Origin of the sequence: Corynebacterium sp. HMSC08C04 (assembly GCF_001807495.1) — a bacterium.
Taxonomy (GTDB): domain Bacteria; phylum Actinomycetota; class Actinomycetes; order Mycobacteriales; family Mycobacteriaceae; genus Corynebacterium; species Corynebacterium simulans.
Window position 1 is genome coordinate 111,799 of sequence record NZ_KV789229.1, and the last position, 55,627, is coordinate 167,425.

Genomic DNA, 55,627 nt, shown 5'->3' on the forward strand with positions numbered 1-55,627 from the left:
ATAGCGTGGCTATTCCGGCCGATGGCGTCTATGCGGGCTGGTTCATCCTGGAGCCGGCTGAGGCGCCCGTCGAGGGCAACATGGACCACGGCGTGGCTTATGCGGCGGCGATCTCCGTGGGCACGAACCCGACCTTCGGCGACGAAGAACGTTCCATCGAGTCCTTCGTGCTGGATCGCGATGCCGATCTCTATGGGCACGTGGCCACGGTAAAGTTCGTGGATCATCTGCGCGACATGGTGAAGTTCAACTCGGTAGAAGAGTTGCTGGACGCGATGGCGGCAGATGTGGCCAAGGCACGTGAGGTCCTCGCCGAGGATGCTAAGGCCCGCGGTTGGGAGAAGGACGAGTACTTCCTGCAGGAGGGCTAAATGAAGGTCATTTTGGATCTCGATACCGGGATCGACGATGCCTTAGCGCTGGCCTATGCGCTGGCGCATCCTGACCTTGAGCTCATCGGCGTGACGGTGACTTATGGCAACGTGCCTGTGGAGCTGGGCGTGCGCAATACCTTGGTTTTGCTGGAGCTGCTCGGCGCGGGCGGCGTCCCGGTCTTTGCCGGTGCGCAGCCGGCGGGATTCCAGGTCAAGCCAATTTCCGCATTCATCCATGGCCGCAATGGCATTGGCGACGTCCTGCTTCCGCCGCCGCGCGGGCGCGCGCAAAAAGAATCCGCGGTGGAGTTCTTGTGCCGTGCCGCGCGGAAGCACGGTCAGGAACTGGTGATTATCCCGACTGGGCCGTCCACCACGATTGCGGCGGCGCTGAAAGCTGAGCCGGCACTCGCGGATACTCGCATCGTCATGATGGGCGGCGCCCTGACCGTGCCGGGCAACGTCACCACCTGGTCTGAGGCCAATGTGGCGCAGGACCCCGCTGCCACGGACTTCCTCTTCCGCACTGCACGCGATGTCACGATGGTGGGCTTGGATGTCACGCTGCAAACGCTTCTGACCACTGCGGAGACCCGGCAGTGGCGTGGGCTCGGTACACGGGCCGGACGCGTTTATGCGGACATGCTCGACTATTACATCCGCGCCTACGCCGCCATCGAACCGGACCTTGGCGGTTGTGGCCTGCATGATCCGCTCGCGGTAGCCGTGGCGGCAGACCCTCGCCTGGTCACCTGCTTCGATACCAACCTGGTCTGTGAAACCACTGGCACGACCCCTGGCCGCACCATCGGCGACGTTGCCAGGATGAAAGAACCACACAAGGCTGCCCACGTGGCAGTAGAGGTGGATGCCCCGCGCTTCGTGGCCGAGCTGATGGACAAGCTCGATTCGCTTCTGCAATAGCATTAACGTGCAGAAAGTGGCGTATCTTCCTGCGAATTGTTCCAAGAAGTCGCAGTTTGGGTTTGGGGAAGAAAAGCTGTTAGAGTTATCCCTTGGCTTTGTGACTGCGGTCCGCAGCAGTTAAAGGCGCTAAGAATTTCATGCGGACTGAAATACAATAGGAGAAATCCAACATGGCTTTGAGCACTGAGAAGAAGGCAGAGATCCTCAAGGAGTACGGCCTGCACGAGACCGATACCGGCTCCCCAGAGGCACAGATCGCTCTGCTGACCTCCCGTATCAACACCCTGACCGAGCACCTGAAGTTCCACAAGCACGATCACCACTCCCGTCGTGGTCTGCTGCTGATGGTCGGTCGTCGCCGCGGCCTGCTGAAGTACCTCGCAGCTAACGACATCGATCGTTACCGTGACCTCATCTCCCGCCTGGGCCTGCGCCGCTAAGCCCTTCGGTTGCTTTCAAACCCCGTCTTCGGACGGGGTTTGTTGCGTTTTTGAGGCCGTCTCGATCACGCAGCAGGTATCGCGGCCCCAGAGATGGTAGCTTGGCACCATGGAACCTTATATCGGCATTGTCGTTTTTGAACTTGAATCGGTAGAGCCCAGTGAGCCGTCGTATTTCCGGGAAGATTTTGTCCTCGTCCGTGCCACAGACGACGATGAGGCGCGCGCGAAGGTCGAGGCGCTGGCGCGTAGCCAAGAATCGGCAGAGCATCCCACAATCGTGATGCGCCACATCGTGGATGTCGCGCCCGCACTCGACGGCACGGTCGAGGGAGACGTGGACCTCTATGCGCGCCACTTTGCGTCGCTTGAGGACTATGCGCGCTTCGAAATGATGCTGGGAGGGCGCGACCCGTTCGCCTAGTCCTGTGCGTGGGCTACACGAGGAGCACTGCCGTGAGGACGTTGATGGTAGCGTGCACGGTGGCGCCGGGCCATAGAGAAGCGCTTTTCTCGCGCAGCCAACCCATGGCGAAGCCGGTGGCAATCTGCAAAACAAAGAGCGGGATGAGGCTGATATCCAGCATGGCCAGCGGTAGGTGGATGAGGCCGAAGAGGAGGCCCTGCACTGTAATTCCCGCGCCGACATTCCAGCGCTGGGTGATAATTCCTTGTAGGAAACCGCGGAAGAAGATCTCTTCGCCCACCGCGCGCAGCGCCATCGCGAGGAATCCCATTGCCGTTGTTGCAGTCGTGGTCTGCGCGACAACCTCCGGCGGCGCAGGCAACAACGCGAGGTAGCTCAGCACCAGCAATACGAGCAGCATCACCGCTGCCCACGCCCACCCGCGCGCCCATGGACGTCCCAGTCCGCAGACGGCGACTGCCGGCTGGCGGCGGAGGAGAAGGTAGATGAGTGTGGGAAGCGACCACAGCAACAACATGACCATGGTTTAAGTCTAAGTCTGTACCGCGATTCGGGGAGCGTGATGTTCGACATAATCCCAGGAAAGCTGCTAAAATCGCTACTCGTTGTAGAAACCTAACCATTTTTAACCGGCGGCACCGATGATCGCCGGACTACAAGGAGTAGAAAACTTTGAGCGCTAGAAACGCTGTTGAGTTCAACATTGATGAAGAATTCGGTATCACCGAAGCAATCGCCACCCTTGACAATGGCGATTTTGGCACCCGCACCATCCGTTTCGAGACTGGCCAGCTGGCTCGTCAGGCGGGCGGCTCTGTCACCACTTACCTGGACGAGGACACCATGCTCCTGTCCACCACCACCGCCTCCAACCAGCCGCGTGAGGGCTTCGACTTCTTCCCGCTGACCGTGGACGTCGAGGAGCGCATGTACGCAGCCGGCAAGATTCCGGGCTCCTTCTTCCGCCGCGAAGGCCGTCCCTCCACCGAAGCCATCCTGGCCTGCCGCCTGATCGACCGTCCACTGCGCCCGACCTTTGTCAAGGGCCTGCGCAACGAGGTGCAGGTCGTTGTCACGGTGCTTTCCATGGCGCCGGAGGAGTACTACGACGTCATCGCCATCAACGGTGCATCTGCTTCCACCCAGCTTTCCGGCCTGCCGGTATCCGGCGCCGTCGGCGGCGTGCGCATGGCGCTTATCGCTGATGACAAGCATCCAGAAGGCCAGTGGGTTGCGTTCCCGAACCACGAGCAGCACGAGCGTGCGCTGTTCGAGATGGTCGTCGCCGGCCGCATTGTGAAGAAGGGCCGCAAGGAAGACGTTGCCATCATGATGGTTGAGGCAGGCGCTGGTATCAACGTTGCAGAGCGCATCAAGGAAGGCGCACCGGCACCGCAGGAATCCACCGTTGCAGCAGGCCTTGAAGCAGCAAAACCATTCATCAAGACCCTGTGCGAGGCGCAGGCAGGTCTGGCTGAGCGCACAGCGAAGGAAACCCAGGAGTTCCCGCTCTTCCCGCCTTACACCGATGACGTATTTGCCGCCGTGGAAAAGGCAGCCTCCAAGAAGTTGGAGAAGCTGCTGACCATCCCTGGCAAGCAGGACCGTGACGAAGCTACCAACGAGTACATGGAGCAGGTCGAGGCGGATCTCCTCGAGAAGTTTGAAGATGAGGACGCCTCCAAGCAGATCCGCGCTGCGTATAACGCTGTCATGAAGGCCATCGTGCGCAAGAAGATCCTCACCGAGGGCTTCCGCATCGACGGCCGTGGCGTCACCGACATCCGTGACCTGGGCGTTGAGGTTGACCTCATCCCACGCGCACACGGTTCCTCCCTTTTCGAGCGCGGTGAGACCCAGATCCTGGGCGTTACCACCCTGGACATGCTCAAGATGGAGCAGCAGATCGATTCCCTGACCCCGGTCACGGGCAAGCGCTACATGCACCACTACAACTTCCCGCCGTACTCCACCGGTGAGACCGGCCGCGTTGGCTCCCCGAAGCGCCGCGAGATCGGCCACGGTGCTCTTGCCGAGCGCGCCCTGCTGCCGGTCATCCCTTCCCGCGAGGACTTCCCGTACGCCATCCGTCAGGTCTCTGAGGCCCTCGGCTCCAACGGTTCTACTTCCATGGGCTCCGTTTGTGCTTCCACGCTGTCCCTGTACAACGCTGGTGTGCCGCTGAAGGCCCCGGTTGCAGGTATCGCAATGGGCCTGGTTTCCGGTGAGGTAGACGGCAAGGAGAAGTTCGTCGCTCTGACTGACATCCTGGGCGCCGAGGACGCATTCGGTGACATGGACTTCAAGGTCGCAGGTACCTCCGAGTTCATCACCGCGCTGCAGCTAGACACCAAGCTCGATGGCATCCCGTCCAAGGTCCTGGCTAAGGCACTGGAGCAGGCGCGTGACGCCCGCGCCACCATCTTGGAGACCATGGCTGAGGTCATCGAAGGCCCAGACGAGATGTCTGGTCTGGCTCCGAAGATCACTTCCGTGAAGATTCCGGTCAACAAGATCGGCGAGCTCATCGGCCCGAAGGGCAAGACCATCAACTCGATTACCGAGGAGACCGGCGCTGAGGTTTCCATCGAGGAAGACGGCACCGTCTACATCTCTGCCGCAACTGGTGAGGCTGCCGACGCCGCGATCGAGAAGGTTAACTCCATCGCTAACCCGCAGCTGCCGAAGGTCGGCGAGCGCTTCCTGGGCACCGTCGTTAAGACCGTAGCTTTCGGTGCGTTTGTCTCCCTGACCCCGGGCCGCGATGGCCTCATCCACATCTCGAAGCTCGGCGGCGACGAGCGCATCGAGAAGGTCGAGGACGTTGTCAACGTCGGCGATAAGATTCAGGTCGAAATCGCAGACATCGACAACCGCGGCAAGATCTCCTTGGTTCCGGTCGAGGAAAACTAGTCGCACCCTCCCGACAAGCCGTGTGATGCGGCTGTTACACAACGGCGCCCTCGCTTGGCGGTCGCAACTTTTGCCGGCTGCTAGCGAGGGCGCTTTTCCTTGTCTCTAGCGTCATCGGTGGCTAGGGACAAGCCTTAAGAGTTGGTGAGGAAGTCAATGACAATGCGAGGTGGACCGTCCAAGTACGTGATGGAATAGGGCACTTTCTTATCGAGTCCAATAACGAAGTGAGACTGCGCCTCGAATGCGCTGACAAATTCCACGCTGCGCACGACACCCGCGCCAGGAGTTTGGGCATTGGGCTTGAGCATTGCGTCTTGGAGCTCTTGGGTATCGGGCCACGGTGTGCGTTCGAGGCCTATTTCGAGAGCAATAGTGCCGGAGTAGGGCACGGGGAACCCCGACCCTGGTGCGCTTGTGGACTCGGTGTAGTGTGCCCACCACCGCGGAATGCCGGCACCCGCGAACTCTATGACAACGCGGTCGTAGCTTTGATGGCTACCAGCACGCATAGTGGTTGGGATTAGTTCGCCCTCGGAGGTTCCGTCGAAGTCGATGTCTGCCGTATCTGGAGTGCCTAAGAAGCCCTTTGGAAGCCCACCTGATTTCTGTTCTGTGCTCGTCGGCCGCGGGCTTGTGGTCTCCTCTATCGTTTGACTGCTTGTCGGCGGCGTGGTCTCAGAAGGCGCCACGGTAGATACCGGCGCGCTGTGGCTGTCGTCGTTGGAGGCACCGCCGGCGCAGGCGGAAAGCGTCAGCGTGGCCGTGGTTAAGGTGGCGGCCACAACGTGCAGGCGGCGGCGATGAGCAAGCGAATCGGCAGGCACAGAGAGCTTGAGAGGAATCATGCTGACCAGTCTAAGAAAACGGGCTCACGCTTTTGCACAATATTTAATGATTTAATGCTTGAGTTGCACCAATTGGATGAGGTTGCCCACGGTGTCGTCGAAGACGGCGATGATGGAAGGGCCGACGTCGGTTGGCTCCATGGTGAACCCGACGCCCTTGGCCTTGAGTTCTTCATACTCGGCCTGCACGTCCTCGCTCATGAATTGGGTGAGCGGAATGCCATCCTTTTTAAGAGCCTCGGTAAAAGGAGCTGCTGCTGGATGGCCCTTGGGCTCTAGCAGGAGTTCGATGCCGCTGCCGTCGGCTGGACCGGAGGCGTTGGTGACAGTGAGCCAACGGAAGTCGCCGTGCGTGACATCGTCTTTAACCTTGAATCCCAAGGTGTTGACGTAGAAATCGTGGGCGCGAGCGACGTCGTCGACAAGCACGGAAGCAATCTAGATACGCATGGCACAAAGTCTACGTTGCCAACTGGCGCGTTAGACTGGTCGGCATCGGGGCAGGCAATAAGGCCTGCGCTAGATGTAGCGTGCTTATACGTATTTAAATTTAGATTGAACGTTGAACATTGAACAGGGCAAAGGAGCATTTATGGCTATCAAAGTTGGCGTCTTGGGCGCGAAGGGCCGCGTGGGCCAGGCGATTGTAGAAGGCGTTAATGCGGCAGATGACCTCGAGCTGGTCGCTGAGGTTGACCGCGATACCGACCTGCAGGTGCTGGTGGATAACCACGCCGAGGTTATTGTTGACTTCACCCAGCCATCTTCGGTGATGGCAAACCTCGAGTTCTGCATTGGCAACGGCATTCACTGTGTCGTGGGCACCACCGGTTTCGACGCAGACCGCCTGGCACAGGTCGAGGAGTGGACCAAGCAAGATGGCGCCGGCAACGTCCTGATTGCACCAAACTTTGCTATCTCCGCCGTGCTGACCATGGTTTTCGCAGCACAGGCCGCGAAGTACTTCGAGACCGCCGAGGTTGTGGAGTACCACCACCCAACCAAGCTGGATGCGCCTTCTGGCACCGCCATCCACACCGCGCAGGGCATTGCGGCCGCCCGCAAGGAAGCAGGCCTAGGGCAGATGCCGGACGCTACCGAGCAGGCTCTCGAAGGCGCACGCGGCGCCGACGTCGACGGTGTCCCAGTCCATGCCGTGCGTACCCGCGGCATGGTTGCCCACGAGGAGGTCATCTTCGGCGCCCAGGGGCAGTCCTTGACTATCCGCCAGGATTCCTATGATCGTTCTTCCTTCACCCCGGGCGTGCTGGTTGGCGTTCGCCAGATTGCAGAGCGTCCAGGGCTGACCGTGGGTCTTGAGAAGTACTTGGGCCTATAAGTCAGACTATCGAGGAGACATAAGGCACTAGATATGGCACGCATTAGCGAACTGGACGTCCAGCTCATCGCGGCAACGCAGTTCCACCCGCCGCAGGGCATCGAGTGGGAGAGGGAACAGGCAGCCTCCGATGGCGAGGCTCTCGTCGAATTTGCCGGCCGGGCTTGCTACGAGTCCTTCGATAAGCCGAACCCGCGCACCGCGGCAAACTCGGCCTACCTGCGCCACATTCTGGAGGTGGGCCACGACGCTCTCCTGGAGCACGCCACGGCCACGTTGTATATCCGCGGCCTGTCGCGCTCTGCCAGTCATGAGCTGGTGCGCCATCGCCACTTTTCCTTCTCCCAGCTCTCGCAGCGCTATGTCCACCCGGAGGAAACTCAGGTGGTGCTGCCCAAGCTCATTGCTGAAGACGAGCAGCTGACGCGGCTTACTATGCAGGCCGTTGATGAAACTCGCTTTGTCTATAACGAGCTGCTCAGCGCGCTGGAGAGCAAGTTAGAAGATGAGCCCAACGCACTGCTGCGCAAGAAGCAGGCTCGGCAGGCGGCACGTGCGGTGTTGCCCAATCTCACGGAAAGCCGCATCGTGGTTACCGGAAACTACCGCGCTTGGCGTCACTTCATCGGCGCGCGTGCCACAGAGCAGGCGGATACCGAGATGCGCGAGTTAGCTATTGCCTGCCTAAAGCTGTTGCGGGAGCAGTCGCCGGTGGTATTCGATGACTTCCACATCACCCAGCTTGCCGACGGCACCGAAATGGCAGCGAGCCCATACGCCTAGCTCAAGTCCGTGGCGGTGGCCATAGCTTGTTCCGCCACGCGACCCCGATGAACAAAATTTCGCGGGAAGCGGGTAATCTTGACGGCTATGAGCACAGGTATGACAGCAAAGACAGGCGTAGAAACCTTCGGACGTGTCGGAGTAGCCATGGTCACCCCGTTTGACGGGGATGGCAAACTCGATGTCGCTGCGGGACGCCGGCTGGCAGCTCACCTCGTTGACAACGGTATCGACTCTTTGATTCTGGGCGGTACCACCGGTGAATCGCCGACGACAACGCTGGATGAAAAGCTAACGCTGCTCAAGGCCGTCAAGGAAGAAGTAGGGGACCGCGCAAAGATCTGCGCTGGAGCAGGTACCAACAACACCGCCACCTCGATTGAGATGGCAAAGGCTTCCGCAGAAGCGGGAGCAGACAGCCTGCTCGTCGTGACCCCTTACTACTCCAAGCCTTCGCAGGAAGGCGTGTATGCGCACTTCGCAGCGATTGCTCAGGCAACTGATACCCCAATTTGTCTCTATGACATTCCTGGCCGCTCGGGCATTCCGATTGCGACGGATACCATCCGTCGCCTCGCGGAATTGCCGACCATTCAGGCCATCAAGGACGCCAAAGGCAACCTTGGTGCAGCCGCCCCACTTATTCAGGAGACCGGCCTCGCCTGGTACTCCGGCGATGACCCGCTAAACCTGCCGTGGCTTTCCTTGGGCGCATCTGGCGTCATATCCGTGGTTGGCCATGCAGCACCGCGCGGTCTCGCAGATCTTCTGGATGCCTTCGAAGAAGGCGATCTTGCACGCGCAAGGGAGATCAACGCACAAACTTTGACCCCGCTCATCCAAGCTCAAGCACGCTTGGGAGGAGCAACACTCGCAAAGGCTGCCCTGCGCCTGCAGGGCATCGAAGTCGGCGATCCTCGTCTGCCTGTTGTCGCAGCAAGCGAGCAGGAGATTGAGGAACTTCGCCGTGATATGGAAAAGGCTGGAGTCCTTTAAGAATGACTGAACCCCGTAACCGTTCCCGCAAGGTTACCCGCAAGGCGGGCCCACCAGCGGAAACCGAGTCCGCCTCCAACGAGGCGGCTTCGCCGGTTTTTCAGGCACCGAGCAACTCGGAGCCAAAACAGGAATCCGGCGACAAGAAGTCCAATAACAACGGCAATTCCGAGAACTCGAACGGCGGCAACCGCCGCTCGCGTTCCCGTGGCTCCCGCGGTGGTCGCGGTCGCGGCCGCGGCGGCAACAACGCCGAGAACAACGGAAATAACAACAACGGCAATAACGGCAATAACAATGGTGGCCGTGGCAACCGCAACAACAACCGCGGTCGCCGCAACGTTCCGAAGTCCATGCAGGGCGCGGATCTGACCAAGCGCCTGCCGCAGCCGCCGAAGCAGCCGAAGGATGCCCTGCGCATTTACGCTCTGGGCGGTATTTCTGAGATCGGTCGTAACATGACCGTCTTTGAGTACCAGGACGAGCTGCTCATCATTGACTGTGGCGTGCTCTTCCCGTCCTCCGGGGAGCCGGGCGTGGACCTTATCTTGCCGGACTTTGGCCCGATCGAAAAGAAGATCGACAAGGTCAAGGCGGTCGTGGTTACCCACGCTCACGAGGACCACATTGGTGCTATCCCGTGGCTTCTCAAGCTGCGCCCGGATATCCCAATCGTGGCATCGCGCTTTACCATCGCCCTGATTGCGGCGAAGTGTAAGGAGCACCGCCAGAAGCCGAAGTTCGTTGAGGTCAACGAGAAGTCCGACGTGAACTACGGTCCGTTCCGTCTGCGCTTCTGGGCAGTTAATCACTCCGTTCCGGATGCACTGGGCATCATGCTGGGCACCCCGGCTGGCAACATCATCCACACCGGTGACATCAAGCTGGACCAGACCCCGCTGGATAACCGCCCGACCGACCTTCCGGCGCTGTCGCGCTACGGCGACGAGGGCGTCGACCTCATGCTCTGCGATTCCACCAACGCGAACATCCCAGGCGTTTCCGCATCTGAGGGCGATATTCCGGCTACCTTCCGCCGCTTGGTCTCCAATGCCAAGCAGCGCGTCATCATTGCGTCCTTTGCCTCGAACGTCTACCGCGTGCAGGCGGCTATCGACGCCGCCGTTTACGCTGGCCGCAAGGTCGCGTTCAACGGCCGTTCCATGATGCGCAACATGGAAATCGCCGAGAAGATGGGCTTCCTTAAGGTTCCGCGCGGCACCATCGTCCCGATCGATGAGGCTGCCAAGATGGCACCGCACAAGGTCCTTCTGATTACCACCGGTACTCAGGGCGAGCCGATGGCGGCACTGTCGCGCATGGCGCGTCGCGAGCACCGCCAGATCACCGTCCGCGATGGCGATCTGATCATCTTCTCTTCCTCCCTAATTCCGGGTAACGAAGAGGCCGTCTACGGTGTGATGAATATGCTCTCCCAGATTGGTGCCGAGGTTGTCACCAACAAGGAGGCTAAAGTTCACGCTTCCGGCCACGGCTACGGCGGCGAGCTTTTGTTCCTCTACAACGCTGCACGTCCGAAGAACGCTATGCCGGTCCACGGCGAGTGGCGCCATCTGCGTGCGAACAAGGAACTGGCTGTCTCTACTGGCGTCGACCGCGACCGCGTGGTTCTCGCCCAAAACGGCGTCGTCGTAGACCTGCGCAAGGGTCGTGCCGAGGTCGTTGGCCAGATTACGGTGGGCAACCTCTACGTCGATGGTGTTTCCATGGGTGACGTCGATGCCGACACCTTGGCAGACCGCACCAACCTGGGCGCTGGCGGCGTTGTCTCCATCACCTGTGTCATCGACAACCGCACCTCGCGTCTGCTCGAAAAGCCCGCGGTTTCCACCACGGGCTTCTCCGACGACGACCGTGGAATCGTGCCAGAGGTTGCCGAGATCGTGGAAAACACCATGAACGATCTCGCTGCCGAAGGTGAGAACGATACTTACCGCATGGTCCAGAAGGTCCGCCGCAAGGTCACCAAGCTCATGGATTCCAAGTACAAGCGTGAGCCGGTCATCCTGCCGACCATCATTCCGACCAACTCTGGTCCGTTGCTTGCAGACGACGATGAGGTAGAGGCTTCCCGCGAGTCCCTTTAAAAACCTTTAGGCTTGGCAGCGCGTATCGAGCCGCCTTGTTCGTCTGACGGCGTGTGCCCCAGCAGTCTATGCTGGGGCACATGTCGTTTTCTTCTGCTGAGCGCGCCAAGCTGGTGACGCTATTTCATAAGCTCGGACCAGACGCTCCCACCCTCTGCCAGGGCTGGAGCACCCGCGATCTAGCTGCCCACCTGTGGGTGCGTGAGAACCGTCCCGACGCTGCGGCGGGCATGCTGGTCCCACAGCTTGCCGGCCGTCTCGACGCCGCGATGGAGCAGGCGGCTGCCCGCGACTTCACCGAGCTCGTCGATGACTGGGGGAGGGGAGCCGGACGCGCCAACCCAATGCGTCTTGTTGACTCCAAGGTCAATCTCACCGAGCACTTTGTCCACCACGAGGACGTGCGCCGCGCCAATGGCATGAATGAGCAACGCGAGTTCTCCGCGGTGGTTTTGGGCGAGCTGCATAAGGCTCTGAAAATGCTCGCGCCACGCATGCTGAAAAAGTCTTCCAAGCCGGTCGTGTTGTATCCGGAGAACTTTGGCCGGATCGTCGTCGCGGACGATAGGAAGGTTGCCGATCGCGGCGATGACGTCGTCCGCGTGATGGGGCCCGTTCCAGAGCTCGTGCTGTGGGTCTTTGGCCGCGATGCTTGCTCGCTGAAAATTGAGGGCGACGTAAGCGCCGTCGTTAGGTCAACCCTCTAGACTAGATATAGCCACGTACGTCTTGCGGGCAGCCCTGCAGGCCCGCAGACGCATCATTAACTAAGGAAAATACTTCCTCGAAACCCCGTGTGGCGTATGTGATTAGTGGGGTGTGGGCTACTAAAGTGGCTGGCATGTCTGTCAAAAACGCACCGTCACGCGCCTCGCATCGCGGCCGCTCCGGCAAGGGGGCGGCCCGTCCTGCGAATCGATCGCGCCCCTCGGGGCGGTCTGGAGCGGCCAAGTCCACGTCGCGGAATGCGGCAGAGAACCTGACGCTTACTTCCGCCAACCGCGCTGCTGATCCCTCTTATGAGCGGACCGGCAGCGCATTTCGTGCTGTCGGGCGTGGCCTAAGTGCCGCATTCGGTGCCACCGCGCGTGGCATGGGCGATATGACGCGCGGCGTTAGCCGCGGTTTTGGCAATCTGCGTCCGAGTGACGGCGGGGCAGAAGGCTATGAAGAATTCGCATACGACGATGCAAGGGAGCCAGAGGAAATTTCTACTCGCGGCAAACAAAAGAAAAACAAGGTGACCCGCGCAAAGGCCACAGAAGATCGCGCAGCGCGCGAGCATGAGCTCGATGAGCATCCGGCAACTGCTCCTGATGCAATCGCGCGCGAAGAGCGCACCATCCAGATTTCCAACCCGGATGCCGTTGCCTTAACACTCATCGGCGTAGCCATCGTCTTGGCATGCGCGGTTTGGTTCGACATCGTTGGCGTTATCGGCGCCTATCTCACCGACGCCGTGCGCTATGTCATCGGCGCGGGCGCTTACGTCTTGCCGGTCGCCCTGATCGCGCTCGCCATGGCGCTGATGATGGGAGTTTCCGGCGTAGCTGGCCGTCTGCAGCCCCGCGTGATGGGCGGCATCGGCCTCATCATTGTCTCGATGCTGGGCCTAATTCACATCTTCGCCGGTCTGCCCAAGCTTTCCTGGCATGATAACGCGGCTGGAGACGCCGGCGGTGCCATCGGCTTTGCCGTAGGCCAGCTTTTGGAGGCAGCATTTTCCGCCTACGTCGCCGTGCCGCTGCTGATCCTGCTCATCATCTACGGCGCTTTGAACGTCACGGGCATCACCTTGCGCCAGGCCTTCGACTACCTCTCTGCGCTCTTCAACGACCTGATGGCGGGCCTGCGCGAGAAGAAGGCCGAGCGTTATGACGACTATGACGAGGACATCGACGACGATGTCTATGGCCACGTCGACGATGACATCGAAGACATTGCCGAAGGCCGCGAGCGCACCCCACGTGATAAGCGCCAGCAGTCGCAGCCACGTCGCGCGCGGCGCCAGGCCCCACGCCGCTTGGCGACGCCGTTGGATAATTACCCGGCAGATAACCAATCGGCCAACCAGCCCACCGTGTCCTTCGATTCCGCGAACACCAAGTCGGCTGCCCAGGAAGAAGAGCAAGCATTGCTTGACGAGGCCGGCCAGCCCACCGAAGTCTTTTCTAACGCCGCGCCAGTCCAGCACGGTCGCCCAGACTTCGCTGGCTCCCGCAACATCGAGGACACCGACGAGTTCCCGGCCGTGCGTGATGAAGAGCAGACCACCGTTTTGCCTTCTGCACCGCAGCGTGGAGAATCTGCACAGCCGACCCAGCAGTCAGCCCAGCTGCCGGCCGCAGAATCTGCGGCTCAGCCTGTAGCCAAGAAGGCGTCGCCAAGCGCTGCCGGTGCCGCCGCTGCTGCTGCCGGCGCTGCTGGTGCGGCCGCAATGGACGCTGCTTCCGACGTTGTTTCTTCCGCACACGCGGAGGCAGTGCGCCTGTTCCAGCAGCGCTCCGGCCGCGATGCAGCGACAGGCAAGTCCGTGGAGGAGCCTGCTGCGCAGCAACAGGCCGCGCAGGCCCCTGCAGCGCAGCAACCGGCCGCCGCACAGGTTGGCGCGATGGGCAACGAGTCCGACTACGACCTGCCTACCACCGCATTGTTGACCGCGGGCAAGCCCACCAAGGCGCGCACCGAGGCCAACGACCGCATCATCGAGGCGATTACCGATGTCTTCGAGGAGTTCAAGGTCAATGCTCAGGTCACCGGCTTTAGCCGTGGCCCGACAGTCACCCGCTACGAAATCGAGCTGGGACCAGGCGTGAAGGTCTCCAAGATTACGAACCTGCAGTCCAACCTGGCCTATGCCGTGGCGACGGACAACCTGCGCCTGCTGACCCCAATCCCGGGCAAGTCTGCGGTGGGTATCGAGGTTCCGAATGCGGACCGTGAGATGGTGCGCCTGCGTGACGTTCTGGATTCCCCGGCCATATCCAGTGATGAGGACCCGATGCTCATCGGCCTGGGCAAAGACATCGAGGGCGAGTACTCGTCCTATTCCGTGCAGAAGATGCCGCACCTGCTTGTCGCCGGTGCCACCGGTTCCGGTAAGTCGGCCTTCGTTAACTCGATGCTGGTTTCCCTCCTGACGCGCGCGACCCCGGAGCAGGTCCGCCTCATCCTTGTTGACCCGAAGATGGTGGAGCTGACTCCTTACGAGGGCATCCCGCACCTTATTACGCCTATTATCACCCAGCCGAAGAAGGCGGCGGCGGCCCTGCAGTGGCTCGTCGAGGAGATGGAGCAGCGCTACATGGACATGAAGGCTGCCCGCGTGCGCAAGATCGAGGACTATAACCGCAAGGTCATCTCTGGCGAGCACCAGGCGCCGCTCGGCTCCGAGCGCGAGATGCGCCCGTACCCGTACATCGTCTGCGTCGTGGACGAGTTGGCCGACCTTATGATGACCGCGCCGAAGGAAATCGAGGAATCCATCGTGCGCATCACCCAGAAGGCGCGTGCGGCCGGCATCCACTTGGTGCTCGCAACCCAGCGACCTTCCGTGGACGTGGTCACCGGTCTTATCAAGACCAACGTTCCTTCCCGCTTGGCATTTGCCACCTCGTCCCTTACGGACTCCCGCGTCATTTTGGACCAAGGCGGTGCAGAAAAGCTCATCGGCATGGGTGACGGCCTCTTCATTCCGCAGGGCGGCCGTCCGGTGCGTATGCAGGGCGCTTTCGTCTCCGACGAAGAGGTGCAAGCGGTTGTCGACGCCGCGAAGGCCCAAGGCCAGCCCAACTACACCGAGGGCGTTACCGAGGAAAAGAAGTCCGAGGCCAAGAAGGAAATCGACGACGATATCGGCAAGGACATGGACGATCTGCTCGAGGCAGTCGAGCTGGTTGTCACCTCCCAGCTGGGGTCGACGTCGATGCTACAGCGCAAGCTGCGTATCGGTTTCGCCAAGGCGGGCCGCCTGATGGATCTCATGGAATCCCGCGGCGTCGTGGGCCCATCCGAGGGCTCCAAGGCCCGTGAGGTGCTGGTCAAGCCGGAAGAACTCGACACCATCATCTGGATGATCAAGGGCGCCGACCCAGCAGAGGCGCCGAAGGAAATCCAGGACGAGATGGCGCAGGCTGAATCGGCGGAAGATTCTTCCGCCGACGATGCCTCCGCCCCAAGTGGCGAGGACACGCGCACTGTCCAAGCGACGTATAACCCGTCCTCCGGCGCCTTCTAGGCAATGAGTTTCTCGCCCCACCGCAGCCATTGCGGTGGGGTATTAACTTTTGTGTAAGATAGTACAAGTCTTGGAGGGGAGTACCCCGTTCCACAGCGATGATCGTCAACACGGCAACTCCGCAGGGAAATGAGTTCCCGGTCTCGCTGGCTCGCAGTAGACGAGTTGGGGGAGACCTCCGGTCAAATCTTTTCTTACTCGACCGGAGGATATTTCTATATGCATGTCCCTTTGTGGATTTGGATACTAACCATCGCCGTCATCCTCGGCTTTTTCATCTTTGACTTCTTGAGCCACGTGCGTTCGCCGCACGAGCCCTCCATGAAGGAATCCGGCTTCTGGACCTTGTTCTATATGGGCATGGCCGTCATCTTTGGCGGCATCGTGTGGGCGTTGTGGGATCATGAGCACGCCATCCAGTTCTTTACCGGTTGGATAACCGAACAGGCGTTGAGCGTGGATAACCTCTTCGTGTTCGCACTGATCATGGGCGCGTTCAAGATTCCGCGCCGCTTCCAGCAAAAGGTGCTGCTCATCGGCATCGTCCTGGCTTTGGTATTCCGCCTCATCTTCATCATGCTGGGCGCGGCAATCATCCAGGCCTGGTCTGACGTGTTTTACCTCTTCGCCATCTTCCTCATCTACACCGCGGTCAAGCTCATCGTGGACGAGGTCACCGATGCCGAAGAGACTGACCCGAATGACATGCTGATCATCAAGTGGCTGCGCAAGGTCATCCACGTCACCCCGCGCTACCACGGTGACAAGCTGACCCACCGCGAGGAGTCCGGGTCAAAGAAGGGCAAGCTGGCATTGACGCCTTTGTTCGTGGCACTGGTCGCCATCGGGCTTATCGACGTCATGTTCGCCTTCGACTCCATCCCAGCGATCTACGGCATTACTTCGGAGCCGTTCCTGGTCTTTAGCACCAACGCCTTCGCGCTAATGGGCCTGCGTCAGATGTTCTTCCTCATCGATGGCCTGCTCGAGCGCTTGGTTTACCTGCCTTATGGCTTGGGTATCATCCTGGGCTTCATCGGCATCAAGCTGCTCTTCCACGCGCTGCACGAGAACAACCTGTCGTTTATCAACGGCGGTGAAAACGTGGAGGCTATCCCGGAGATTCCGACCTTGGTCTCCCTGCTCGTCATCGTCGGCGTGCTGGGGCTTACCGTCGCGGCTTCTGTCCTTAAGAACAAGCGCGACGAAGCGCAGGGCGGCATCACCGTGTCCCACAACCACTACGACTGGGACGAAGAGGGCAACAAGATCGTCCGCACCAAGTCGGGCGAGCTCGTCGGTAAGGCAGCCGATCTGCCAGAGACCGAACTGCCCTAACCTTTAAGCAAAAGAGTTAATCACCGGGTTCCACTCGCGGAATGCGCGCGCAGCAACAGCGCCGCAGACAAAGAATGGATCTTGGTCCATAATTTTGATGGCTTCGGCAACCTCGGTGGCCTCATCGGCAAATTGCAAAACGATGAGCGCACCGCCCTTGGAATCAGTAAAGGGGCCGGAGCCTAAAATTATGCCCTTTTCATTTAGATCACCGATGAATTCGCGGTGCGCTGGGCGGTTTTCCGCGATGGCCGGGTTTTGCGGGTTGTATTCGTAGCTGACTGCGAAGTATTTCATAAACTTATCTTAAAGAGATGGGGGAGTTTGCCGCAGCGGCTTCAATAGGACAGGTAGGATAAAATCCGTGAATCACTCTAGGGCTCGGCAGAAAACGGCGGCGGCGTCGGATGTAAATCCCCACGTTTCCAACTGGAATCTACCCAATATTCTGACGAGCTTGCGCATCTTATTTATCCCCGTATTCGTCTGGTTGGTGCTGGCCGGCCACGACTGGTGGGCGTTTGGTGTATTCGCCGCGTTAATGATTACGGACAAACTCGATGGCGACATCGCCCGTTCCCGTGGCCTCATCACCGACTTCGGCAAAATCGCCGACCCTATCGCAGACAAAGCCTTAATGACCGCGGCCTTCGTCTGCCTCAACATCATCGGCGCTTTGCCGGTATGGGTTACCGTGGTCATCCTTGTCCGCGAATTCGGCATCACCTTCTGGCGCATGGCCCTTCTACGCCAGGGCAAGGTCGTCCCGGCGTCTAAAGGTGGCAAGCTCAAGACCGTCCTGCAGTCCCTTGCCGTGGCGATGTACCTGTGCCCGCTGCCGAGCTGGATGGACATTCCTTCCTTCGTGGTCATGTTTATCGCCGTCGTGGTCACTGTGGTCACGGGCGTGCAGTACCTCATCGACGGTAGGAAGCAGAACTCCTGATGTCTGCGCCCGCGCTTGTCGATGCCCTGCGCAACCGCCACCAGACCGTATCCTTCTGCGAGTCCTTGACTGCCGGCCTAGCGGCGGCCACGCTCGCTACGGTCCCGGGGGCGTCGGCAGTCTTGCGCGGTGGATTAGTAACTTATGCCACCGAGGTGAAGTCTCACTTCTTGTCGGTTCCGGTGGAGGAGCTGGAAGCCCAAGGGGTGGTCTCAGCCAAAACCGCGCAGGCGATGGCCGAGGCTGCGGTGCGCGAGACCGGCGCGGACTGGGGGCTATCGCTGACAGGCGTGGCAGGACCTGACCCGCAAGAGGGCAAATCCGCGGGAACGGTCTTCGTGGGTATCGTTGGCCCCGGGGTTCCTGCCCGTGGCATACAACTGGAGCAGCTATCGGGCAGCCGTAACGCGATCCGTGAAGCCGCTGTGGAAGAGGTCTTGAGCCTGCTTCTATCAACTTTGAAAGAAAATTAGGATTTTCGGGAACAAAGCCGGCCGCAGCGCCGTTGTACAGATTGATGAACACTACTACTGCACTTCTTGAAAAGCCTTTCAACGCCTCGGCAGGTGCTGTTGAGGCTCCCAAGCGCGCGCCGGAGCCGCTGCTGCGTGAGGCTCTGGGACTGACCCTTCGTGCATTCCGCGCCGACAAGGGCGTGACTCTGCGCGAACTTGCTAGCGTCGCGCGTGTTTCCCCGGGATACCTTTCGGAGCTCGAGCGCGGCCGCAAGGAAGTTTCCTCCGAGCTTTTGGCCTCCGTCTGCCACGCTCTAGAGGTCAGCGTTTCTGACGTCTTGATTGAGGCTGCAGGCTTCATGGCGCTGCCGTCCATGGACGAGGAACTGGCAACCACCGCGCCTGCCGCTTCTGAGCTTTAAAACTCTCCGCGTCTCACAGTGAACTTTATGCCTTCAGGCACCACAGTGGGGCGCGGATTTCGTTAGTATTGGTGGGGTAACGAAACACTTTTAGTCACGCGTTAAACGCAACTTAGGAAGGCTTAAACACACTAATGGCGAACCCATTTTCCAAGGCATGGAAGTACCTGATGGCACTCTTCGATTCCAAGATCGAAGAAAACGCTGATCCCAAGGTACAGATCGAGCAGGCCATCGAGGACGCACAGCGCCAGCACCAGGAGCTTTCGCAGCAGGCAGCCGCTGTCATCGGTAACCAGCGTCAGCTGGAGATGCAGCTCAACCGCCGCCTGAATGAGATTGAGAAGCTGCAGGGCAATACCCGCCAGGCGCTGGAGCTTGCTGATAAGGCTCGCGCTGCAGGTGATAACACCAAGGCCACCGAGTACGAGAACGCCGCAGAGGCCTTCGCCGCGCAGCTGGTTACCGCAGAGCAGTCTGTGGAAGACACCAAGAAGCTTCACGATCAAGCCCTTCAGCAGGCAGAGCAGGCCAAGAAGGCCGTCGAGCGCAATGGCATGGCCCTGCGTGAAAAGGTCAACGAGCGTTCCAAGCTGCTTTCCCAGCTCGAGCAGGCGAAGATGCAGGAGAAGGTCTCCGAGTCTCTCAACTCCATGAACGAGATGACTGCTAACGGCAACACTCCGTCTTTGGATTCCGTCCGTGACAAGATTGAGCGCCGCTACACCAAGGCCCTGGGCCAGGCGGAGCTGGCGGAGAACTCCGTGGCTAACCGCATGCACGAGGTGGAGCAGGCAGGCGTGCAGCTGGCTGGCCACTCCCGTCTGGAGCAGATCCGTGCAGAGATGGGTTCCTCCAAGGCTGTTGAGGGCAACTCCCAGCAGGCAATCGAGGGCAACCGCACCGCTGGTTCTGCAGCGGACCAGGCGGCGCAGCCTAATGCCGCTGCTGACGACGCCGTCCAGGCCCGCCTGCGCGAACTGCGCGGCGAGCAGTAGCTTTTAGCTTTAAAAGACCCTCGAGAACTTCTCTCGAGGGTCTTTGTGGATCTAGACGGTATCTAGTCGGTATCTAGTCGCCCACGCCGCGGGCTTGGAGTGCCTCGCCCATGGCTCGGGCGCGGCGTATCGAACGGATGACCACCGGAGTACCGAAAGCTAGCAGGGAAGTGCCCGCACCGCGGGCCTTGCGGGCGTCCATGACCTCTTGAACCGTGCCGAGCATCAGCGGCAGGAGGCGGATCGTAAGTGACATCGCCAGGCTGATATTTTCCACCGGCAGCCCCAGCTTGCCAAGAGGTGCGAGCGCCTTCTCAAAAGACTCCATCATCTCCGAGACCTTAGTAGCCAGCGTGAGGAGTACTGCCGCGACGATGGCGGCATAAATGCTAAAGAAAGTGGTCACCGCCGTTTCAAGGTCTTGCTGCCACCATTGCAGCGCCGCCAGCGCCACGAGCAAATAGAGCGGGGGATAAAGCTGGCCCCAAGCCACGCGCGCAGGGATACGCGCGAGCGGGTAGACCGCAAGCGCGACTACCGCGCAGCCCACGGCTACGGGAATGGTCTTTGCAAAAATCGTGGTGCTGATGATGAAAGCGATGAGCACTACAAATTTCACCCACGCCGGCAGGCGGTGGATGAAGGTATCGGCATCGACATAAAACCCAAGCGGAGTATTCTGTGGCACGAATGTCTCCCTTTGCTACAACGGGCGGAAATTACAGCGGGCGGGAGGCCATCAGGGAGCGATAGAAGTCGATGACCTCAGCGGGCGCGCCGTCGGCAGCAATGCGGTGCTCATCGATGCAAATGGCTCGGTCGAAATCGTGGATGAAATCCAAGTCGTGCGTGACCACGATAAGCTGCTGCTCCAAGCGCGCAAACTCGCGGCGGATGCGGTCGCGGTTGCGCAGGTCCAAAAGAGTGGTGGGTTCGTCGGCGATGATAAGCACCGGCTCCATCACGAGGACCGCGGCCAAAGCCAGCAGCTGCTTTTGCCCGCCAGAAAGCGTATGCGGCGACTGGTCTGCCAGCTCGCGTAGCCCAAAGCGCTCCAGCGCAGCATCCACGCGCGCGTTCCGCTCGGCCTTGCTGAGCTTTAGCCGACGCAGCGAAAAGGCGACGTCGTCACGCACGTTCGGCATCACAATTTGGTTCTCCGCATCGGAGAATACAAAACCGACCTTGCGGCGGATTTCTTTTCCGTGGCGGGCGACATCCGCGCCGTCGACAAGCACGGTGCCCGAGGTGGGCTCGCCTAGGCCATTGATGAGGCGGGTGAGCGTGGACTTACCTCCGCCGTTCGCGCCGATGATGGCAATGCGCTGCTCAGAAAGCGTGAGGTTTATATCGCTTAAAACCTCTTCCTCGTCGAAAGCGACGCTGACGTTCTGGAACTCGATGGTGGACATTTATGCCTTCTTGGGCTTGCGTCCCATCAGATCCGGAAACGCCGCGTGCACGCCAATCGCGATAACGACCATGACCGCTAGCTTTAGTGCGTCAGGGCCCAGGAATGGAATCTGTGCGAGTGCGGCCTCGCCCCAGCCCATGCCCGCGCGCAAGGCCATGCCGATGGTGCCGCAGGTGTATTGCACGAGCAGGCTGACGATGCCCGCGAGCGCAATGACGATGCACATGCCGGCCTTGTTGCGCGGGGCGCGGTAAGCAATCGCGCCGCCGATGGCAGGGGAGATGACATAGCCCGCGATGTAGCCCACAGTAGGCCCGGCCAGTGCGCTCAAAACGCTGCGGCCGCCAGCCAGGATCGGTAGGCCAACGAGACCTAGAACGATGAAAAGTAGGCCTACGTAGAAGCCACGGCGCCCGCCCAAAATCAGGCCAGCAAGGGTGATGACGGCGTTCTGCAAAACGATCGGAACGCCGGAGACCGGGCTGGGGATCGAAACGAACGCGAAGACAATAATGAGAGCGGTAAAGACGGCAACGTAAGCGATGTCGCCCGCGACAGAGTTCTTCTTCATGTTGGGCAGATTACACGCCTGGCATTGCAGCTGGGAAACTCGCCTTTTGAACGGCGTTCAGGCGGGCGTGTTGAGCGGGGGCTGGGGCTTGGCATTTCGGCCTGTAGGATAGCGGGCATGCGATTGACGGAGTATCACCAACTGATAGTCGATGAATTCGGTGAATCCGAAGGCAAGTGGATAAGTCACTCCCACGTGCTGGCTAAATACGGTGAGACTGCTGACGAGCTCATCGAACGCGGGGTAGACCCAGGCGAGGTATGGGAAGGTCTGTGCGATGATTTTGATGTTCCGGAAAACCGTCGCTTGGGCGTGGACTATCCCACGCTCTAGTTGTTCGAACGCATTCGAAGACCTGTGAGTTAAAAACCGGGCGGACACGCGGGGTTTGTATTTTAGTTTCGAACACTTGTGTGTAAGGTGGTTTGGGGTGTCGGGCGTCGGCGCTAGCTTAGCTTTTGCTGCGGAACCGCAGGTGCGGTTTGGCAGTCTAAATCAATGAGCCTGTGGGATGTGCAGGTAAATCAACGTTAGGAATTGAAAATGGCAACGAAGAAGAAGTCCACCGCTGCGGCGGGCAAGGGAGATGACCGCCAGAAGGCGCTCGACGCCGCGATGGCGATGATTGAGAAGGATTTCGGTAAGGGTGCTGTCATGCGCCTTGGCGACGACGAGCGTCCCCCAATCCGCGCGATTTCCTCCGGCAACACCGCCATCGACATCGCACTGGGCATCGGCGGATTCCCGCGCGGGCGCATCGTGGAGATTTACGGCCCAGAATCCTCGGGTAAGACTACCGTTGCGCTGCACGCGATTGCGTCTGCGCAGAAGGAAGGCGGCATCGCTGCGTTTATCGACGCCGAGCACGCCCTCGACCCTGAGTACGCTCGCCTTTTGGGCGTGGATACGGATAACCTGCTGGTTTCTCAGCCGGATACCGGTGAGCAGGCGCTGGAAATCGCCGACATGCTCGTGCGTTCCGGCGCTATCGACATCATCGTTATCGACTCCGTCGCGGCCCTTACCCCGAAGGCGGAAATCGAAGGCGAGATGGGTGACTCCCACGTCGGCCTGCAGGCCCGCCTGATGTCCCAGGCGCTGCGCAAGATGACCGGCGCGCTGTACAACTCCGGCACCACCGCCATCTTCATCAACCAGCTGCGCGAGAAGATCGGCGTCATGTTCGGCTCCCCGGAGACCACCACCGGTGGTAAGGCGCTGAAGTTCTACGCTTCCGTGCGCTGCGATATCCGCCGCATCCAGACGCTTAAGGATGGCCAGGATGCGATTGGTAACCGCACCAAGATCAAGATTGTAAAGAACAAGGTTTCCCCGCCTTTCAAGATCGCCGAGTTCGACATCATGTACGGCGAGGGTATTTCGCGTGAGTCCTCCATCATCGACCTTGGCGTGGAGCACGGCTTTATCAAGAAGTCCGGTTCCTGGTTTACCTACGAGGGTGACCAGCTGGGGCAGGGTAAAGAGAAGGCCCGTAACTTCCTGAAGGAAAACAAGGACCTGGCTGATGAGATTGAGAAGAAGATCTTCACCAAGCTTGGCATCGGCGCCGCGGCCGCGACGGGGGAGGAAGTCCACATGGACGTGCCCGGTGCGGACGATTCCTTGACAGATGACGCCGTCGATTTGGTTCCGAACGTCGACTTCGACGACGACTAAATGTCAAAGCCCGCCCCAGAAAAGCTCGAAAAGCTTCGCCAGGCGCTTGCCGAATATGAATCCGGCGCCGCTGGAGGCGGGCTTTTTGATGCCGAAGCAGAAGAAGCCAAAGCCAAGGTGCGTTCGCGCGCGCTGTTGTTGCTGGATCAGCGCGCGCGTTCGCGCAAGGAATTAGGCGACCGCCTCCTTGCCCTCGAATTCGACGCCGAGGTGGTGGAGATGGTCCTCGATGACCTAACGCACGTGGGCCTGCTTGACGACGCCACCTTTGCCAAAGAGTGGGTGCGCCAGCGCCATGCCCGCAGGGGTAAATCCGCGCGCGTGCTAGATCGCGAGCTGCAGGAAAAGGGCGTGTCCCAAGCCCTGCGGAGTGAGGCCTTGGAACAGGTGACGGAGGAGTCTGAGGAGTCCATTGCCCAGGCCTTGGCAGTAAAGAAGGCACGCTCTGTGAAAACGGTGCCGGAGGATAGGGCAGAGCGTGATAAATACTTGCGCCGCATCGTAGGCGTGCTGGCGCGGCGCGGTTTCAACCAAGGCATGTCCATGCGGATTGCCATTGCGGCGCTGGATGCGCGCATCGCGGAGCTGGAATCCTAGGGTTTATGAGTTGGCTGCTTTGGCCGATAGAATGACCCGACGTGAGTAATCCCCAGACTGAGGCGCCCCGCACCTACGAAGTGCGTACTTTTGGCTGCCAGATGAACGTGCACGATTCCGAGCGCATCTCCGGCTTGCTGGAGGAGGCAGGCTACTGCGCAGTCGACTCCGGCGACGAGCCCGACCTCATCGTCTTTAATACCTGCGCGGTGCGTGAGAACGCAGATAAGCGCCTATACGGCACCCTGGGCGCATTGAAGAAAACCAAGGAGAATCACCCCGGCATGCAGATTGCCGTGGGCGGCTGCTTGGCGCAAAAGGACAAAGACACCGTCCTCGATAATGCGCCGTGGGTCGATGCGGTCTTTGGCACTCACAACATGGGTGCCCTTCCTACGCTGCTCGAACGCGCGCGCCACAATGACGAGGCCCAGGTGGAAATCGTTGATTCCCTCGAGGCTTTCCCCTCCGTGCTCCCTGCAAAGCGCGAGTCTGCCTACGCCGGCTGGGTCTCGGTCTCGGTGGGCTGCAACAACACCTGTACCTTCTGCATCGTTCCTTCCCTGCGCGGTAAGGAAGAGGACCGCCGCCCAGGCGACATCCTGGCCGAGGTCAAGGCGCTGGTAGACCAAGGCGTCTCCGAGGTCACCCTGCTGGGCCAAAACGTCAACGCTTATGGCGTGAACTTTGCAGACCCTGACCTGCCGCGCGATAAGTTCGCGTTCTCGAAGCTGCTGCGCGAGGTGGGAAAGATCGAGGGCTTGGAGCGTCTGCGCTTTACCTCGCCGCACCCGGCAGAATTTACTTCCGACGTCATCGACGCCATGGCCGAGACCCCAGCCGTGTGCCCGCAGCTGCACATGCCGCTGCAGTCTGGCTCCGACCGCATCTTGAAGGAGATGCGCCGGTCTTATCGTTCGAAGAAGTTCCTCGCCATCCTGGATGAAGTCCGCGAGAAGATGCCGCATGCGGCCATCACCACTGACATCATCGTCGGCTTCCCAGGCGAGACCGAAGAGGACTTCGAGGCCACCATGGAAGTGGTAAAGCGCGCCCGTTTTGCCTCCGCTTTTACCTTCCAGTATTCGCCGCGCCCGGGTACCCCGGCGGCGGAGATGGAAAAGCAGGTCCCGAAGCACATCGTGCAGGAGCGCTTCGAGCGCCTCGTCGCGCTGCAGGACTCCATCCAGGCCGAGGAGAATGCGAAGCTGGTTGGCACCGACGTCGAGCTGCTGGTGCAGGCCGAGGGCGGCCGCAAGGCTGACAAGACTCACCGCCTGACCGGACGTTCCCGCGATGGCCGCCTCGTGCACTTTGCGCCTATCGACGCCGCCGGCACTTCCATCAGCGCAGATATCCGCCCAGGCGACGTCGTGCATACCACCGTCACCGATTCCGGTTCCTTCTTCCTCGTGGCTGACTCCGGCGTTACCGAGCACCGCCGCACTAAGGCCGGCGACATGTCCGCAGCGGGTCAGACCCCAACCACCGCGCCTATCGGCGTAGGTTTGGGGCTACCGCAGGTTGGCGCCCCCGCCACCCAAGATTCCTGCGGCTGCTAAAGGAGTATTTCATGAGCAATCAGTACGACACCGCCCACGCCGCCGAGCGCGCTGCCTCCCAGAAGATGGAACTGGGAGGCTACAAAACCGCGCTCATTACAGCGGTTGTCGCGTGGGTGGCGTACCTGGTTCTGCCCTATGCCGGCACCGCCAACGGCTGGGAGGTTCTTGGTCTGGGCAGCACGAGCGTGAAGATTTCCATCATTGAGAACATCTCGGGGTGGTGTGCCCTGCTGGGCATCGGCGTGCTGACCAGCCTCACCGTCATCACCCGCCGCTTAAACTTCGGCCTTGCTGCATGGATGCTGGTGGCAATCTCGCTGTTTCTAACCTCTGGGGCTTCTGGTACCGCGGCTCGACCGCTAACGGCGCCTCCATCGGCATGTGGGTCGGCGTGCTCGCTAGCCTGATTGCATTCTTGGCGTACTGCCGTGTGGCCTTTAGGCGCAGCCCCGAGCAGATTGCAGCGGCCGAAAAGGCCCGCGCCGCAGCCAGCTCCCTCGATCAAGTCGGCGTCCTGCAGACGGAGGCCGCGACCACACTTCCTCCGGAGGAGAATCCGCTGCTTATCGACGACCGGCGCCGCCGAGCGCACAAGCGTTAAGCTCCGAATTTAACTCCGGAGATGCAGCTCCCAGGCTGAGGACGTGGAAATAACCTTCGCGCCTAGGTGCTTATAGATGCGGTTCATCGCCGGGTCCGCATCCGCGACCGAGCAATATGCCCGGCGCGCGTCCGGCCACCAGTGCGCGACCTCGTGCAGTGCATGCAGTTTCGCAGCCGTGGCCAGTCCGCGTCGACGCCTATCGCGGGCGGTGACCGTCAGCGTCCACTCACAGACCTCCGGGTCCGCATCCGCGTGCCGGGAAAGCTCCGTCAGCGCCACGATACGCCCGGCTTCCTCGATCGCAACCAGAAGAGTATGCGAGCGCCGTGCCCGCAGCCTGCGATGCGCCTCCTCCAAACGCTGCGCGGTCCAGTAAATAGGCTCGGTGCTCAAATCGCCGTAGACCGCATCCGTGGAGGCCACGGTCAAAAGCTCCAGGATGTCATCCAGATACTCAGCGGGGATGTCATAGTCGGCAAAGACGTGAAATTTACGCGAGGCCACCGGGAAAGGCCGCGCCGGCGTATCCGGAAACTCCACGAACATCTGGTGCTCGGCGTGCTTTTGTGCAAAGCCCCGCGCGATATACGGGCCCGAGAACGGGTCATAAGAGTAGTCCGCATCGGCAGGGTAGAGCATGCCTACCTGTGCGACGCTGCGGCCGAGCTTATGGGCCAGGTCGAGGGCGGCGTCGACAAGCTGCTCGGCTACCCCGTACGCTTCCGCGGACAGCTCCTCGCCGGGCATGGGCAGCAGGCCCGCCGCGAGAACGCACTCGATTTCCGCATTCTGTGTTTCTTCAAGAAGAGGCAGCGAGATATGGATGAAGCCGTCGAAATCCAACTCCGGGCTGGGCTCCACCGCGGAAATAGTGGGCAAGCCCAGCGCGCCCACCTCCAGTGGGGTAGGAGAAGTTAGCCCAAAGAGATAGGTCTGCGACTCGTTCGAGCCCTGCAGGCGCTGGACCACCCGCGAAGGCGCAGAAGATGCGGCTGGGTCACCGCTGGCCTCCTGCGCATACAGGTTCGCGTCGAAGACGAAGCTACGGACGCAATCTGCTGGCTCTCCGCGGCCGGGGACAATCTGGACGAGCAAATTATTTGTCATTTACAGCAGCTGCCGCTGCGTCCGCGAACTCCTGCCACTGCGCGGCCTGGGCGCGCAGGTCCTGCTCCTTCTTGGCGTTGCCCTTGGCAGCGGCGGCGTCGGCTTGCGCGTTTAGATCGTCGACCTTGGACTGGAACTGCGCCACGCGTGCCTGAGCTTCGGGGTCGGTACGACGCCACTCGGAATCCTCCGCGGCGGAAACGCGCTTTTCCAGGGCCTCAATCTTGGCCTCGTATTCACGGACCTGGTTGCGTGGGACGAATCCAATTTCCTCCCACTTTTCTTGCAGCTCGCGCAGCTTCGCCTTGGCGGCCTCGATGGACTTGGAAGGATCGATTTGCGAGTCGTATTCCGCAATCAGGGCGTCCTTCGCCTGCGCGTTGGCGGCGAATTCCTTATCGCGCTCGTCGTTGACGGCGTTGCGAGCGGAAAAGAAGTGGTCCTGCGCAGCGCGGAACTGCGCCCACAGCTTGTCATCGGCCTCGCGCGGGGCGCGGCCGGCGGCCTTCCACTCGGTCATCAGGTCACGGTAGGCGCGCGCGGTGGCTGCCCAGTCGGTGGAATCCTGCAGCGCCACGGCGCGCTCGACGAGCTCTTCCTTGCGCTTGCGGGCCGCCGCGCGGTTGCGGTCTAGCTCCGCGAAGTGCGCTCCACGACGCCTATTAAAGGAGTCGCGTGCGCGCGAGTAGCGCTTCCAGAGGGCGTCGTCAGTCTTGCGGTCGATTCCGCGAATCTGCTTCCACTCCTCGAGGATGGCGCGGATGCGATCTCCCGCGGCCTTCCACTCGGTGGAGTTCGCTGCGATGTCCTCGGCCTCTGCCGCGAGCTTCTCCTTGGCCGCGATGCCTTCCGCGCGGCGGCGCGCTTTATCGGCCTGCGCTTGCTCGCCGGCGCTTACGGAGTGCTCGATGACAGCGCCCAAACGCTTGTCCAAGGCCGCAATATCGCCGATAACGGCAGCGGTAGGTAAAGACTCCCGCAGCTCCGCGGCGGTGGCCTTGATGGTTTCCGCCTCGCCCGGGTGCGCTTTCAAACGCGTTTCCAGCAGCTCAATCTCGGTGGAAAGGTCATCGTAGCGGGCACCATAGTGCGCCAAGCCCTCAGCCGGGGTGCCGGCCTTCCACTCGCCAATCTTGCGCTCGCCTTCGGGAGCATTGACGAAGACGGAACCGTCTTCCTCCACGCGGCCCCATTTGGCCGGATCATTCTTTGCGACCTTAGCCGCCGGCTGTGCGCCCGGGCGAGGGCCTGGACGAGCACCCTTCTTGGGCATTGCACCTGGGGTTGGGATAGACATGGTTGAAACCGCCTTTATGAAAGTCGCGCCGCGCGTCACGGCTGCCTAGAGTGTTCTCCCTAACAGTACCTTCTCCTGCATTAGGATGAGTGAGCAATGTTAAATCTTTTGATTATGCCTTCCTCGCCGGCCTTGGCGGAGGAATTATCTCCTGCAGATGCCCCTAGCCGCGCGCTATTAGGCGCAGCTCGGCAGCTAGTCCGCGAATACGCGTCGGCCAATGAGGAGCTGGTGTTAGACATCGTTGGCTCCAGGGATGCACGCTGGCATACGGCACATACAGGATCCCTGCGCGCGTGGGGCGCCCCGAGCGTGCAGCTGGGCGAGGGCAATTACCTGCCGGAGCTTATGGCGCGCTACATGCTTGCAGGCGGTCCGGATTATCACGTGGGCGAGGTCCGCGAGCACCTAGACACCCCGCGCGCGGGCGTTCTCACCATCGTGTGCGTAGACGGCAGTGCCGGGCTTACCCAACGCGCGCCGCTCGCGCTTATCGACGCCGCCCCCGCGGCCGCCCGGTGGTGCGAATCCCTGCTAGCGGGCGCGGACGAAAGCTGCGATGAAGAAAAGCTGCGGGCCGCCGGCGTCGAGGAGACTGCTCTGTGGGCAGAGCTCGCGGCGTTGCAGCCGGTAAAGGCGGAACTGCGCGCGGCGGATTCGACGCTGGGCGTTGGACGATATGTGGCGGGGTGGCAATGTTAAGACCAATCGCAGTCGTAGGGCCTACGGGTTCGGGTAAAAGTGACTTGGGCGTGCAGCTCGCGCATGAGCTAGACGGCGAGGTTGTCAACGTCGATTCCATGCAGCTCTACCGCGGCATGGACATCGGCACGGCGAAGCTCACGATGGAAGAACGCGAGGGCATCCCGCACCACCAGCTTGATGTCTGGGAGGTCACGGAGAAGGCCTCCGTCGCGCGCTATCAGGCAGTCGCCATTGCCGACGTCGAGGCGATCATGGCTCGCGGCAAAACGCCCATCCTCGTGGGTGGCTCGATGCTCTATGTCCAAGCGCTCGTCGACGACTGGCAGTTTCCACCCACCGACCCTGCAGTTCGCGCGAAGTATGAGCAGCGGAGGGTGGAAATCGGCGTCGATAAGCTGCACGCGGAGCTTGCAGAAGTAGATCCGGCCGCGGCCGCCATCATCGAGGACAAAGACCCGCGGCGCACCGTCCGTGCGCTGGAGGTCATCGAGCTAACCGGCAAACCCTTCAAGGCCAGCCAGCCGCCGAAGGACGCGCCGCCGCGCTGGAACATGCTGCTGCTGGGCCTGCGCACGCAAGCAGATTGGCTCAACCCGCGCATCGAGCTGCGCAGCCGACGCATGTTCGAACGCGGGCTCGTAACGGAGGTCGAGCGCCTGCAAACACAAGGCCTCGTAGAAGATTCCACTGCCGGCCGCGCCATCGGCTATGCGCAGGTATTCCAAGCTCAGCGAGGAGAGCTGACCTGGGACGAAGCCATAGAGCGCACGATTACCGGAACGCGGCGCTACGTGCGCCGCCAACGCTCTTGGTTTAACCGCGACAAGCGCATCAACTGGCTGGATGCGGCCGCCGATACTCGTGGGCAGGCGCTGCGTATTATTGAGGCATGAAATTTGCCAAGGGACACGGTACGGAAAACGATTTCGTCATTATCGAAGACCATGACGGCCAGCTAGAGCTTAGCCCCGAGCGCGTGCAGCGCCTGTGCGATCGCCGCGCCGGAATCGGCGGCGATGGCCTGCTGCGCGTGGTCCGCGCGGGAGCGCTGAGGGAGCCGCTCGCAGACGGCATCGCGGACGAGGATTGGTTCATGGACTACCGCAACGCCGATGGTTCCGTCGCCGAAATGTGTGGCAACGGCACTCGCGTCTTTGCCCACTGGGTGCGCTCCCGCGGCTTGGTGCAGGCCGATACCTTCACCGTCGGCACCCGTGCCGGTGCGAAAACGGTGACGGTGCATTCCTTCGATGAGTTCGAGGCGCAGGTTAGCGTGGAGATGGGTGCTGCGCGGGTAACCGGAGTTTCCACGGCGTCGATGGCAGGCGAGAGCTTTGCGGGCCTCGGTGTCGACGTGGGCAATCCGCACCTGGCAGCGGTCATCCCGGGGCTTTCGGCAGAAGGCCTGGCCGAGATGACCTTCGAGCAGCCGACTTTCGATGAGTCCTTCTTTCCCGAGGGAGTCAACGTTGAGGTGCTGACTCAGCTTGCTGAAGGCGCCGTTTCCATGCGTGTCTTCGAACGCGGCGTCGGAGAGACCCGCTCTTGCGGCACCGGCACCGTGGCGGCCGCATGCGCCGCGCTTGCCGACGCCGGCTACGGCACCGGCACCGTCAGCGTCCATGTTCCCGGCGGCACGGTGGAAGTGGAGATCTTCGACGAAGACTCGCGTCTTACCGGCCCTTCGCGCATCGTGGCAACTGGCGAGACCGCGCTTTAGTCTTTGTAGTGCGTGCCGAGGGAAAGGGCCGCGCGGCGGGCGGCGAGCCAGGTCTCGCGCAGCTCGGTGGCGCGGTCATCGGTAACCCTTAAGAGGGATTCCAGCTCGTCGGTTTCGATGTCTGTGCGGTATACGCGGATGTCCAAGCGGCTTAAAAATCGCTTGGCACCGTTTAATTCGTAGCGGAAGGCCTCGATGGTGGGATCCGTGCAATCCAGATCCAGCAGCGCGGGGCGGTGCAAAGTGCGGTCTGCAATGGCATCGGTATTTTGCGAATTGCAGAAGGCGTCGAATTCAGCGATCACGTCGCGGATATCGTCCGCGGAAAGATCGATGGAGGTGCGCAGGGCGGCGTGCTCGGAGGCGTCGGGACGTGCAGAGGCGAAAAGCCATATGGCGCCTGCCACCAAGAGCGCAATGAAAAGGCCAGGCAGTTTCAGGGTCACGATGAGCGCAACGGCTGCCACCACCGCGAGGGTGACGGCGAGCATATGTCGCCCTGTCGAGTCCATACCTGGCCCTTCTTCGTTTTATTTAGTGGCATCCGCCAGAACCGCAGGAGCAGCCGCCGTCGGAGCCGCAGCCGCCGGTGGGCATTTCGATTGAAGCCGTCAGCATACCAGTTCCAGCCAGAACTTCATCCTTGGCGGGAAGCTTACCGAAGCTGGCCGGTAAGCAGAGGTCGAACGGGAAGACGCCGTCCATGACCAGGTGCATGAACTTTTCGCCGGTAAGCTGGTTTTCGCGCCACTCGGATTCCATCACGCGGGCGGCGAATCGGCAGCCCGGGGTAGGCGCCGCTGCGCCGGAACCCTTCGCGACAATCTCTGCGCCTTCAGACTCGAAGGCCGCCGGGTAAGTATCAAACTCCGCCTCGTAGTCTGCGGCGGAGGCATAGCGTTTCACGCCGAAGCCCATGACGCTAAGGCCTACCTGCTGCCACGGCTGGGTTTCTTCGTCTGCCAGCAGCGGACCCTGCGCGAGGTTAGCGGTGGCCTGTGCGAGAACGGTGCCGAATGGGTCCAGGATTTCCATGAAAGCCAGCACGTCGTTGACCATGGACACATGCGCAAAGCCCTGCGTTACGGAATCGAAACCGATGTAGGTGGCAAAAGGCTCGACCGCGAGGATATTGATCTGCGCACCGGACGGGTCCGCGAATTGGATGAGCTGACCGTCGCGGATCTCGCCGGTGACGGTGAGCTGGTTGGTGGAAATGGCTGCCTCAACGGCGTCTTGCCAACGCACAAAGTTCAGGCCAATTGCCTGCATCTCAGTATTGGCAGTGGAGGCGGGGGAAGTTTCGGTCATAGTGGCTATTGTATCTCCGCAGGCTTTAGCTACTAAAAATTGGGGTTTTAAGCCTGCGACGTGCAAGAATAAAAGCAACATGAACGAAAATCACGAAGAACTTCTCGCGCAGGCTTTTGGTGAGGAATTCCAGCCCACCACGGGCGACCTCGACCTAGCCGAGCGCAATGCCTTTCGCCGCGTTTCCACCACCATCCGCGCTGAGGACACCACCGACGGCTATGAGGTGGAGTACCGCAAGCTGCGCCTCGAGCAGGTCGTACTCGTGGGCGTATGGACCGAAGGCACCGTCGCCGAAGTGGAGGCCACCATGGCCGAGCTGGCCGCGCTGACCGAGACCGCCGGCGCCGAAGTCGTGGAAGCGATTTACCAAAAGCGCGAAAAGCCCGACCCTGGCACCTACATCGGCCGTGGCAAGGTCCAGGAACTCAAAGAAATCGTCGAAGCCACCGGCGCCGACACCGTCATCTGCGACGGCGAACTGCAGCCCGGTCAGCTTTCCGCCCTAGAGCGCGAGCTCAACACCAAGGTCATTGACCGCACCATGCTGATTCTGGATATCTTCGCCCAACACGCGAAGTCCAAAGAGGGCAAGGCGCAGGTCTCGCTTGCACAGCTGGAATACCTCTATACCCATACCCGCGGCTGGGGCGGCAACCTCTCGCGCCAGGCGGGTGGCCGCGCGGGCTCTAACGGCGGCGTCGGCTTGCGCGGCCCCGGCGAGACCAAGATTGAGTCCGACCGTCGCCGCATCCGCTCCGAGATGGCGCGCCTGCGTAAAGAGCTGCGCGGAATGAAAACCGCACGTGATATCAAACGCTCGAAGCGTCAGGAGTCGACAATCGCGCAAATTGCCATCGCCGGCTACACCAACGCGGGCAAGTCTTCCCTCATCAACGCGATGACCGGCGCAGGCGTGCTGGTGGAAAATGCGCTTTTCGCCACCCTTGACCCAACCACCCGCCGCGCAGAGCTTGCCGACGGCCGCCAAGTCGTCTTCACCGACACCGTCGGCTTCGTGCGCCACCTGCCCACGCAGCTGGTGGAGGCCTTCAAGTCCACCCTCGAGGAGGTCTTGGCTGCAGATATCATGCTGCACGTGGTCGATGGCTCCGACCCGTTCCCGCTGAAACAGATCGAGGCTGTCAACAAGGTCATCTACGACATCGTGCAGGAAACAGGCGAGCAGGCGCCGCCGGAGATTATCGTCATCAACAAGATCGATAAGGCCGATCCGCTGGTGCTTGCTGAGATTCGCCACGTGCTCGACCGCGAGAACGTGGTCTACGTATCCGCGCACACCGGCGAGGGCATTGATGAGCTGACCTCGCGTGTTGAGCTTTTTCTCAACTCCCGCGATGTGCACGTGCGTTTGCTGGTGCCTTTTACCCGCGGCGATGTTGTCTCCCGTGTGCATGCCGAAGGCACTGTTTTGGGCGAGGAGTACACAGGGGAGGGCACGCTTGTCGACGTCCGCCTGCCTGCCTCCATTGCCCACGAATTGGCGGAGTACGTTGCGGAAGAAGTTTCCTAAAACGCCGCTGGTGGGCCATAATGAAGGCTCGTGAGTACTTTTGGTTGGCGCCTGCACGGCGATGGTAAGAATATTGCACCTGGCGCGGTAGTAGCGCCTGAAGAACGCTTGAGCTGGGGCCGCACTATCGGCATCGGCATGCAGCACGTGGTGGCTATGTTTGGCGCCACGTTGCTGGTTCCCACCTTGACCGGTTTCCCGGTTAATACGACGCTGCTGTTCTCGGGCATCAGCACTATTTTGTTCCTGTTGATTACCCGCAATCGCCTGCCTTCCTACCTGGGCTCTTCTTTTGCCTTCATCGCACCGCTGACGGCGTCGCAGCAGTATGGCATCAGCGCGCAGGCCGGTTCCATTTTGGTGACCGGTGCAGTGTTGATGGCCGTCGGTTTCGTGGTGAAAGCCGCGGGGCGCCGTGTGCTGGACGCAGTGATGCCGCCGGCCGTGACTGGTTCCATCGTGGCGCTCATCGGTCTGAACTTGGCGCCTGCGGCCACGACGAACTTCCAGACCCAGCCACTGGTTGCGGTGATTACCCTGGCTGCTATCGTCCTGGCAACCGTGGGCGGGCGCGGCATGGTCTCCCGCTTGGGCATCCTCATCGGCGTCGTCGTGGGCTGGGTCTTTGCGGCGCTTACCGGAAACCTGGCGGAAGGAACCGCGCAGACCATCCGCGATGCTGCCTGGATTGGCTTCCCGCAGTTCCACTCGCCGGAGTTCAAGTTCTCTGCCATCGCTGTGGCGCTGCCGGTGCTGGTGGTGCTGATTGCAGAAAACATCGGCCACGTTAAGGCCGTGTCTGAGATGACGAAGCGCGACCTCGATGACCTAGCTGGCGACGCGCTTATTGCCGACGGTCTCGGCACCGCCATCGCCGGCGGCTTCGGCGGTTCCGGCACCACAACTTATGCCGAGAACATCGGCGTTATGGCCGCGACGCGCGTGTACTCCACGGCGGCCTACTGGGTGGCTGCGGTCTTCGCCATCTGCTTGGCCTTCATCCCGAAGTTCGGCGCGCTGATTTTCACCATCCCCACCGGTGTGCTGGGCGGGGCGACCCTCGTACTTTACGGCCTCATCGGCATGCTGGGCATCCGCATCTGGATGGATAACAAGGTCAACTTCAACAATCCGGTGAACCTGACCTGTGCTGCGGTGGCGTTGATTGCGGGTATCGGCAACCTGACGTTGAACGTGGGTTCCGTTTCCCTCGAGGGCATCGCTTGGGGCTCCATCGGCGTCATTGTGGTCTACCCTGCGGCGAAGTGGCTCTACGAAACCCTTGGTGAGGGCAAGGGCGCCAAGTACTAAAAGGGGATACGTCACCAATCTTGCCCCTTTTCGGGGTGAATTCGGCGAAGTTATCCACAGGCAAAAAAATTGCCTCTTGTGGGGTTTGGTGAGGGCTTTTAGGCTCAAAAACCATGAACGCACTAGCAGACTTCCTCGCAGCCCAGGCGCCAGGCATGGCCATTCTTGCCGGCGCCCACGGGCGCAGCGAAGCACAGCTCGTGCAGCTCGGCGCGTCGAACTTACAGGCCCGCGAGCTTATCTATCTGGCGGGCATCTATTTTGGCCCCACCTCCTCTTCGCGCCGCCAGCGCAACGCGCAGCGCTCAGAGCATAGCCTGTCCACGCTGACGATGATCGAAGGCTACATTTCCCGCATCCCACGCCAACGCGATAAGTGGAAAGTACGGGAAGCACTCTGCGCCAGCACCCTTCCCGCGGACAAGCTGAAGGCAAAAGCCCGCGCGATGGCGAAAGAATACGCCAAGCAACCACAGGAAGGGGTGCGGATTACGCGGCGTCGCCAAGCGCTGTGGTCCCTGACCGTTACCGGCAAGCAGGACATGATTGCCGATATCTTCTCTGCCTTAAAACCGGAAGCGCCCGTCCAATCCTTTTATGAGGGATTCTTTTCCGGTGCGCACAAGCCGGTGGCGGGCTCCCACGTCGTCATCACTCTGGATGAGTTCGTGGAAATCGCGCAAGGCGGCGGAGAGGAAATCCAGCTGCGCATGACCAACGGCGCGAGCATTTCTGGCGCGGATTTCGTCTCCCGCGTGCTTTCCGCGCATGGATTGGTCAGCCTCGTGCATCCTTATGAAGGGCCGGTCAATCTTTATCGCACGCGGCGGTTTGCTAATGAAAAGCAGCGCCTGCTGGCCGCGGCCGAAAATCCCACGTGTGCGTGGCCGGGCTGTAATCACCCGGCGGATAGTGCGCAGGCCCATCACCTCACCGCTTGGGCTAGGGGAGGCGATACGAACATCGGAAACCTCGTAACCTGCTGTGCGTATCACAACGGAATAAATGACGACTCTCCGCCTGGAAGTTCGCCGAAAGCTTCCCGTGGAAAGCTAGCTCGCATTCGCGGAAAAATCACCTGGTTGCCGCCGTGGGCTTCGCCGGTGAGCTAGAGCCCCCGCCACGCGCGGGCGCTTTGGCATGCCCAAAACTTAAAAAAGACTCCCAAGCTTTAAAGCTCGGGAGTCTTTTAAAGCTAACGCTAGGAAGCGTCGAGGTCCTGCTCGATGAGAGCGGCGATCTTCTCGACTGCTTCTGCATTCTCGGAGGTAACGGTAACTTCGTCACCCTGCTCAGCGCCCAAGGCCATGATCATCAGGGAGGAAGCTGCGTCGGTTTCTTCGTCGTCATCGCTGCCGACGAGGGTCAGCAGAATGTCTTCGTCATAAGCCTCTGCAGCGTCTGCGATGATGGACGCAGGACGTGCATGCAGTCCGACGGAAGAGCCAACCTTTACGGTCTTAGATGCCATGATGATAAGTCCTTTCGACTATGTGAGATTTCGTGTTAACAAGTGTACGCGTTATGCCTCGGCCTTGGCAGCCTCCGCCTTGGCGGCTGCTTCCTCGACGGTCTTGTTCGGCCAGAACTGCTTCAGCGCGATGACCGCCAGCGCGGAAACCACGACGCCCGCCGCGATAGCCAGGACATAAGCCCAGGCCGGGTCGATGGCGAAGAAGACAAAGATGCCGCCGTGTGGGGCACGCGAACCGACGCCCAGGGCCATCGACAGTGCACCGGTGGTGGCGCCACCGAGCATCATCGCCGGGATGACGCGCAGCGGGTCAGCGGCAGCGAATGGGATGGCGCCCTCCGAGACGAAGGAGAGGCCGAGTAGCCACGCGGACTTGCCGTTTTCCTGCTCCGCCGGGGTAAATAGGTTCTTGCGCAGGAAGGTCGCAATCGATAGCGCAATCGGCGGAACCATGCCGGAGGCCATGACGGCGGCCATGATCTCCATGGAGGCCTGGTCACCAGTGGAAAGGCCGGCGGTGGCAAAGAGATAGGCCGCCTTATTGACGGGGCCGCCCAGGTCGAAGCACATCATCAGCCCGAGGATGATGCCCAGCAGCACGGCGGACGAGCCGGACATGGAAGAAAGCCAGTTCTGCAGGCCTTCCATAATTGCGGCCAGCGGAGCGCCGAGCAGCAGGTACATCAACAGACCTGTGATAAGGCTGGTCAGCAGCGGAATGATGACAACCGGCATCAGGGAACCGATCCAGCGCGGGACCTTCCAGTTGCCGATCCACATGGCGATGAGTCCCGCGATAAGACCAGTGACCAGGCCACCGATGAAGCCCGCGCCGAGGGCGACGGCGATGGCGCCGCCGGCGAAACCAGGAGCGATTCCCGGGCGGCCGGCAAATGCGAAGGCGATATAGCCCGACAGTGCCGCAACGATAAAGCCCATGGCTGCTTGGCCGATGGCAAAGAGCACCGCACCGATATAGAGCAGCAAGCCGGAGCGGTCGAAGCTCATCATCTCGCCGTCGACCTCAACTTGGTGGCCGGGCAGGTTGGTCAACGAGTAGTTGGTGGAAATCGCCTGCCAACCGTTGGCCATGTCGTAGCCGCCGAAGAGGAAGCCGAGGGCGAGCAAAAGGCCGCCTGCGGCGACGAAAGGCACCATGTAGGACACGCCGGTCATGATCGCCTGCTGGATGCGCTTGCCCCAGCCGAGTGCTTCACCTTCTTCTCCGCTGCCTGATGCGCTTCCGGACGCGCTTTCCGATGCCGCCGTTCCCGCCACGCGCCGCGCATTCGGGTTCTTGGCGGCGGCGACGGCCTCATCGAGCATGACGCCGGGCTCGTTGATGGCGCGCTTGACGCCGGATTCGATGACGGGCTTGCCGGCGAAGCGTTCACGTTCGCGCACTCCGACGTCGGTGGCGAAAATGACGGCGTCAGCGGCGTCGATCACCGATTGCGAGACGGAGGTGTTATTCGAGGAGCCTTGGGTCTCGACGGTGAGGTTTATGTCGGTGCGCTCTGCCGCGGTTTGGGCCAGGGCGTCGGCAGCCATGTAGGTATGCGCGATGCCGGTGGGGCAGGCGGTGACCGCCACGATGTTGGTGGCTGCGTTCTCGGTAGTTGGTGTTGCGGTAGCGGACGCCGCCGTAGCGGCGGAAGTTGATGCCGCGGAAGCAGATGACGCCGCGGAAGCAGAATTCGCAGGTTTCTTGGGCTTTTCCGCGTTGACCACATCCAGCACCAGCTTGACGATTTCCTCCTTGGTCGCCGCAGTACGCAGCGCCTCGAGGAAGTCCTTCTTTACCAGCGCGCGGGCCAACTTGGAAAGGATCTTTAGGTGTGCCTTACCGCCACCGGCGGGGGCAGCGATGAGGAAGACCAAGTGGGCGTCACCGTCAGGACCGGAGAAATCGACGCCGCGGGAAAGTCGCGCGAAGGCCAGCGTTGGCTCGGTGACGACCTCAGAGCGGCAGTGTGGAATAGCAACGCCTCCGGGCACGCCGGTGCCAGCCTTGGCCTCGCGGTCGATGGCCGGTTGGGCGAGACCCTCGACGGAGGTCGCGCGCCCCGTCTCGTGCACCAGGGTGGCAAGGTTTGTGATGACAGATTCGACACTGTCGCCGAAATCGGCGTCCAACGCGACCAAGTCTGTCGTGATGAGATTGGATGCCATGAGGACACTCCTTTAATGATCAGAGTTGTAGTTAAACGCGGTTATAGGGTTAAAACTTTGGTTTCTGCGATATTGACTTGTGCAGGCTTTGGTAGCTGGGTGCCGGGCAGAGCCGCAGCGGCAGAACCGTAGGCCACGGATTGGCGCAAAGCTTCCGCAAAGTCCTTCCCTGCGCGGCGGGCCAAAATATAGCCCGCAAGTGCGGAATCACCCGCGCCGACGGTGGATGCGACAGCCGTGGGAGGTGGGGTAGCAGCCCAAGCGCCATCTGCAGTAACGAGAACTGCGCCAGCACCGCCCAAAGTGACGAGAACCTCATCGACGCCGCGGCCAACCACTACGCGCGCGGCTTCGACGACGCCTGAGTAGTCGCCCTGTTCCGCGGCCGCCTCGAGTGCATTTCCGTCAGTATCGGTGAGCTGGCCGAGTTCAAGCCCATTGGGCTTGAGTAGATTCGGTGCGGACTCGTTGAGGCGCTCTGCAAGGGCGACCATCGGGGCGTCGGAAGTGTCGACGGCGATGCGTGCTTGGGGCGCGGCGGAGCGGATGGCGTCGACAAGCGTGGCGTACCAATGCGTGGGAACGCCCTTGGGCAGGGAACCCGCAAGCACCACCCATTCCGCGCCGATGGAAAGCGCGGCCAGTGAGGAGGAAATGGCAGACTGGACTGTCTCGTCGAGCTCAGGGCCAGGGCCGTTGACCTTGGTGGTGCGGCCACCTGGCTCGGTGATGGTGGTGTTGGTTCGGACAGAACCAGGCATAGATACGGCATCGAAGGGAATGTTGCCGTCTTCCATCAAGGTAAGGAAGTGATCGCCCTTGCGTGCGGGCAGAAGAGCGACGGATTTCTCGCCGGCAAGGTGCACCGCGTGCGTGACGTTGACGCCTTTGCCGCCTGCGACCTGCGAAACCAGGCTGGCGCGGTGAACTGCGCCAGGATTGATGGCTTCTTGGAGGTTTAGGGTGGCGTCAATACTGGGGTTGGGGGTCAATGTGAGAATCATTGTGGAGACTCGTCCCTTTCGCAGTTTGCGTATATTGGGAGAAAGCTAGCTGGACGGTGGTCGAGCGCAGATTTCTGCTCCCTGTTGATTGTTGTCTGGTTATGTCCGAAAGTCAATCAAAAGAGTGTGGTATTCGTTGCTTTTTCGCCCGATCTGTGATGATCTAGGGGGAGAGCAAATCCCCTCCCAAAGGAATGTGTGATGGAAAACGAATCTCAATCAACCATCAAGGGCACTGGCGTCGTTGCCGGTGTCGCATACGCCGAGGCCGTGTGGGTGCGTCCTCGTCCAGAACTGCCAACTGCTGGGGAGCTAATCGATGAAGAAAAGCGCGACGGCGAGTATGACCGATTCCTAGAGGCTGTCGATATCGTGGCAAGCCGCCTCGAGCAGCGTGCGGCCGGCGCAGAAGGCCAGGCGGCTGAGGTGCTGGGCGCTACCGCCGGCATGGTCAAGGACCGCGGCTGGCACAAGGCGGTGCGCAAGTCCATCCGTGCAGGCCGACCGGCGGAGTACGCAACCGCGAGCGCGACTGAGAAGTTTGTCACCATGTTTGAAGCAGCAGGCGGTGTGATGGCCGAGCGCACGACGGACCTAAAGGACGTGCGCGACCGCGTTATTGCGCAGCTGCGTGGCGAGCAGGAGCCAGGTCTGCCGATGGTCACCGGAGAAGCAGTGCTGCTTGCTGATGACCTCGCGCCCGCCGATACCGCAACCCTCGACACCGCACACATCAAGGCTTTGGTCACCGAGCTCGGTGGCCCGACGAGCCACACGGCGATTATCGCTCGCCAGCTGGACATTCCATGCATCGTGGCCGTGGGCGCGGAGCTGCGTGACATTGAGGCCGGCGCGCTCGTGTTCGTGGACGGCTCTATTGGCGCGGTGAACTTGGGTGCAGACCGCGAGGAGTCTTTGCGGGCGGTAGAGGAATACCGCGAGAAGGCTGTGCGAGTGGCGCAGTGGCGTGGCCCGGCGCAAACTAAGGATGGCCATCGCGTGCAGCTTTTGGCCAACGTCGCGGACGGCAACGCGGCGCGTATCGCGTCGGATTCCCAGGCGGAGGGCATTGGTCTTTACCGCACTGAGCTTTCCTTCCTCTCTGCGAGCGAGGAGCCGACGGTGGATGAGCAGGCGCGCATCTATGGGAAGGTCTTTAACGCCTTCTCGTCTTCCAAGGTGGTTGTTCGTACCTTGGATGCGGGTTCAGATAAGCCGATTTCTTATGCCACCATGTCTTCCGAGGAAAACCCTGCGCTTGGCGTGCGTGGTCTGCGTATCGCACGCGATAACGAGGCGCTGTTGACTCGCCAGCTGGATGCCATTGCGCAGGCTTCCGCAGACCGTGGCGACGATGCCCCGACGTGGGTTATGGCGCCGATGGTCGCTACCGCCGTTGAGGCGAAGTGGTTCGCGGGTCTTTGTCGCGAGCGTGGCCTTACTGCGGGCGCCATGATTGAGGTTCCAGCGGCGGCTTTGATGGCCGATACCATCATGCCGCATCTAGACTTCGTCTCCATTGGTACCAATGACTTGACGCAGTACACCATGGCGGCGGATCGTCTTTCCCCGCAGCTGGCATATCTTACTGATCCATGGCAGCCGGCAGTGCTGCGCCTTATCCAGCACACCTGCGTGGTGGGCCAGGATAACAATGTTCCGGTTGGCGTATGCGGCGAGGCGGCAGCGGATCCGCTGCTTGCCTGCGTGCTGACTGGCTTGGGCGTGAACTCCCTGTCGGCGGCTTCCACGGCTGTCGCCGGCGTGGGCGCACAGCTTGCGGAGCTGACGTTCGAGCAGTGCCAAAAGCTTGCCGACGCCGCCATCAACGCCGAGGGCCCATCCGAAGCCCGAGCGGCAGCGCTCGCTTTGTTGGACGAGTTCTAAAACATAAAGATAGCCCCGCTTTTGGCGGGGCTATTTTTGTATGTGCCGATGCTACTTATCGGCGGCGATGACTACTTCGATTTCGCGCTCGCGAAGCGCCTCGATGAAGCTTTCTGGTGCGGCGGAATCGGTGATGACGACGTCGATATCCGCGATGGAGGCGAAGCTGACCAAATAATCGTTACCGAGTTTCGAGGAATCGCAGAGGACCACGACCTTGTGGGCGTTGGTGACAAAAGCGGACTTGATGGCTGCCTCTTGGGAATCTGCGGTAGACAGGCCGTGGTCGAGGGTGAGCGCATTGGTGCCGATGAAGGCGACGTCGGCACGCATGAGCGCCATGGTGCGCAGTGCAGTATCGCCCACGACTGCCTGGGTTATGGCGCGGACGGTGCCGCCGAGCAGCTGAACGTCGGGAACGCCGTTGCTTGCCAAGGAAAGCGAGATGGGCAAGCTATTGGAAACTATCGAAAATTGCCCTGCGGCGAATTGTTGACCGATGAGGTCTGCCAGGGCATTGGTGGTAGTACCCGCGTCGAGGAAGACGCTGCCGCCGGCGTCTGGGAGGAACTGCATGGCGGCGCGTGCGATGGCAATCTTGGCGCCGGTAGCGGAACGTTGCCGAGTGTCGAGGGTCAGCTCTGCGGTTTGGAAGGACTGAGAGGCCACAGCGCCGCCATGCACGCGGTGCACAACGCCTTCGCGGTCTAGGACCGCGAGATCGCGACGAATGGTTTCAGCGGTGACGTCGAAGCGCTCGGAAAGCTCGGTGACGTTGACGCGTCCCTCAACTGCGGTGAGGGAGGCGATCTGACGGCGACGCTCCTCTGCGTACATAGGGTCCTCCAAAGATCTGCCCAGGAACGGGGTGGGGGCTAGACAGCCTCCGTCTATTGGGGGTAAAGCGGAAGCTGTTGCCGGAATAATACTGGCTTGCCTCTAGTTTTCCAGAAATCCCTACGAATCGGAACGAAACAAAGAGTTTCACATATCGCCAATCTTGCATGCGATCGCCGAAATTTTCTTTAGCTGCAGATTTGCAAAATGTGACATTAAACGCCGGCCAATGGACAACCGGAAAATTACGCATAAAAGGGGGTATTTTCGGGCAACCGTTGGCCGGCGTTGAAGCAACAGAAGTGGGTGATTAGAGCTTGCGGAATACAGAAACTACCTTGCCCATGATTTCTGCATCGTCACCCTTGATTGGGGAGTAAGCATCGTTGTGGGGCAGGAGCCACACGCCCGAGGAATCCCGGTGGAATTCCTTGACGGTGGCTTCCTCGCCGTCGAGAAGCGCGGCGACAAACTCGCCTTCCTCGGCCACCGACTGCGAACGAACGATAACCCAGTCACCGTTGAGGATGCCTGCGTCCTGCATGGAGTCTCCCACAACCTGGAGCATGTATAGCTCGCCGTTGCCAACTACGTCATCAGGCATGGGGAAGTAGGTGTCGATGTTTTCTTCGGCGGTAATCGGCGAACCTGCGGCAATGCGGCCGACCACCGGAATATAGGAAACTGCGGAAGCGTCCTCTGGGGTGGCGTCGACAGGCTGCTGCGGTTCTTCCTTGGGTGAGGCCTTGCGTCCTGGCTTCTTGGGCTCTTCCTCATTGAGGTGGCGTACGTCGACGGCGCGGGGCTTGTTTGGGTCGCGGCGTAGGAAGCCTTTTTCTTCTAGTTGCTTGAGCTGATAGGCCACGGAAGAGGTGGACTGGAGGCCGGCAGCGTCGCCGATTTCGCGGATGCTTGGCGGGTAACCGCGGAGCATGACTGCGTCGTGAATGACGTCGAGGATGCGGCGTTGACGCGGCGAAAGGGAGTTGATGTCGGGCTTAGCGGAATTTTTAGCTGGCTTGCGTGGCACGGTTTCTCCTCGGCGGGGTTGGAAGTTGCCGCGCGGCTTCCGTCGCGGCTTGGGTTGTTCGAACTTGGGTTGTTCGAACTTGGGTTGCTCGAATTTTCGAAAAACCTCCCTTCTTTTCTACCACGTGGGGGACAAATGTTCGAGAAATTTGCCGGAGGTGTGGACAAACTTTCGAAAAGTTGTTATAAATCGAACATAGCAACTAATTCGAACGGATTAGCGATGGAACTTTTCGAACGTGTCGCAGCAGAAAAGTACTCTGCAACCATCAGTTAATCGCAACGTACAAACACTGGAGGATCTCACAATGGCTATCGCTCTCAACACCGCTTCCACCCATGTTACTTCCACTAACGCTCGCCGCGCGTACCGCGCTCGCGTCGTGCCGGCAGCCTCTGTTTGGGATGCAGATGTCTACGATGTCCGTCTCGCTGGGGTAGCCACAACACCCCACGATGTTCGAACTCTTAGCGTGGATAATCGAACATACGGTGCCCCTATCCGCCGCTGCGCGAATGCTGAAGCCGCTGGTCATGGCGAGCCAGAATATTCGCGTGCGCAGTCGAATCGTGCGAATTATCTGTTGGGCGCTGTCTTTGGTGCAGCCGTGTTCGTCGGAACTGTATTCGGAGGATTGACTGCTGACACTGGTGCTGTCCACACTGAGAACACCCAAGTAGTCCAGGCAGGCGTTACGCACTAGCCGCCGCTGCACGCTAGCCCGTCGCGCGTTAGCTGCCGTCGCGCGTTTGGCGTCGCGCGTTTGGCTAGGCGGAGCCCTTGGCGTGCGGTTCTGTGGGCGTGCGGCGCTGTTGGTGTGGGAAAGTAATCACTCGGCTTGGATGCCGGCCGGAAAATGGCATCCCCAGTTGTTTGGGCAGTACACTAAATGCGGTCTTAACGCCTGCCTTCCACGTGTGGGAGGTGGATGACGTGAAAGTGAAAGGAACCGTGCGGTGTACTGCCCGTTTTGTCATTATGAACAGTCGCGAGTCATCGACTCTCGTGTAGTCGACGCCGGCACCGCCATCCGCCGTCGGCGCGAGTGCGCCTCCTGCAAAGGCCGTTTCACCACGGTGGAAAAAGCGGTTCTTTTGGTGGTTAAGCGCAACGGTCTGGCGGAGCCGTTCAGCCGCGACAAGCTAATCCGCGGCGTCCGTCGCGCTTGCCAGGGACGCGACGTCAGCGACGACGCTTTGAAAAAGCTCGCCCAAGAAGTAGAGGAGACCGTGCGCAGCCACGGCTCCTCCCAGGTCAACGCCAACGACATTGGCCTTGCAATCCTCGAGCCGCTGCGTGACCTTGATGAGGTGGCCTACCTGCGCTTCGCGTCCGTTTACAAGTCCTTCGAAAGCGCCGACGATTTCGAATCCGAAATTCGCCTGATGCGCCGCCGCGACCGCGATAACTTTTAAGAGCCGCAGTGCCAGCCGAGGGCTGGTGCTCGTTTGCGGATGCCGACGAACGGCGTATGGCCGTGTTTGGAGCTAGACAGCGTGGTGATTAGCGGAGCTTGTCCACCGCCTTTTGGATGCGGCGCAAGGATACCGGGTGCGCGGTGCCGAGGCGCTGAGCAAAAAGTGAGACGCGTAGTTCCTCGACCATCCAGTAGATGTCCTTGACCTCGCGGGTTTTGGCGCGTCCGGCGGGCAGGTTGCGCAGGCGATTGTTGAGGTACGCTTTGGCCTCGTCGACTTCGGCCTGCCGGTCCGCGTCTTTGTCCGGGTCTATTCCCATCTCATCTAGACGAATCCGCATAGCCTGTACGTAGCGCGGCAGATGGCGCAGGTGAGCCATGCCATGCAAGGTGATGGCGTTTTCGGGAAGCAGGAACTTCAGCTGCTCGCGCATATCGTCAATGGCAGGGCCTTCCCATTGTTTGAGCTCGGCGCGCAGGTTCGCATACTCGGCAAGCCCTGGTGCGATTGCCACCACGGATTGTCGGACGCGGCCAGGCACCTGGGGCTTGACGACGTCGCGAAGCTTGGCGAAGCCCTCCGGCGACCGAGGCGCACCGCCGGCTTCGACCATGAGATCGCGTATGGCAGCCACCCGCGCATCGCCGACGAGGCCTTCGGCGCCGCCGTGCGGGTAGGCGTCGACAGCCACTCGCTGCTGCAAGGGCAGCCCCTTGACCATCTGTTGGTGATTGACGTTAATCTCCCGCAGGAGCAGCGTCAGAGTGGTGGTCAACATAGCAGCGTCGGCAGCGGCCTTGGTGGGGTGAACCTTCAGGGAAACGCCGTCCGCGGTTGCCACGAGCGCGGGGTACGCGGTGACCTCATGGCCGTCAACCACCGTTTGGACTTCCTCGTCAATAGTGCCGAGCGTCTCCGGCGTCCACTCTTTGACGGCCTTCGACTCAGACTTGCGTCCGACCCGCGAGACTGAGGACTTGATGTGCCCCGCCTGGCGCTGCACGAGCGCTGCGAGGTCCCGGTCAGAATCGATAACCTTCCCGCGCTTATCCACCGCAGCGTAGTTCATCTGCAGGTGCGGCGGCAGGCTGGAAGGCCGGAAGTCGGAAGCGTTGATCCCTTGGCCGCCGAGCTCGCGGAGGACGTCGGCAAGCTGCTGCGTCAGGGGGCCTTCATAAGGAAGCAGACGCGGCAGGGCACGCTCTGCGAACTCCGGTGCGGGAACCACGGTGCGGCGCAACGCCTTCGGCAGGGAACGGATTAGCTCCGTGACCAACTCCAGGCGCAGACCCGGCACCAGCCAGTCGAAACCCTCCGTATCCAGCCCTGCAAGCAACGGCACGGGCACCATCAAGGTGACGCCATCGAGGGGATCGCCGGGCTCGAACTTATAGCTCAAGTCATAGTCAATCGAACCCTTCAGCCACCTGTCCGGGAAGGCTTCCTCGGTGACGTCGTGGTCTTCCTCGATAAGCTTTTCCGGGTCGAAGTCCAGCAGGTCTGGGGTCTTGTGACGCTGCTTCTTCCACCACGAGTCGAAGTGCCGGCCCGTGGTGACTTTGGCGGGGATACGTGTGTCGTAGAAATCGAAGAGAGTGTCCTCCGAAACCACCAGACCCCGGCGTCGCGCCTTGTCCTCAAACTCGGCGGCCTCTTCCAGCTTCTTCACGTTGTCATGGAAGAAGTGGTGGTGGGTATTCCACTCGCCTTCAATTAGCGCAGAGCGGATGAACATGTCGCGTGCGGCCGTCGGGTCGACGCGGTGATAGGGCACCGTGCGGTCTACCACGATGGGCACGCCGTAGAGCGTCGAGCGCTGTGTGGCCACGGCGGCGGCGCGCTTGCGCGACCACACGGGATCGGAATAGTTGTGACGTAGCAGGTCCGCGCCGAGCTTTTCCACCCACGCGGGGTCGATGGCGGCAACGTCGCGTGCCCACAGGCGCGAGGTTTCGAGGAGTTCGGCGGCCATTAGAAATTCCGGCGGCTTCTTCGCCAGCGCGGAACCGGGGAAGACTAGGAAGCGAGTATTGCGGGCACCGTGGAATTCCTTGGAGTTGCCATCGCGCGCGCCGATGTTGGACAAAAGGCCCGCTAAAAGCGACATATGGATGTCATCGGGGCGGCGTTCGGTGGCTTCTTGCTGGTTCCATCCGAGCTGCTTGGCGACGTCCCTAAGCTGGCGCACCAAGTCAAACCACTCGCGGATGCGCATGTAGTGCAGGAATTCCTTCTTCATGCGCTTGCGGAAGGCATTGCCGCTCATCTCGGTGCGGGCGTCCTTGAGGAAATCCCACAGGTTGAGCATGGCGAGGAAGTCGGAGGAGGCGTCCTTAAAGCGCGCGTGGGCTTGGTCGGCTTGCGCTTGGTATTCGAGGGGGCGCTCGCGAACGTCTTGGATGGTCATGGCCGCGACGATGACCATGACGTCTTCCAAGCAACCGGAGCGGTGGGCCTCGACGAGCATGCGCGCCATACGGGGGTCGACGGGGATGCGGGAAAGGTCGCGGCCGATGTCGGTGAGAACCGGAAGACCGTCTTTTTCCTCTTGCGAGTGCAGGGCGCCGAGCTCGCGGAGGAGCAGCAGGCCATCGCGAATGGCCTTGTTCTCCGGCGGCTGCACGAAGGGGAACTCCGAGATATCGCCTAGGCGCAGCGAAATCATCTGCAGGATGACGCTGGCCAAGTTGGTACGCAGGATTTCGGGGTCGGTAAATTCTGGGCGGGAGGCGAAGTCCTGCTCGGAGTACAGGCGGATGGCAATGCCGTCGGCAACACGGCCGCAGCGGCCGGAACGCTGGTTGGCGCTGGCCTGCGAAATTGGCTCGATGGGCAGGCGCTGGACCTTGGTGCGGGTGGAATAGCGCGAGATACGCGCGGTGCCGGTGTCTACCACGTATCGAATACCCGGGACCGTCAGCGAGGTCTCTGCGATGTTAGTGGACAGCACGATGCGGCGGCCGCGGTGCTCGGAAAAGACGCGGTGCTGCTCGTCGTTGGACAGGCGGCCAAACAGTGGGGTGACCTCAACGCCGCGCCACTTGCGCGCCTCGATGGCCTCTTGCGCGTCGCGGATATCGCGCTCGCCGGGGAAGAAGCAGAGGATGTCGCCTTCTCCTTCTGCCATGAGCTCCTCGATGGCCTCGCACAGGCCGTCTAGCGGATCTTGATCGACGACCTTGCCCCCAGCCTCGAACTCGAGCGGCCGGTAGCGAATTTCCACCGGGTAGGTGCGCCCGGAGACCTCGATGATGGGCGCGGGCTTTCCCTCACCGTCTGCGAAGTGCTGGGCAAAGCGCTCTGGGTCGATGGTCGCGGAGGTGATAATCACCTTGAGATCCGGGCGCTTAGGCAGCAGGCGCTTTAAGTAGCCCAGCAGGAAATCAATGTTGAGGGAACGCTCGTGAGCCTCATCGATGATGATGGTGTCATAAGCATTCAGGAAGCGGTCGCGCTGCATCTCCGCGAGCAGGATGCCGTCCGTCATTAGTTTCACGGCAGTGGTAGCAGACACGCGATCATCGAAACGGATGGCGTAGCCCACGGACTCGCCGATCTTCTGATCCATCTCCTGCGCGATACGCTCGGCGACGGTGCGCGCGGCTAGACGACGCGGCTGGGTATGGCCGATCAGCCCCTTGCGGCCACGGCCTAGCTCGAGGCAGATCTTAGGGATCTGCGTGGTCTTACCGGAGCCGGTCTCGCCGGCGATGATGACCACCTGGTTATCGCGGATGGCTTCTGCGATGTCGTCCTTGCGGCCGGAAACCGGAAGGGTCTCGGGGTAGGAAATAGGGGGAACGGCGGCGTCGATTAGCGCGACGCGCTCGCGGGCTTGTTGGATATCGCCCCCGATTGCGGTGAGGGCTTGGGGCGAGCGGGCCTTGCGAAGGCGGCGTCGGAAAGCGCGGGCATCTTTGGTAGAAACCTCGTCGAGAGCGGCGTAAAGCTCGTCGCGGGTGGGCGTTGAAGAAGTCGTCATAGCTGGTTGTGAATTCTACTAGTCGTCGTAAGCGGCGGGAAATGTTGATAGGGTGGGTGCGATCAAGGAAAAAGAAAATGAATTTAAATAGAGGGGATTGAAGATGTCTTCACCTTTTGGATCTGCAGGCGACGGCAAGGATTTCCCGCGTTATGAGCCAACCAACCACCCGGAGGACCGTCCTGACTACGGCTTGCCTTCCTACGGTAGCTACAACGCGGGCGGGAACGCTGGCTACGACGAGCAGCCACAGGGCGGCGTGGGCTACAACGGCCCGGTTTCTGCGACGAAGGCTATCGGCTGGGCATTCCGCACGGTCTTTAGTAACTGGCAGCTGTGGATTTTGGGTTCGCTTTTGATGTTGGCTGTATTCGGCATCTTCGGTGCCGTTGTGGGATTCATCTTGGCCTCCAACGGCGACGGCAACGCCGCGTTCACGGGCAATATCTTCTCCAACGTGATCACGCAGGTGATTTCCCTGCTGGTCTCCTTGTTCGTCATGCGTCTGGCGCTGTTCCAGATTGATGATCTGAAGACTGGCTGGTCCTACATCGGTAAGGACGTACGATGGGGCAATACCTTCCTGATGCTGCTGATCATCGCCCTCGTGTCCTTCGTGGTCATGATTTTGGCCGTCATGGTCTTTGGTGGCGCGGCCTTTGCCACGCTCACCAGCGCGGACGTTCAGGACGAGGATGCAGCTCTGGCGGCTGCTGGCACCGTCTTCGGCATCCTGGCAGTGATGGTCATCATCGGCTGGCTGGTCACTCCGCTGTACAAGCTGATGCCATGGTTCGCAGCTGACGGTGACTCCATCGGCGATTCCATCAAGAAGGGCTTCATGGCGGGCAAGGCCAACTACATGCAGCTGCTGCTGTATACGCTGATGATGTTCGGCCTGGGTATCGCTTGTATCTTCACGCTTGGTCTGGGCCTTTTCATCTTCGCTCCAGTTTCCTTGCTGGCTGAGGCGCACTTGTTCCGCCAGTGTGCTGGCCGCTACGTACAGGCCTAAAGATAAAAGAAAAATCCTCGGTTCCAATCAAGGAGCCGAGGAATTTTTTATACGTTGCGCGAGCGCTGCAGGGCTTCTTCGAAGGCTGCGGTAACCAGAGCACCGAACTTGCGGAACTCTTCGGCGCGAGCAGCGGAGCTGCGGAAGACCAGGCCCACCTCGCGCTCAGCGGTAACGCTTGGGTCGAAGCGCGAGACCTGTAAGTGCGGGTTGGTGCACTCGGTGGCAATGGCCGATTCCGGAACCAAAGTAGCGCCCAGCCCGCCCATAACTAGCTGCAAGATGGTGGTCAAAGAGGATGCACGAGTAGCTGAGTTAGTGGCCTCAGACGCGTTGATATGCGCGCGGCGGCACAGATCGAGGATTTGATCGCGGAGGCAATGGCCGTCGTCGAGAAGCAAAAGCTTCAGGCTATCTAACTCTGCAGGGGTGAGGTCCTCGCGGCCTGCCAGGGCATCATTGTTGTCGGTGACCACGACGAAGTCCTCCGTGTACAGCGGCACGTCCACCATGCCGGCGGCCTCGGAGGGCAGGGCGATGATGGCAAGATCTAACTGGCCGTCGCGCAGCTTGCCCAAAAGGTGCTCCGTCTGCTCCTCCACGAAGCGCGGCTCGAGTTCTGGGTAGGTCTCGGTGATAGACCGCAGCAGGGTAGGCAGGATATATGGCGCGATGGTGGGGATAACGCCGATGGTCAGCAGCCCAGTGAGGGTACCGTGGGCACCGCGGGCATGGGCATGGAACGCATCGGCGGCCTCGAGCGTTGCTTTAGCGTAGGGCAGGAGCTCTTCGCCGTTGGCGGTGACTATTACCTTGCGCGTGGAGCGCTCGATGAGTTGAATTCCAAGGCCCTGTTCGAGGGCCACGAGGGCTTGGGAGAGGGAAGGCTGGGAGATTTCCAGCTTTGCGGCGGCGGTGCCGAAGTGTTTGTTCTCCGCGATGGTGACGAATGTTCGCAGCTGAGCGAGTGTGGGACGGTACTCTTTATTGTGCATGCCTATAACTTTAACATCCATCGATAGGATTTCCTATTGACATGCGCAACGGATGTTGGCATACTTGGCTGCGGCGGGGCTTTAGGCCCCACAAGCGCTGGAAGATTCGCAGCCCAGAATTTTGATTCAACATCTAATAAGGAGATGTCTTTCATATGCCTATCTTGACCGTTGGCGAGAAGTTCCCAGAGTTCGAGCTCACCGCACTGAAGGGCGGCGACCTGCACGACGTTAACGCTAACCAGCCTGAGGATTACTTCGAGCAGGTTTCCCTGGACAAGTACGAGGGCAAGTGGAAGGTCGTCTTCTTCTACCCGAAGGACTTCACCTTCGTTTGCCCGACCGAGATCGCTGCTTTCGGCAAGCTGGATGAGGAGTTCCAGGACCGCGACACCCAGATCCTCGGCGGCTCCACCGATAACGAGTTCGCTCACTTTAACTGGCGCGCAACCCACCCAGAACTGAAGGAAGTTCCTTTCCCGATGTTCTCTGACATCCGCCACGACCTCATCCGCGCCCTCGGCGTTGAGAACGCTGACGGTGTTGCTGACCGCGCAACCTTCATCATCGACCCAGACGGCGTTATCCAGTTCGTTTCCGTTACCCCGGACGCTGTCGGCCGTAACGTTGACGAGGTTCTGCGCGTTCTGGACGCACTGCAGTCCGAAGAGGTCTGCGCTTGCAACTGGGAAGCTAATGACCCAACCAAGAACATCAACAAGATGGACGTTGTTCAGTCTGCTCTCTAAGGGTGACTAAACCGCGCGTGATAGTCACGCGCGACAACAAAGCCCCCTCGGGCAACCGAAGGGGCTTTCCTTTGAACTTCTTCTGAAAAACACTTATCAAAAACGCTAAGGAGCACAAGATATGTCTATCGATAACCTGAAGTCTTCCCTTCCGGAGTACGCAAAGGACCAGAAGCTGAACCTGGGCACCCTCGCTCGTTCCACCGAGCTGAACGAGGAGCAGCTGTGGGGCTCAATGCTGGCTGCTGCTGCCGCAACCCGCAACGACACCGTTCTTTCCGAGATCATGGAAGAGGCAAAGGAGCACCTTTCCGCTGAGGCTATCGAGGCTGCGCTGGGCGCTGCCACCGTCATGGCAATGAACAACGTTGCATACCGCGCCAAGGGCTGGTTGGGCGAGGACTACGCTCAAGTTAAGTTCGGCCTGCGCATGAACATCATTGCTAAGCCGGGTGTGGAGAAGGCTAACTTCGAGCTGTGGAACACCGTTGTTTCCGCAATCAACGGCTGCGAGCACTGCCTCGTTGCTCACTCCAAGACCCTGCAGGAAGAGGGCATGACCAAGGAGCAGATCTGGGAGGGCGTCAAGATCGCTGGCGTTATCCAGGCTATCGCTCAGACCATTCAGGTTGAGGCTGCTCGCTAAAAACACTTTTAAAGGCTCGCACGGTGAAATATCGTGCGAGCCTTTTGCGTTTTAACGCGGCGCTAGCCGACGGCCACCCCAAACAAGGTACCGATTCCATAGGTTACGGCCAGACCCGCGGCGCCTCCGATGAGCAGGCGGATGACTGCGCGGGCGGAGTCGGTGCGGGCAAGGCGGGCGGAAATATAGCCGGTAAGCGCAAGCGCTAGGAGCGTAACCAGGGCGACGGCCCAGCCGGCTACAGCGGAAGGCGCGATGAGGATGGCAAGCATCGGAAGTAAGGCGCCGGCGAGGAAGGAGACCGCCGACCAAAAGGCGGCATGCCAGGGGTTGGTGAGGTCATCGCCGTCGATTCCGAGTTCCAGTCGCAGGTGAGCATCGAGCGGGTCATTATCGGCGATTTCGTAGGCCGCGCGGCTCGCGGTTTCCACACTCATGCCGTAGCCCGCGAGCATCTCCGTGAGCTCGGCGTGCTCCTGCTCGGGAGACTCGGCGAGCTCCCAGCGTTCTTTGGCAATGAGCGCGCGCTCGGAGTCGCGCTGCGCAGACACCGAGACGTATTCGCCCAAGGCCATGGACACTGCGCCGGAGACCGTGGCCGCAAGACCAGCGGTCAAGATTGTTTGATCGCTGGCACCAGAACCAACGACGCCGAGCAAGAGCGCAGCGACCGATACGATGCCGTCGTTTGCGCCCAGCACGGCTGCGCGTAGCGAATTGAGCCGCGAGTTATGGCTTGCCGCGTGTGGTTCGGGGGGGGGGGGTATATCAACCATGGCCTTCACCTTTTGTCCTTTCGACTCTTATTGTCGTCGCAGGTCAAGGGGCCTGTCTAGCATGGTTAGGCTGCGCTGGCGGCGCGTAGCAGACCCTTTCCTAAGCTAGTGCTCGATACGCAGCTCCGCTAGGCGCACCTCGCCGGCTGCATCGGAGGCGTCGAGATCCACGCGTCCAACGAATTGATAGCCGTGATCGCCCTCAGGATCCTTGATTACCTGGCGTACCTCCCACAAGCGGGTGTCCTGGCCGGAAACGCGGAAGAATTCCGGGCCACGGGCGGCGGGGCCGGAATCGATGTCGTCGTATTCGTCGAAGTAGTCGTCGAGGACTGCGCCGAAGTCGGGGACCTCGTCCAGGTAGTCCAGAAGCTCGGCCAGCCGATCCTCTTTTTCGAGCGCGAAAAGCTGCACCAAACGGAAGAAGTAGTTGCGCACCATGATGCTAAACGCGCGGCGGTTGGACGTTAGGGCAGAAGGGTCCTCAACGCCGAAGGCCAGCTCGCGCTCCAGGTCCTTCTGGGAAATCGGCGAATCCTCGCCGGCCATCTGCGCCCACTCGTCCACGAGGGAGGAATCCACCTGGCGGATGAGCTCGCCGAGCCAAACGACGACGTCGGCAAGCTCCTCGCTCATGTATTCCTCCGGGATGGACTGCTTGAGCGTGCGCCAGGCGTCCGTGAGGTAGCGCAGGATAACGCCCTCGGAGCGAGCCAAGCCGTAGGTGGCCACCAGGTCCGAGAAGGTCATGGCGTTTTCCAACATGTCGCGGACCACGGACTTCGGGCGCAGCTCAAACTCCTTGACCCACGCGTTGGTCTCCGCGAAGGTGTCATAGGCTTGCTCGAGCAGCTCCTCCAGCGGCTTTGGCCAGGTGATGTCCTCAACGATGGCCATGCGCTCGGTGTAATCGACGCCGTCGGCCTTCAGCGCGGCAATCTCCTCGCCGCGGCGCTGTTTCTGCTGGGCTACGAGCACCTGGCGCGGGTCATCGAGGATCGCCTCAAAAACGGAAATGACGTCTAAGGTGTAAGTCTCAGACTCTGGGTCCAGCAGCGTGAGTGCGGCGAGAGCAAAAGGCCCAAGCGGCTGGTTCAGCGCGAAGTCTCGAGGCAGTTCGCGGACCAAGTGATAGGGCCGGCCGTAAATGTCCAGGCCCTTGGTGGACTTTTGCACCACGCCGGAGTTCAGCAGGCCGCGGAAGAGCTCGATAGCGGTCAGGATGTCCTGGTTCTGCTTGCTACGGGTGTCATGGTTGGTACGCAGCAGGTGCTTCATATGCTCGTACCCGTTGCCGTGGCGGGCAAGTACGTTGAGCAGCATCGAGTTCGAGACCCGGAACTGCGAAGTTAGCTGCTCCGGCTCGGCCTCGGTCAGGCGGGCGAAGGTCTTCTCGGACCACGAGACCTCGCCATCGCGCGGGGACTTCTTCTTAAGCTTCTTCAGCCGCGCCGGGTCGTTGCTGAGGCGACGCCGCGCCTTGGCGTTTTCGATCTCATGCTCTGGGGCCTCAACGATGACGGTGCCCTCGGTGTCATAGCCCGCGCGGCCCGCGCGGCCGGCAATCTGGTGGAACTCGCGGGACTTCAAAATGCGTTGGCGTTGACCATCGAACTTGGCCAGTCCGGTCATCAGCACCGTGCGAATCGGCACGTTGATGCCCACGCCCAGGGTGTCGGTTCCGCAGATGACCTTAAGCAGCCCCTGCTGCGCAAGCTTCTCGACGAGGCGGCGGTACTTCGGCAACATACCCGCGTGGTGGACGCCGATGCCTCGACGCAAAAGCTTGGACAAGTCGCGGCCGAAGGCGGTGGAAAAACGGAAGTGCGCCAGCTCCTTGGCAATAGCTTCCTTTTCCTCCGGCGTGATGATGCCAGATAGGGAAGTCAGCGCTTGGGCGCGCTCGGCGGCCTCACGTTGGGAGAAGTGCACCACATAGACCGGCGCCTTACCGGAGGAGAGGATTTCCTCGATGGTCTCGTGGACCGGGGTAAACACGTAGGAGAAATCCAGCGGCACCGGGCGGGTGGTGCCGGCCACCAGCGTGGTCTCGCGGCCGGTGCGTTCGGTTAAGTCCTTTTCCAACCAGCCGGTATCGCCCAGGGTGGCAGACATCAGCAAGAATTGCGTCTTCGGCAGCTCCAGCAGCGGCACCTGCCAGGCCCAGCCGCGGTCCGGCTCTGAGTAGTAGTGGAACTCGTCCATGACTACCTGATCGATGGCAGCATCAGCGCCGTCGCGAAGCGCAATGTTCGCCACAATTTCTGCCGTGGCGGCGATGATGGGAGCATTGCCGTTGACCGTGGCGTCGCCCGTCATCATGCCTACGTTCTCGGCGCCGAAGATCTCGCACAGGGCGAAGAACTTCTCGGAGACCAAAGCCTTAATCGGCGCGGTATAGAAACTGCGCTGGCCACGCGCCAAGGCGATGAAGTGCGCGGCATTTGCCACCATGGACTTGCCGGAGCCCGTGGGCGTGGCAAGGATGACGTTATCGCCAGCGAGGATGCCCAGCGAGGCCTCCTCTTGGGCTGGGTACAGCGAAATGCCGCGCTGCGTGGTCCAGCTAGTAAAGGTATCCCAAATCGCCTCGTCAACGAGGGAATCAGGAACTTCGGCGAGATCGGGCAGCAGCTGAGAAAGATTCACCTTCTCCACATTAGGGGATGAAGGCGCCG

At 60.8% G+C, this 55,627-nt stretch carries 54 protein-coding genes (1 of these 54 cut by a window edge); 34 read left to right on the forward strand and 20 right to left on the reverse strand.

What is annotated here, in order from left to right; translation table 11 throughout:
* The 4 genes from HMPREF3169_RS10460 to HMPREF3169_RS10475 all read left to right on the forward strand — a co-directional run.
* Positions 1–371: the 3' portion of a bifunctional riboflavin kinase/FAD synthetase gene (locus HMPREF3169_RS10460; protein ID WP_070456447.1), read on the forward strand. 655 nt of this gene lie to the left of the window's left edge; only the last 371 of its 1,026 coding nucleotides appear in the window; the start codon falls outside the window, past its left edge; its stop codon occupies positions 369–371.
* Positions 372–1,298, forward strand: a complete 927-nt coding sequence (locus HMPREF3169_RS10465; protein ID WP_070456449.1) for a nucleoside hydrolase — start codon at positions 372–374, stop codon at positions 1,296–1,298. It begins immediately after the preceding gene.
* Positions 1,299–1,471: 173 nt separating this feature from the next.
* On the forward strand, positions 1,472–1,741 hold the full coding sequence (gene rpsO, locus HMPREF3169_RS10470; RefSeq protein WP_005528980.1) for a 30S ribosomal protein S15: 270 nt from the start codon (positions 1,472–1,474) through the stop codon (positions 1,739–1,741).
* Positions 1,742–1,850: 109 nt separating this feature from the next.
* Complete coding sequence (locus HMPREF3169_RS10475; protein WP_046645302.1) at positions 1,851–2,165, forward strand: DUF4288 domain-containing protein; 315 nt, start codon at positions 1,851–1,853, stop codon at positions 2,163–2,165.
* Between the two features lie 13 nt (positions 2,166–2,178).
* Here the strand turns inward: HMPREF3169_RS10475 and HMPREF3169_RS10480 are convergent, their stop codons facing one another.
* Positions 2,179–2,691 carry a CPBP family intramembrane glutamic endopeptidase gene (locus HMPREF3169_RS10480; protein ID WP_062038567.1) on the reverse strand — a complete coding sequence of 171 codons (513 nt, stop codon included), beginning with the start codon at positions 2,689–2,691 and terminating at the stop codon, positions 2,179–2,181.
* 149 nt (positions 2,692–2,840) lie between these two features.
* On the opposite strand from HMPREF3169_RS10480, the gene HMPREF3169_RS10485 reads away from it, so the two are divergent.
* Complete coding sequence (locus HMPREF3169_RS10485; protein WP_070456450.1) at positions 2,841–5,081, forward strand: polyribonucleotide nucleotidyltransferase; 2,241 nt, start codon at positions 2,841–2,843, stop codon at positions 5,079–5,081.
* A 134-nt stretch (positions 5,082–5,215) separates the two neighbouring features.
* Here the strand turns inward: HMPREF3169_RS10485 and HMPREF3169_RS10490 are convergent, their stop codons facing one another.
* Both HMPREF3169_RS10490 and HMPREF3169_RS10495 read right to left on the reverse strand, forming a co-directional pair.
* Positions 5,216–5,929 (reverse strand): AMIN-like domain-containing (lipo)protein, encoded by a 714-nt coding sequence (locus tag HMPREF3169_RS10490; protein ID WP_070456456.1) that lies wholly within the window; start codon positions 5,927–5,929, stop codon positions 5,216–5,218.
* A gap of 51 nt (positions 5,930–5,980) precedes the next feature.
* Positions 5,981–6,367, reverse strand: coding sequence for a VOC family protein (locus tag HMPREF3169_RS10495; RefSeq protein WP_235591356.1), 387 nt, complete (start codon positions 6,365–6,367; stop codon positions 5,981–5,983).
* Positions 6,368–6,521: 154 nt separating this feature from the next.
* Here HMPREF3169_RS10495 and dapB point away from each other — a divergent pair, with 154 nt between their 5' ends.
* The 7 genes from dapB (at position 6,522) to HMPREF3169_RS10530 (ending at position 16,730) form a co-directional block, all read left to right on the forward strand.
* Positions 6,522–7,268 carry a 4-hydroxy-tetrahydrodipicolinate reductase gene (dapB, locus tag HMPREF3169_RS10500; protein ID WP_062038576.1) on the forward strand — a complete coding sequence of 249 codons (747 nt, stop codon included), beginning with the start codon at positions 6,522–6,524 and terminating at the stop codon, positions 7,266–7,268.
* 33 nt (positions 7,269–7,301) lie between these two features.
* Positions 7,302–8,051 carry an FAD-dependent thymidylate synthase gene (gene thyX / locus HMPREF3169_RS10505; protein WP_070456458.1) on the forward strand — a complete coding sequence of 250 codons (750 nt, stop codon included), beginning with the start codon at positions 7,302–7,304 and terminating at the stop codon, positions 8,049–8,051.
* 87 nt (positions 8,052–8,138) lie between these two features.
* Positions 8,139–9,047, forward strand: coding sequence for a 4-hydroxy-tetrahydrodipicolinate synthase (gene dapA / locus HMPREF3169_RS10510; RefSeq protein ID WP_070456459.1), 909 nt, complete (start codon positions 8,139–8,141; stop codon positions 9,045–9,047).
* A gap of 2 nt (positions 9,048–9,049) precedes the next feature.
* Entirely contained in the window at positions 9,050–11,155 is a 2,106-nt protein-coding gene (locus HMPREF3169_RS10515; RefSeq protein WP_083286118.1) for a ribonuclease J, read from the forward strand.
* Between the two features lie 68 nt (positions 11,156–11,223).
* Entirely contained in the window at positions 11,224–11,862 is a 639-nt protein-coding gene (locus HMPREF3169_RS10520; protein WP_062038586.1) for a TIGR03085 family metal-binding protein, read from the forward strand.
* 134 nt (positions 11,863–11,996) lie between these two features.
* Positions 11,997–15,392 (forward strand): FtsK/SpoIIIE family DNA translocase, encoded by a 3,396-nt coding sequence (locus tag HMPREF3169_RS10525; protein ID WP_083286119.1) that lies wholly within the window; start codon positions 11,997–11,999, stop codon positions 15,390–15,392.
* 219 nt (positions 15,393–15,611) lie between these two features.
* Positions 15,612–16,730: a TerC family protein gene (locus HMPREF3169_RS10530; protein WP_070456461.1), complete on the forward strand. Its 1,119-nt coding sequence runs from the start codon at positions 15,612–15,614 to the stop codon at positions 16,728–16,730.
* A 3-nt stretch (positions 16,731–16,733) separates the two neighbouring features.
* Here HMPREF3169_RS10530 and HMPREF3169_RS10535 read toward each other — a convergent pair whose 3' ends face one another.
* Positions 16,734–17,027, reverse strand: a complete 294-nt coding sequence (locus HMPREF3169_RS10535) for a YciI family protein (protein WP_070456465.1) — start codon at positions 17,025–17,027, stop codon at positions 16,734–16,736.
* Positions 17,028–17,094: 67 nt separating this feature from the next.
* On the opposite strand from HMPREF3169_RS10535, the gene pgsA reads away from it, so the two are divergent.
* The 4 genes from pgsA (at position 17,095) to HMPREF3169_RS10555 (ending at position 19,551) form a co-directional block, all read left to right on the forward strand.
* Positions 17,095–17,676 (forward strand): CDP-diacylglycerol--glycerol-3-phosphate 3-phosphatidyltransferase, encoded by a 582-nt coding sequence (gene pgsA, locus HMPREF3169_RS10540; protein WP_070456466.1) that lies wholly within the window; start codon positions 17,095–17,097, stop codon positions 17,674–17,676.
* Positions 17,676–18,149 carry a CinA family protein gene (locus HMPREF3169_RS10545; RefSeq protein WP_070456468.1) on the forward strand — a complete coding sequence of 158 codons (474 nt, stop codon included), beginning with the start codon at positions 17,676–17,678 and terminating at the stop codon, positions 18,147–18,149. The genes pgsA and HMPREF3169_RS10545 overlap by 1 nt, the downstream gene beginning before the upstream one ends.
* 44 nt (positions 18,150–18,193) lie before the next feature.
* The gene (locus HMPREF3169_RS10550; protein WP_061923073.1) at positions 18,194–18,553 is read left to right on the forward strand and encodes a helix-turn-helix domain-containing protein; all 360 of its coding nucleotides are present in this window, start codon (positions 18,194–18,196) and stop codon (positions 18,551–18,553) included.
* A gap of 134 nt (positions 18,554–18,687) precedes the next feature.
* Complete coding sequence (locus tag HMPREF3169_RS10555; RefSeq protein ID WP_061923070.1) at positions 18,688–19,551, forward strand: PspA/IM30 family protein; 864 nt, start codon at positions 18,688–18,690, stop codon at positions 19,549–19,551.
* A 73-nt stretch (positions 19,552–19,624) separates the two neighbouring features.
* Here the strand turns inward: HMPREF3169_RS10555 and HMPREF3169_RS10560 are convergent, their stop codons facing one another.
* From HMPREF3169_RS10560 to HMPREF3169_RS10570, 3 genes are read right to left on the reverse strand one after another with little or no spacing between them, the layout of a single operon-like run.
* Positions 19,625–20,239: an energy-coupling factor transporter transmembrane component T family protein gene (locus HMPREF3169_RS10560; protein ID WP_070456470.1), complete on the reverse strand. Its 615-nt coding sequence runs from the start codon at positions 20,237–20,239 to the stop codon at positions 19,625–19,627.
* A 31-nt stretch (positions 20,240–20,270) separates the two neighbouring features.
* Positions 20,271–20,963, reverse strand: coding sequence for an energy-coupling factor ABC transporter ATP-binding protein (locus HMPREF3169_RS10565; protein WP_070456472.1), 693 nt, complete (start codon positions 20,961–20,963; stop codon positions 20,271–20,273).
* Entirely contained in the window at positions 20,964–21,536 is a 573-nt protein-coding gene (locus tag HMPREF3169_RS10570) for a biotin transporter BioY (RefSeq protein WP_070456474.1), read from the reverse strand. It lies immediately after the preceding gene.
* A 117-nt stretch (positions 21,537–21,653) separates the two neighbouring features.
* On the opposite strand from HMPREF3169_RS10570, the gene HMPREF3169_RS10575 reads away from it, so the two are divergent.
* The 6 genes from HMPREF3169_RS10575 (at position 21,654) to HMPREF3169_RS13455 (ending at position 25,976) form a co-directional block, all read left to right on the forward strand.
* The gene (locus tag HMPREF3169_RS10575; RefSeq protein WP_070456476.1) at positions 21,654–21,869 is read left to right on the forward strand and encodes a DUF3046 domain-containing protein; all 216 of its coding nucleotides are present in this window, start codon (positions 21,654–21,656) and stop codon (positions 21,867–21,869) included.
* Positions 21,870–22,079: 210 nt separating this feature from the next.
* Positions 22,080–23,213, forward strand: a complete 1,134-nt coding sequence (gene recA, locus HMPREF3169_RS10580; protein WP_061923051.1) for a recombinase RecA — start codon at positions 22,080–22,082, stop codon at positions 23,211–23,213.
* Positions 23,214–23,810 carry a recombination regulator RecX gene (recX, locus tag HMPREF3169_RS10585; RefSeq protein WP_061923048.1) on the forward strand — a complete coding sequence of 199 codons (597 nt, stop codon included), beginning with the start codon at positions 23,214–23,216 and terminating at the stop codon, positions 23,808–23,810.
* 41 nt (positions 23,811–23,851) lie between these two features.
* On the forward strand, positions 23,852–25,372 hold the full coding sequence (miaB, locus tag HMPREF3169_RS10590; RefSeq protein ID WP_082785861.1) for a tRNA (N6-isopentenyl adenosine(37)-C2)-methylthiotransferase MiaB: 1,521 nt from the start codon (positions 23,852–23,854) through the stop codon (positions 25,370–25,372).
* Positions 25,373–25,383: 11 nt separating this feature from the next.
* Complete coding sequence (locus tag HMPREF3169_RS10595) at positions 25,384–25,782, forward strand: Rv2732c family membrane protein (RefSeq protein WP_246815630.1); 399 nt, start codon at positions 25,384–25,386, stop codon at positions 25,780–25,782.
* A complete protein-coding gene (locus HMPREF3169_RS13455; protein ID WP_246815631.1) occupies positions 25,767–25,976 on the forward strand; it encodes a hypothetical protein in 210 nt (69 codons plus the stop codon). Before HMPREF3169_RS10595 ends, HMPREF3169_RS13455 begins: the two co-directional genes overlap by 16 nt.
* Positions 25,977–25,985: 9 nt before the next feature.
* On the opposite strand, the gene HMPREF3169_RS10600 is transcribed toward HMPREF3169_RS13455, so the two are convergent.
* Both HMPREF3169_RS10600 and HMPREF3169_RS10605 read right to left on the reverse strand, forming a co-directional pair.
* The gene (locus tag HMPREF3169_RS10600; protein WP_246815632.1) at positions 25,986–27,086 is read right to left on the reverse strand and encodes a GNAT family N-acetyltransferase; all 1,101 of its coding nucleotides are present in this window, start codon (positions 27,084–27,086) and stop codon (positions 25,986–25,988) included.
* Positions 27,076–28,383 carry a DUF349 domain-containing protein gene (locus HMPREF3169_RS10605; protein ID WP_070456478.1) on the reverse strand — a complete coding sequence of 436 codons (1,308 nt, stop codon included), beginning with the start codon at positions 28,381–28,383 and terminating at the stop codon, positions 27,076–27,078. Before HMPREF3169_RS10605 ends, HMPREF3169_RS10600 begins: the two co-directional genes overlap by 11 nt.
* A 96-nt stretch (positions 28,384–28,479) precedes the next feature.
* On the opposite strand from HMPREF3169_RS10605, the gene HMPREF3169_RS10610 reads away from it, so the two are divergent.
* Genes HMPREF3169_RS10610 through dapF form a run of 3 tightly spaced genes read left to right on the forward strand, consistent with a single transcriptional unit; the run spans position 28,480 to position 30,808 of the window.
* Positions 28,480–29,085: a hypothetical protein gene (locus tag HMPREF3169_RS10610; protein ID WP_070456480.1), complete on the forward strand. Its 606-nt coding sequence runs from the start codon at positions 28,480–28,482 to the stop codon at positions 29,083–29,085.
* Positions 29,079–29,981, forward strand: coding sequence for a tRNA (adenosine(37)-N6)-dimethylallyltransferase MiaA (miaA, locus tag HMPREF3169_RS10615; RefSeq protein ID WP_070456482.1), 903 nt, complete (start codon positions 29,079–29,081; stop codon positions 29,979–29,981). The genes HMPREF3169_RS10610 and miaA overlap by 7 nt, the downstream gene beginning before the upstream one ends.
* Positions 29,978–30,808, forward strand: coding sequence for a diaminopimelate epimerase (gene dapF, locus HMPREF3169_RS10620; RefSeq protein WP_061923034.1), 831 nt, complete (start codon positions 29,978–29,980; stop codon positions 30,806–30,808). The genes miaA and dapF overlap by 4 nt, the downstream gene beginning before the upstream one ends.
* Here the strand turns inward: dapF and HMPREF3169_RS10625 are convergent.
* A complete protein-coding gene (locus HMPREF3169_RS10625) occupies positions 30,805–31,299 on the reverse strand; it encodes a hypothetical protein (protein WP_246815633.1) in 495 nt (164 codons plus the stop codon). The genes dapF and HMPREF3169_RS10625 overlap by 4 nt on opposite strands.
* A 43-nt stretch (positions 31,300–31,342) precedes the next feature.
* Entirely contained in the window at positions 31,343–32,119 is a 777-nt protein-coding gene (locus HMPREF3169_RS10630) for a hypothetical protein (RefSeq protein ID WP_062038631.1), read from the reverse strand.
* A 79-nt stretch (positions 32,120–32,198) separates the two neighbouring features.
* Here HMPREF3169_RS10630 and hflX point away from each other — a divergent pair, with 79 nt between their 5' ends.
* The 3 genes from hflX to HMPREF3169_RS10645 all read left to right on the forward strand — a co-directional run bounded on the left by hflX (position 32,199) and on the right by HMPREF3169_RS10645 (position 36,076).
* On the forward strand, positions 32,199–33,653 hold the full coding sequence (gene hflX / locus HMPREF3169_RS10635; protein WP_070456484.1) for a GTPase HflX: 1,455 nt from the start codon (positions 32,199–32,201) through the stop codon (positions 33,651–33,653).
* A 30-nt stretch (positions 33,654–33,683) separates the two neighbouring features.
* Complete coding sequence (locus HMPREF3169_RS10640; protein WP_070456486.1) at positions 33,684–34,964, forward strand: uracil-xanthine permease family protein; 1,281 nt, start codon at positions 33,684–33,686, stop codon at positions 34,962–34,964.
* Between the two features lie 113 nt (positions 34,965–35,077).
* Entirely contained in the window at positions 35,078–36,076 is a 999-nt protein-coding gene (locus tag HMPREF3169_RS10645; protein ID WP_070456488.1) for an HNH endonuclease signature motif containing protein, read from the forward strand.
* Positions 36,077–36,165: 89 nt separating this feature from the next.
* On the opposite strand, the gene HMPREF3169_RS10650 is transcribed toward HMPREF3169_RS10645, so the two are convergent.
* Genes HMPREF3169_RS10650 through HMPREF3169_RS10660 form a run of 3 tightly spaced genes read right to left on the reverse strand, consistent with a single transcriptional unit; the run spans position 36,166 to position 39,614 of the window.
* Positions 36,166–36,435, reverse strand: coding sequence for an HPr family phosphocarrier protein (locus HMPREF3169_RS10650; protein WP_061923017.1), 270 nt, complete (start codon positions 36,433–36,435; stop codon positions 36,166–36,168).
* A gap of 51 nt (positions 36,436–36,486) precedes the next feature.
* Positions 36,487–38,610 carry a PTS fructose transporter subunit IIABC gene (locus tag HMPREF3169_RS10655; protein WP_070456490.1) on the reverse strand — a complete coding sequence of 708 codons (2,124 nt, stop codon included), beginning with the start codon at positions 38,608–38,610 and terminating at the stop codon, positions 36,487–36,489.
* Between the two features lie 41 nt (positions 38,611–38,651).
* Positions 38,652–39,614, reverse strand: a complete 963-nt coding sequence (locus HMPREF3169_RS10660) for a 1-phosphofructokinase family hexose kinase (protein ID WP_070456492.1) — start codon at positions 39,612–39,614, stop codon at positions 38,652–38,654.
* A gap of 201 nt (positions 39,615–39,815) precedes the next feature.
* On the opposite strand from HMPREF3169_RS10660, the gene ptsP reads away from it, so the two are divergent.
* Positions 39,816–41,501, forward strand: a complete 1,686-nt coding sequence (ptsP, locus tag HMPREF3169_RS10665; protein WP_062038652.1) for a phosphoenolpyruvate--protein phosphotransferase — start codon at positions 39,816–39,818, stop codon at positions 41,499–41,501.
* A 51-nt stretch (positions 41,502–41,552) separates the two neighbouring features.
* Here the strand turns inward: ptsP and HMPREF3169_RS10670 are convergent, their stop codons facing one another.
* The gene (locus HMPREF3169_RS10670) at positions 41,553–42,338 is read right to left on the reverse strand and encodes a DeoR/GlpR family DNA-binding transcription regulator (RefSeq protein ID WP_061923004.1); all 786 of its coding nucleotides are present in this window, start codon (positions 42,336–42,338) and stop codon (positions 41,553–41,555) included.
* Between the two features lie 310 nt (positions 42,339–42,648).
* Positions 42,649–43,368: a transcriptional repressor LexA gene (gene lexA / locus HMPREF3169_RS10675; protein WP_061923001.1), complete on the reverse strand. Its 720-nt coding sequence runs from the start codon at positions 43,366–43,368 to the stop codon at positions 42,649–42,651.
* 307 nt (positions 43,369–43,675) lie between these two features.
* Between lexA and HMPREF3169_RS10680 the strand changes: the two genes are divergently transcribed.
* Both HMPREF3169_RS10680 and nrdR read left to right on the forward strand, forming a co-directional pair.
* On the forward strand, positions 43,676–44,071 hold the full coding sequence (locus HMPREF3169_RS10680) for a hypothetical protein (RefSeq protein WP_061922998.1): 396 nt from the start codon (positions 43,676–43,678) through the stop codon (positions 44,069–44,071).
* Between the two features lie 253 nt (positions 44,072–44,324).
* Positions 44,325–44,783 carry a transcriptional regulator NrdR gene (gene nrdR / locus HMPREF3169_RS10685; RefSeq protein WP_061922995.1) on the forward strand — a complete coding sequence of 153 codons (459 nt, stop codon included), beginning with the start codon at positions 44,325–44,327 and terminating at the stop codon, positions 44,781–44,783.
* 88 nt (positions 44,784–44,871) lie between these two features.
* On the opposite strand, the gene hrpA is transcribed toward nrdR, so the two are convergent.
* Positions 44,872–48,768, reverse strand: a complete 3,897-nt coding sequence (gene hrpA, locus HMPREF3169_RS10690) for an ATP-dependent RNA helicase HrpA (protein ID WP_070433215.1) — start codon at positions 48,766–48,768, stop codon at positions 44,872–44,874.
* Between the two features lie 103 nt (positions 48,769–48,871).
* On the opposite strand from hrpA, the gene HMPREF3169_RS10695 reads away from it, so the two are divergent.
* Positions 48,872–49,783, forward strand: coding sequence for a DUF2189 domain-containing protein (locus HMPREF3169_RS10695; protein WP_070456494.1), 912 nt, complete (start codon positions 48,872–48,874; stop codon positions 49,781–49,783).
* A gap of 47 nt (positions 49,784–49,830) precedes the next feature.
* Here the strand turns inward: HMPREF3169_RS10695 and HMPREF3169_RS10700 are convergent, their stop codons facing one another.
* Complete coding sequence (locus tag HMPREF3169_RS10700; protein WP_070456719.1) at positions 49,831–50,778, reverse strand: hydrogen peroxide-inducible genes activator; 948 nt, start codon at positions 50,776–50,778, stop codon at positions 49,831–49,833.
* Between the two features lie 155 nt (positions 50,779–50,933).
* Here HMPREF3169_RS10700 and HMPREF3169_RS10705 point away from each other — a divergent pair, with 155 nt between their 5' ends.
* Both HMPREF3169_RS10705 and HMPREF3169_RS10710 read left to right on the forward strand, forming a co-directional pair.
* Positions 50,934–51,527, forward strand: a complete 594-nt coding sequence (locus tag HMPREF3169_RS10705; protein WP_061922987.1) for a peroxiredoxin — start codon at positions 50,934–50,936, stop codon at positions 51,525–51,527.
* A 121-nt stretch (positions 51,528–51,648) separates the two neighbouring features.
* Complete coding sequence (locus HMPREF3169_RS10710; protein WP_062044182.1) at positions 51,649–52,173, forward strand: alkylhydroperoxidase, AhpD family; 525 nt, start codon at positions 51,649–51,651, stop codon at positions 52,171–52,173.
* Between the two features lie 62 nt (positions 52,174–52,235).
* On the opposite strand, the gene HMPREF3169_RS10715 is transcribed toward HMPREF3169_RS10710, so the two are convergent.
* Both HMPREF3169_RS10715 and HMPREF3169_RS10720 read right to left on the reverse strand, forming a co-directional pair.
* Positions 52,236–52,949: a VIT1/CCC1 transporter family protein gene (locus tag HMPREF3169_RS10715; RefSeq protein ID WP_070456722.1), complete on the reverse strand. Its 714-nt coding sequence runs from the start codon at positions 52,947–52,949 to the stop codon at positions 52,236–52,238.
* 105 nt (positions 52,950–53,054) lie between these two features.
* Positions 53,055–55,598 (reverse strand): DEAD/DEAH box helicase, encoded by a 2,544-nt coding sequence (locus HMPREF3169_RS10720; RefSeq protein WP_070456725.1) that lies wholly within the window; start codon positions 55,596–55,598, stop codon positions 53,055–53,057.
* Positions 55,599–55,627 lie beyond the last annotated feature (29 nt).

Coding starts and splice junctions, on each gene's coding strand:
- HMPREF3169_RS10465 (WP_070456449.1), top strand. CDS start 372: ATGAAGGTCATTTTGGATCTCGATACCGGGATCGACGATGCCTTAGCG.
- rpsO (WP_005528980.1), top strand. CDS start 1,472: ATGGCTTTGAGCACTGAGAAGAAGGCAGAGATCCTCAAGGAGTACGGC.
- HMPREF3169_RS10475 (WP_046645302.1), top strand. CDS start 1,851: ATGGAACCTTATATCGGCATTGTCGTTTTTGAACTTGAATCGGTAGAG.
- HMPREF3169_RS10480 (WP_062038567.1), bottom strand. CDS start 2,691: ATGGTCATGTTGTTGCTGTGGTCGCTTCCCACACTCATCTACCTTCTC.
- HMPREF3169_RS10490 (WP_070456456.1), bottom strand. CDS start 5,929: ATGATTCCTCTCAAGCTCTCTGTGCCTGCCGATTCGCTTGCTCATCGC.
- dapB (WP_062038576.1), top strand. CDS start 6,522: ATGGCTATCAAAGTTGGCGTCTTGGGCGCGAAGGGCCGCGTGGGCCAG.
- thyX (WP_070456458.1), top strand. CDS start 7,302: ATGGCACGCATTAGCGAACTGGACGTCCAGCTCATCGCGGCAACGCAG.
- dapA (WP_070456459.1), top strand. CDS start 8,139: ATGAGCACAGGTATGACAGCAAAGACAGGCGTAGAAACCTTCGGACGT.
- HMPREF3169_RS10515 (WP_083286118.1), top strand. CDS start 9,050: ATGACTGAACCCCGTAACCGTTCCCGCAAGGTTACCCGCAAGGCGGGC.
- HMPREF3169_RS10520 (WP_062038586.1), top strand. CDS start 11,224: ATGCTGGGGCACATGTCGTTTTCTTCTGCTGAGCGCGCCAAGCTGGTG.
- HMPREF3169_RS10525 (WP_083286119.1), top strand. CDS start 11,997: ATGTCTGTCAAAAACGCACCGTCACGCGCCTCGCATCGCGGCCGCTCC.
- HMPREF3169_RS10530 (WP_070456461.1), top strand. CDS start 15,612: ATGCATGTCCCTTTGTGGATTTGGATACTAACCATCGCCGTCATCCTC.
- HMPREF3169_RS10535 (WP_070456465.1), bottom strand. CDS start 17,027: ATGAAATACTTCGCAGTCAGCTACGAATACAACCCGCAAAACCCGGCC.
- HMPREF3169_RS10545 (WP_070456468.1), top strand. CDS start 17,676: ATGTCTGCGCCCGCGCTTGTCGATGCCCTGCGCAACCGCCACCAGACC.
- HMPREF3169_RS10550 (WP_061923073.1), top strand. CDS start 18,194: ATGAACACTACTACTGCACTTCTTGAAAAGCCTTTCAACGCCTCGGCA.
- HMPREF3169_RS10555 (WP_061923070.1), top strand. CDS start 18,688: ATGGCGAACCCATTTTCCAAGGCATGGAAGTACCTGATGGCACTCTTC.
- HMPREF3169_RS10565 (WP_070456472.1), bottom strand. CDS start 20,963: ATGTCCACCATCGAGTTCCAGAACGTCAGCGTCGCTTTCGACGAGGAA.
- HMPREF3169_RS10570 (WP_070456474.1), bottom strand. CDS start 21,536: ATGAAGAAGAACTCTGTCGCGGGCGACATCGCTTACGTTGCCGTCTTT.
- HMPREF3169_RS10575 (WP_070456476.1), top strand. CDS start 21,654: ATGCGATTGACGGAGTATCACCAACTGATAGTCGATGAATTCGGTGAA.
- recA (WP_061923051.1), top strand. CDS start 22,080: ATGGCAACGAAGAAGAAGTCCACCGCTGCGGCGGGCAAGGGAGATGAC.
- recX (WP_061923048.1), top strand. CDS start 23,214: ATGTCAAAGCCCGCCCCAGAAAAGCTCGAAAAGCTTCGCCAGGCGCTT.
- HMPREF3169_RS10595 (WP_246815630.1), top strand. CDS start 25,384: ATGAGCAATCAGTACGACACCGCCCACGCCGCCGAGCGCGCTGCCTCC.
- HMPREF3169_RS10600 (WP_246815632.1), bottom strand. CDS start 27,086: ATGACAAATAATTTGCTCGTCCAGATTGTCCCCGGCCGCGGAGAGCCA.
- HMPREF3169_RS10605 (WP_070456478.1), bottom strand. CDS start 28,383: ATGTCTATCCCAACCCCAGGTGCAATGCCCAAGAAGGGTGCTCGTCCA.
- HMPREF3169_RS10610 (WP_070456480.1), top strand. CDS start 28,480: ATGTTAAATCTTTTGATTATGCCTTCCTCGCCGGCCTTGGCGGAGGAA.
- miaA (WP_070456482.1), top strand. CDS start 29,079: ATGTTAAGACCAATCGCAGTCGTAGGGCCTACGGGTTCGGGTAAAAGT.
- dapF (WP_061923034.1), top strand. CDS start 29,978: ATGAAATTTGCCAAGGGACACGGTACGGAAAACGATTTCGTCATTATC.
- HMPREF3169_RS10625 (WP_246815633.1), bottom strand. CDS start 31,299: ATGCTCGCCGTCACCCTCGCGGTGGTGGCAGCCGTTGCGCTCATCGTG.
- HMPREF3169_RS10630 (WP_062038631.1), bottom strand. CDS start 32,119: ATGACCGAAACTTCCCCCGCCTCCACTGCCAATACTGAGATGCAGGCA.
- hflX (WP_070456484.1), top strand. CDS start 32,199: ATGAACGAAAATCACGAAGAACTTCTCGCGCAGGCTTTTGGTGAGGAA.
- HMPREF3169_RS10645 (WP_070456488.1), top strand. CDS start 35,078: ATGAACGCACTAGCAGACTTCCTCGCAGCCCAGGCGCCAGGCATGGCC.
- HMPREF3169_RS10650 (WP_061923017.1), bottom strand. CDS start 36,435: ATGGCATCTAAGACCGTAAAGGTTGGCTCTTCCGTCGGACTGCATGCA.
- HMPREF3169_RS10655 (WP_070456490.1), bottom strand. CDS start 38,610: ATGGCATCCAATCTCATCACGACAGACTTGGTCGCGTTGGACGCCGAT.
- HMPREF3169_RS10660 (WP_070456492.1), bottom strand. CDS start 39,614: ATGATTCTCACATTGACCCCCAACCCCAGTATTGACGCCACCCTAAAC.
- ptsP (WP_062038652.1), top strand. CDS start 39,816: ATGGAAAACGAATCTCAATCAACCATCAAGGGCACTGGCGTCGTTGCC.
- HMPREF3169_RS10670 (WP_061923004.1), bottom strand. CDS start 42,338: ATGTACGCAGAGGAGCGTCGCCGTCAGATCGCCTCCCTCACCGCAGTT.
- HMPREF3169_RS10680 (WP_061922998.1), top strand. CDS start 43,676: ATGGCTATCGCTCTCAACACCGCTTCCACCCATGTTACTTCCACTAAC.
- hrpA (WP_070433215.1), bottom strand. CDS start 48,768: ATGACGACTTCTTCAACGCCCACCCGCGACGAGCTTTACGCCGCTCTC.
- HMPREF3169_RS10695 (WP_070456494.1), top strand. CDS start 48,872: ATGTCTTCACCTTTTGGATCTGCAGGCGACGGCAAGGATTTCCCGCGT.
- HMPREF3169_RS10700 (WP_070456719.1), bottom strand. CDS start 50,778: ATGCACAATAAAGAGTACCGTCCCACACTCGCTCAGCTGCGAACATTC.
- HMPREF3169_RS10705 (WP_061922987.1), top strand. CDS start 50,934: ATGCCTATCTTGACCGTTGGCGAGAAGTTCCCAGAGTTCGAGCTCACC.
- HMPREF3169_RS10710 (WP_062044182.1), top strand. CDS start 51,649: ATGTCTATCGATAACCTGAAGTCTTCCCTTCCGGAGTACGCAAAGGAC.
- HMPREF3169_RS10715 (WP_070456722.1), bottom strand. CDS start 52,949: ATGGTTGATATACCCCCCCCCCCCGAACCACACGCGGCAAGCCATAAC.